Source organism: Paenibacillus mucilaginosus 3016, from assembly GCF_000250655.1.
In the GTDB taxonomy this organism is placed as follows: Bacteria; Bacillota; Bacilli; order Paenibacillales; family NBRC-103111; genus Paenibacillus_G; species Paenibacillus_G mucilaginosus.
Map to the genome: position 1 here is coordinate 8512843 of NC_016935.1, position 57671 is coordinate 8570513.

Genomic DNA, 57671 nt, shown 5'->3' on the forward strand with positions numbered 1-57671 from the left:
GCCGGCCACCGGAGAGACCCCCCGGTGATGCCGCGGAAGCCCCAGCTCATCCGCCGCTCCCTCCACGTCGATCCAGCCCAAATCGGGGCGGAAGCCCGTCGCCCAAATGACGGCAGCCGGCTGCTCCTCGGAGCCGTCCGCAAAACGGACCCGCTCTCCCTCGGCCCCAGTCACCTCCGGCTTCCAGCGGATACGGCCGGTCCCGATGAGCTCCCGCAGCTCCAGGCCGAAGATCGGGTCGGGACGCCGGCGCATCGCGCGCCCCACCACCGAATTCCGCGGGGCCGCGAACAGTCCCAGCGTGTTCATCCAGCCGAACGTGCTGCGGCCGAGCATCGTCAGCGGGAGCAGGCGGACCGGCCGGCGGGAAGCAAGCAGCACCGGCCGGTCCGCCGCCAGCTCGGCGGCAATCTGCGCGCCGGAGTTGCCGCAGCCGGCCACGAGCACCGGGCCCGGAGGCAGCTGGTCCGGGCGGCGGTAGGCCGCCGAGTGCAGCTGGGCGATGCGGGGCGCCAGCGCCGAAGCAAAGCCCGGCACCCGCGGCTGGCCAAAGGCGCCCCCGGCGGCAATGACGGCGCGCGCCGTATAGACGCTGCCGGCTGCCGTTACCGCCGCGAAGCCGGCGCCGTGCCGCTTCAGCGTCCCGACCCGCGTCCCGCTGCGGACGGAGAGGCCGAAATGCCGCGCATAGCGCAGCAGGTAATCGGCCAGCTCGTCCTTCCCCGGGAAGCCTTCCGGGTCGCCGGGCAGCGCCAGCCCCGGCAGCCCGCTCAGCCGGCGCGGGGTGAACAGCCGCAGCGAATCATAGCGGCTGCGCCAGGATGCCCCCGGCTCCGCGCCGGCGTCCAGGATCAGCGCTTCCCTGCCCCGCTCCGCGAGCGCCTGGGCACAAGCGAGGCCTGCCTGGCCGCCGCCGATGATGAGCACTTCGGCATCCCATGACATGGCTCCATCCTCCCTACACCCGCAGCTCGCCGTGCCGGTTCACTGAAGTCTCCACCTGAATCGTTACATGGGAGATCCCAAAGCGGTCTTCGATGAGCCGGATCGCCCGCTGGAGCAGCTCCTGGCTGTCCCGGCCGTCTTCCATGAGCAGGTGGCAGCTCAGCGAATCGAGCCCGGAGGTGATCGTCCAGACATGCAGGTCATGCACATCGATCACCCCGTCGAGCTCTTCGAGCGCCGCTTTCACCTGGCCTGGCTGACAGCCCGCCGGAGTGCCCTCCATCAGAATGTGAAGCGTCCGCCGGATGAGATCCCAGGCTCCCCGCAGGATGAGCAGCGCCACCAGCACGGAGATGATCCCGTCGGCCGCGTACCAGCCCGTCAGGAGCATAATCGCCCCGGCCAGGATCGCACCCAGCGAGCCCAGCGCATCACCCAGTACGTGCAGGTAGGCGCTGCGCAGGTTCACATTCCCTTTGACATCGCCCTGCCGCATGAGAGCCCAGGCGCTGACGAGATTGACCCCAAGCCCGATAGCTGCAATGCCCATCATCGCGCCGCTGGCCACTTCGGGCGGCTGCAGCAGCCGGCCGTACGCCTCGTAGATAATCCAGCCGGCGATGAGGAAGAGCGTCAGTCCGTTGAACAGCGCGGCGAGAATCTCGAAGCGGTGGTAGCCGTAGGTGCGCTGCTCGGAAGCCGGGCGGGCCGCCAGCGTCACCGCAACCAGGCTGAGCAGCAGGGAGGCGGTGTCGCTGAGCATATGCCCCGAATCCGAGAGCAGCGCCAGGCTGTTCGTCCAGAGCCCGCCGACGAACTCGAGCAGGAGGATGCCTCCGGTCAGCAGCAGGGCGAACAGCAGTCCCCGCTTGTTCCCTTCGCGCACCGCATCGGGACCGTGGTGATGATGGCCGAGCAGACCGTGATGGTGTCCATGATGTCCGTGACCATGATGGTCATGCCCATGGTGGCTGTGCCCGTGATGGCCATGATCAGGGTGATCGTGCGCATGCCCGTCATGGTCGTGGTCGTGCTCGTGGTGAACTTGATCGTGATCAACGCGCCCGTGCCCGTGCTCATGCGCATGCCCGCTGCAGCCGCCATGTGTATCGGCAGCCTGGACATGTCCCTCGGCTTCCTCTCCGTTACCGCCGCTGCAGCTTTTACCCGGGTGGCCCGCTGTCGATCCGGTGCTCCCTTCTTCTCCCTGAGACTTGGAGCGTTCCGTCTTCCCGCGATCGGCCGTAAGCCCCCGTTCGCCGGCCGTGTGACCGTCCCGGCCTGCTGCCGGCTGCCCTTGGCCGCCCCCCGAGTGCGCTCCCTGTCCCTTCACCGCTTCCTCATCCTTACCGCCGCTGCCGCCCATTGACCATTCCTCCCTCTTCCTCCTTGGAGGCGGCCCAGCCGCATCCAAGATCTAAACATATGAGCATGTATTCATATGTTTAGTATGCCTCCCGGGATCCGCTTTTGTCAACCGCCTGCCGGGCCCATTTTAAACGAACAGGCCCCAGGGGGACCCTCGACGAGACAGGCGTCTCCAAGCCGTTAGGACCCAAAAATGCCGGCCCCTGACCAGAACGCTTCTGGCAGATGCCGGCATCCCGCCGCTTCCGTGTTATTTGTTCAGGATATCGTCCTTCAGGGTCGCCACGTGGCTGACGATCGTATCGATATCGCCTTCGCCGACGCCCGCTTCCCGCAGCGAGGCTGTCAGGTGATTTACGATCGCGTTCCAGTGGATAGGCTGCAGGTTCATGCCCTCGTGCGCCTTCGCCATGCTCGCCCCCGTGTACTGGGCCGGTCCGCCGAGCGCGAAGCTCAGGAACTTCGTCTGGTGCCTGCGCTGCTTTTCCATGTCCGTATCCTTGAAGAACCCGTTGACCGTATCATCGGCCAATACTTTTTTGTAGAAAATATCCACGACCGCCCCGATCGCGGCCTCCCCGCCCAGCTTCTCATAGATCGATTCAGATTGACTCATCTCTCGCATTCCTCCCGGTTTATAGAGCCCCCGGCCCCCCGTCTCCCGGCTGAGAACGAACCGTCCCCGCCGGCATCCTGCGGCCGAAGGTCTCTTCTTTTATCACCCGTATAGCTTGTCCGGCAGCAGGTAAAATCATCCTTCCCCTCCTGCCGGCATCAGAACAAATCCAGCTGCTGCGGCGCAAACGGCCTCACCGGCTGCCCGAGCATCTCCATCAGCCTCACCGCGTTGCCGGCCGCATGACCGCCCGAATTATTGTTGAAGATGAAGCATACCTCCTCCGTCTGCTCCCCGAGCACAGCCAGATTCGCCTTCCACTCCAGCAGCTCTTCCTCACTGTAGTTATAGAGGTAGCGAACCTCCCGCCAGTTCGGCCCCCCGCCTCCGTTCCAGTTCGCCGCATTGCGCCCGTGCATCCGGACGATGGTGAGTCTCCTATCCGTAGCTTGAAGCACGGTCGGAACCGAGCCGGGACCGGCCTGCGGTTCGTCGCAGATGCTGTGGATCCAGCCCTCCCGCTGCATGAACGAGAGCGTCTTCTCCCGCATCTCTTCGGCGAACCAGCTCTGGTGGCGGAACTCCAGCGCCAGGGGCAGATCCCCCATCCGCTCGCGGGCCAGCCGCAGCTCCTCCACATGCGCCTTCTTGCAGTCAAACCACGGCGGGTACTGGAAGAGCACGGCCTTCAGCTTGCCGGCTTCCCTGACGGGCTCGATCGACTCCCGGAACGCACCGAACATCGTCTCCTCGTCGGGGAAGGGGCTTCGGCCCCGCTGGTGCCCGGTCATTCCCTGGTACGCCTTGATGACGAATCCGAAGTCCTGCGGCGTATCGGCCGCCCAGCGTTCGTAATTCGCCCTGGATTGTACGGCATAGAACGAGCTGTCCACTTCCACTAAGCCAAAATAGGTGCCGTACACCCTCAGCTTGTCCCTGGCTGCCGTGCCCTTCTCATACAGCTCGTCGTGGTCGCCCCAGCCCGCAAGTCCGATCCGGATCATGCGCCCGCCTCCTTTCACCATTCCTTGGCCGGGCCCCCGCTTGCCCCGCAGACCCAGCCGACGCTTCCGTGTTTGCCCCTTTTTACCCGCAGAGCCCCTTCTTGACTACTTGGGCCTGATCCCCAAGCCTTTCCTTCACAGTCTTCGTTCAAAGCCTGTATCTTCCGGTGTTTCATCCTGCGATTTGCCCTACCCGGCACCGGGCCCCGGCCGCCCCAGCTCGGAAGCTCACTTGAAGCTGCATGTCGGCCCCAGCCTTACGCCCGGCCTGCCAGAACACGGGCCGCCGCTTCCTCCGCCGTCAGCTTGAAGGTCTCCCCGCTGCGCCGCTCCTTATATTCGACGAAGCCTTCGGCGGCATCCCGGCCGATCACAATGCGCACCGGCAGGCCGATGAGGTCCGCATCCTTGAACTTCACGCCCGGGCGCTCGGCCCGGTCATCGAGCAGCATCTCGGCCCCCCGGCTCCGCAGCTCAGCGTACAGCCGGTCCGCCAGCTCGGCGGCCGGGCCCTCCTGTCCCAGCGGGATCAGGTGCGCATCGAACGGGGCGAGACCCTCCGGCCAGACGATGCCCTGCTCGTCGTGATGCTGCTCTACGACCGCGGAGAGGATCCGCGACACCCCGATGCCGTAGCAGCCCATGATCATCGGCCGCTCCACCCCCGTCTCATCCGTGAAGACGGCCCCCAGCTTCGCGCTGTACTTCGTGCCGAGCTTGAACACATGACCCACCTCGATGCCCCGGTGCTGCTCGAGCCCCCCGCCGCAGCGCGGACAGGCGTCGTCCCCGCGTACATTGCGGTAATCACCCACCCGCTCCAGCGGAAAATCCCGGCCGGGCACGACATGCCGCAGATGCCAGTCGGCCTCGTTCGCACCGGTGATGCCTTCGGCCAGGGCCGCCGCCTCGCGGTCCACCAGCAGCGGCACCTGCAGCCCGACAGGTCCCGCTAAGCCGACCCGAGCACCGGTCACGCGCTGCGTTGTCTCGGCATCGGCAAGCTCCAGCACGTCTGCGCCGAGCGCAGCCCGCACCTTGGCCTCGTTCACCTCGTGGAGGCCCCGCACAACAACGGCGGCCGGCTGCCCGTCGGCAAGATAGATCAGCGTCTTCAGCAGCAGACCGGCTTCTTCCCCGAGCTTCTCCGTCAGTTCGGCGATCGTCCGCACGCCCGGCGTGTGCCAGCGCTCCGCATCCGGCACCGGCACCTCCCCTTGCGGGGCCTCGGGCGGGGTCCAGGCGGCCTCCGCCTTCTCCAGGTTGGCGGCGTAATCACAGGCCGTGCAGCTGACGATCGTGTCCTCGCCGACCGCACACAGCGCCATGAATTCGTGCGTGCCCCCTTCTCCTCCGATGGAGCCCGAATCGGCCTCCACCGCCCGGTAGCGCAGGCCGCAGCCCTGCATGATCCGGTGGTATGCCGCTTCCATGCGCCGGTATGACCGGTCCAGACCCTCCCAGTCGGCATCGAAGGAGTAAGCATCCTTCATCAGGAACTCCCTTCCCCGCAGGAGGCCGAACCGCGGACGCCGCTCGTCCCGGAACTTCGTCTGAATCTGATACAAGGTCATCGGCAGCCGGCGGTAAGAGCTGATCTCATCACGCACCAGCGTCGTAATGACCTCCTCGTGCGTCGGTCCGAGGGCGAACTCCCGCCCGTGTCGGTCCGTCAGCCGGACGAGCTCAGGGCCGTACACCCCGTAGCGGCCGGACTCCCGCCACAGCTCGGCAGGCTGCATGGCAGGCAGGAGCACCTCCTGGGCACCCGCCGCTTCCATCTCCCGGCGGATGAGCTCCTCCACCCTGCGCAGGACCTTGCGGCCGAGCGGCAGGTACGAATAGATTCCCGCCGCCAGCGGACGGATCAGCCCGGCCCGCAGCATCAGCCGGTGGCTCGCCGCCTCCGCCTCTGCAGGTACCTCCCGCAGCGTAGGCATGAACAGTGTACTTTGCTTCATGACCATCCCTCCTTACGGTGATGGGCACACCAAAAAGCACGCCTCGTCAGGGACGAAAGCGTGCCGTGGTACCACCCTAATTTGTCAACGTCCGCCCCGTCCTACTGCCGTACGGGTGGCGTCTCCTCTTCCGTGATAACGGGATGGGCCCGGCTGCGGTTACTAAGAAGAGGCAGCCCTCCTCTTCCTTTCCCCCCAGCAGCTTCCAAGGCGGGAGACACTGCGCGAGCCGGAGGCGCTTCTCAGCAGGGGCGCCCTCTCTGGACCGGCTGAAGCTGCAGGTCTGTGTCCTTGGTCGAATGCTTTTTGGCATATGCGTGCAAAATGTTACTGTCCAATGTACACCACTTTCTTCCATTTGGCAAGTGCCTGCCGGCTTGCCTGCAGCCTTCGGCCATTCACGGCTTGGTTCGGTCACCGAAAGAGCGGCTCCGCCCCTGAAGAGAGAGCCGTTTGGTATTTTTCCGGCCCAACCTGCACCCAATGCCTCTCCCGCTGCGTACTAGAACATAACAAGAACAAAGGAGTGAAGCGCTATGACAACACCCGAGCAAGGGACGTCCGCCCGGGCCGAGACGGTCCAGGATCTGCAGAACGCGCTGCGGGAGATCGAGGCCTGGGAGAAGGGCCAGCAGGATCTGTGGTTCTGGGAAAAAATCGGACGCCTTCCGTTCCAGCTCCTTGACAAGCTCACCCCGAAGTTCATCCAGGATAAAATCGGCCTTGCCATGGACGAGGTGGGCAGCTTCGTGCAGACGGGCGGCCGTTATCTGATCTCCGAACGGGGGATGCTGGGCCGGCTGGAGGAAGGACACCGCAAGGCCGGCGGCCGGCCTTTGGAAGGCCCCCTGACCATGCAGACAGCTGCCGGTCTGCCGCTGTCCGTCATGGATGCGGCTGCGGCGGAGCTCGCTCAGAGCCGGGTCACGCTGGCCACGGCCCAGGGGGCGACGACCGGCTTCGGCGGGATCTTCACGCTCGCCATCGATATCCCCGCGCTGCTCGGGCTGTCGCTGAAGGTGCTGCAGGAGCTGGCGATCGTGTACGGCTTCGACCCGAAGGAGAAGAGCGAGCGCGTCTTCGTGATCAAGTGTCTGCAGTTCGTCAACTCCGACATCGTAGGCAAAAAAGCCGTCCTTAGCGAGCTCTCCGACTTCGGCAGCGAGAGCCGGCAGCGCGACGCCCTCTCCCAGCTCCAGGGCTGGAGGGAAGTGATCGCCGCCTACCGGGATAACTTCGGCTGGAAGAAGCTCTTCCAGATGGTGCCGATCGCCGGCATGGTGTTCGGCGCCTTCCTGAACCGCAGCACGCTGCAGGATGTGGCGGAAGCCGGCACGATGCTGTACCGCAAGCGCCGGGTGCTCGAGCGGATGCGGGAGCTCGAGGAAGCCGCCGGCGCCAGATAGCGCAGCGGGAGGTCTGAAGCGGCAGGGCGGTCTCCTGCGGGGCAGCACATGTGACCTTCCGGCCGCACAAGAGGGGAGTACGGCCCTATGCCGTACTCCCCTCCCTCTTTTCCACCCTATGTCCGTTCCTGTGCCCCGTCTCCTCTGCGTTCCTCCAGCCATTCGAGGAACAGGGCGTAATCCTCTTCCACCTGGTAAGCATAGGCAACGGCCCATTGGGCGATATAATCGCAGAACGCCTCCCGGTCCCCTCCGATCGCCCGGTCGATCTCGTCTTCGCTGTGATACGCCATCAACCCCTGGTGCATATCAGCGTCTGCTCTGGCATGCAGCTTGGCCGTGATCTGCCCCATCGTCTTCAGCACCCCGTGCAGCTCGTCCGGCCCTTCGAGCCGGTCCGACTTCAGCCGTTTTTTGTACGGAGATCTCTCCCGCACGTAGAAATCCCTTCCACTCATCGTCAGGTACCCGAGGAACGGATCGGCCTCATGGTGCATCGCCTGCTGGGTCAGGATGACCCGCTTGCCCTGATGGCCCATGTGCTCCCAGAACGCATCGTTGCGCGCCACAAAATACGCCGGCACCGGGGCCCTGACCTCCTTGACCTCCAGCACGATATCGTCAAGTCCCTGCTCCCCGGCTTCCCCGTCGATCAGCACATAGAAGCGGTCGAGGCCGATAGAGGCCGTTCCCGATCCGTGCTTCACCGCCAGGTCCTTGATCCGGTAATACCCTTCGGGCTTGATCCCCTTGGCCTGCAGCGTCTGCAGATACTGAGGCCAGGCAGTCTCCAGCGCCGCCTTCTCCTCAGGCGTCGGCGGCAGGATCTCCTCCGACTTCGTGAACTTGCGGGTATCTCGGGTCAGCGTCGTGACCCCCTCCAGGAAGTGCGAGGCGAGCCGCTTCTCCGTCTTCTTGAGCAGGCGGCGGATCGCCCCGCCCGTATGCTCCTTATCGAAGACGAGCGTGCGCGGATCTTCCTTGCGTCTGGCAAACCGGCGGATCTGTTTGGCATACGAGGCGAGATAGTGCGTAATGGCCTTTCTCTGTCCTGCGGGATCGATCTCCAGGGTCCGGCAGACGAGTGCCGTGCTGACCGACATCCGCAGCAGGTCGTACAGATAAGAGCCGAGACAGCCCTCGTCAAAATCATTCACATCATACACCATCCGGCCGTTCTCGCTGCGGAACGCGCCGAAGTTCTCGAAGTGTAGATCTCCCTGGATCCACGTGGGGCGCGCCGGATCGGTATGGTACGGGAACCACTCCCGGGACACGTCAAAGTAGAACAAATAGGCGCTTCCCCGGTAAAAGGAAAACGGACTGCCCGCCATCTTGGCGTATTTCTGGCGCCGCTTGTCCTCCGGCAGGCCCATGAGGCTTCCGTCAAATTCGTTCAATACGCTGGCCAGCATCTCTTTGCGCAGGCGCTTCTGCGTCACCCGGACGCGTTCAGTCAATGTGTGCGTGCTCATTCTCCGTCTCCTCCCGCCACCCGGAGGGTTACCGCTTCCCTCGAACGTGCTTGGCCGCCCGGGTAAGCCCGGGCGTTTTCCCCCCATCGTAGCCTACCCCCAGTGGTCTGTCAACGCAGAGAAAATCACGGCCGGACGAACCCCAAAATCATTCACCGAAGGTGTTTCAACCTCCGAAGAAACGGGTAATCAAGCGGAACCGCCCTGCTGCCGCCGATTCATCGCTTGCCCCCATAGCATTGCTGTCCACCTATGGCAGCCCCTCTCCAGTTCACCACTGCTTTTCTGAATCATCACATCTGCCGGATGCTTGATTCCAATCCGTTTCCATGGTATGGTAACTAACAAATATTGGTTTGTAATCGCTTTAATTGTTTGGTACAGCTTATGTATCTCTACTCTGACGAAGGTGGTGTTCTCATGGACATTGTGCTGATTCTCCTGGTTTTGGCGGCTGCCTGCTACTTCCTGTACCGCCGCAATGCCGGCTGGACAACCGTTTCGAGCGGCATCGGACCCGATGCCCGCAGGCTCGAAGACCATTACCGCTATCTCAAGTCGCAGAGCATCCGCTGCCGGCTCAAATCCAACGCCGATTCGCATCTGGGCACGATCCAGACCGCGGCGGCCGCGGTCGATCCGCTTAACAACGAGCATCTTCAGCTCGATGTGCACACGGAAGACATCCACAAGGCGTCCGAGCTCCTGCAGCAGCTGCAGGAACCCGCGCCTTACGGAAGGAATACACCGTAACTTGCCGGGAACAGCCCGGCCTTCAAACCGTAACCATCCAAACAACCCCTGACCGGTAGGTTCAGGGGTTAGTTCCGGTTCGGCTCGAAAAGGCTTCGGACAGTCGGAGCCGGCGGCCCGCACTCATGGAGTCAGCTCACGGAAAAACTGGTTGTAGAACGTGTAGGGGCTGGCGGCATACCGGAAGCCGAGCGCGAAACCCGAGAACTCAATCGTTACGGACTTGAGCGCACGGGTCGTGACCTTGCTGCGGACCAGCCGGGTCAGCAGTCCCGTGTTGCCCGAGCGGACCGCCGCCACAATCAGACGGGCGAACGGCTTGTTGCGCACGATCTCGCGGTAGAGCGGAACCAGCACCCGGGCGATGGAGCGGTGCACCCCCGTGTTGAAGTAGAATTGGGCCGTTCCCGGGCGGAGGGAGGTCCCGTTCGTGTACTGCAGCACCGGCCGCGGCGCCCGGAAGTCGACGAAATAACCGATGCCGTTCGTCGAGAAAGACGAGATGCGCGGCAGGTACAGCTGCACCTCGCGCAGCAGCCGCTCGAGCACCCCGAGATCCCCCCGGCGTACCCCCTTCGTCCAGGCCGCCGCAAAGGCCCGGTTCGTGGCGATCCGGTGGTAGAACGGGAGCATCGCCCCTGCTGCTTTCTGAAGGACGGCTGTCGTTATGCACCGTCCCGATGTCTGATTGGCCTTCATGACAGTGACCCTCTCCTTTTACTCCATCTTATGTGGAGGGACGGGCAAAGGTGTGGGGCGTTCCCCCACCAGGGCATGGACGATAAGCCCGCAGCCGATGCGGTTACCAGGTCGGACCTGCCTTTGTTTGACTATAGCGCATGCCGGATCTCAATCCGTTCGCCCTCTTACACGGATTTTCCGTGTTACATGCCCGATGCAGCCTTTGGCTCTCCCGCTAACACGGTTTTTCCGTCTTCCACCACATCCAATCCCCTGCTCCCGCACGCCGTTCTCCCTATTACACGGATTTTCCGTGTTACATAGCCGATGCGGACCCTCGTTCCCTCGCTAACACGGTTTTTCCGTCTTAAACCACATCCAATCCCCTGCTCCCGCACGTCGTTCGCCCTCTTACACGGATTTTCCATGTTAAATGCCACTGCGGCTTTGGGCTCCCCCGCTAACACGGTTTTTCCGTCTTAAACCACATCCAATCCCCTGCTCCCGCACGCCGTTCGCCTGCTTACACGGATTTTCCGTGCTAATATGACGGATGCTGCCTTTGATTCTCCCGCTAACACGGTTTTTCCGCCTTCCATCACACCTCCCCCTGCTTTCGCCCACTGCCGGCTGTCTTCCAGCGGTGGTCCGGGTTCGCACCGTCCATCTGCCCCACACCGATTCCACCGGCCTATGCTTCCCGTTTTTGCAAACGGCCCGCCATTTTCATAGATTCGTGTGCAAAGCCATTATATTTATGGCTTTTTTTGTGTATTATAGAGAGATAATCGTTCGCCAGCTGGCAGTTATTTCTACACGTTATCCTGAAAAGAGGTTATCCGACATGGAAACAGCAAAACCGGCTGCGCCGGCATCATCCAACAACTTTATCAAAACCATCGTCACCGAAGACCTCAAATCGGGCAAGGTGAAAGAAGTCGTCACCCGGTTCCCGCCGGAGCCGAACGGCTACCTGCATATCGGACACGCCAAGTCGATCTGTCTCAACTTCGAGATCGCCGACGAGTTCGGCGGCCGGACGCATCTTCGTTTCGACGACACGAACCCTGCGAAGGAAGATACCGAGTTCGTCGAATCGATCAAGGAAGACGTCGCGTGGCTCGGCTTCGAATGGGAGCGCCTGACCTTCGCCTCCGATTTCTTCGGCGAAATGTATGACCGCGCCGTGCTGCTCATCCGCAAAGGCCTCGCTTACGTCGACGACCAGAGCGCCGACCAGATCCGCGAGAGCCGCGGCACGCTGACCGAGCCCGGCAAGGAGAGCCCTTACCGCGGACGCAGCGTCGAAGAGAACCTCGATCTCTTCGCCCGCATGCGTGCAGGGGAGTTCGCCAACGGGGAGAAGGTGCTCCGCGCCAAGATCGACATGGCTTCGCCGAACATCAACCTGCGCGACCCGGTCATCTACCGAATCTCGCATGCGCATCACCACAACACGGGCGATGCCTGGTGCATCTACCCGATGTATGCCTTCGCCCACCCGCTGGAGGATGCCATCGAGGGTGTAACCCACTCGATCTGTACGCTCGAGTTCGCCGACCAGCGCCCGCTGTACGACTGGGTCGTCCGGGAATGCGAGATGGACTGCACCCCGCACCAGTACGAATTCGGACGGCTGAACCTGACCAACACGGTCATGAGCAAAAGAAAGCTGAAGCTCCTCGTCGACGAGAAGGTCGTGGACGGCTGGGACGATCCGCGCATGCCGACGATCTCAGGTCTGCGCCGCAAAGGCTTCACGCCGGAGGCGATCCGCGACTTCTGCCGCGAGATCGGCGTCGTGAAGACGAACAACAGCGTCGTGGATGATAAGATGCTCGAGCACTTCATCCGCGAGGACCTGAAGCTGAAGGCTCCGCGTACGATGGCGGTTCTGCAGCCGCTTAAGGTAATCATCACGAACTATCCGGAAGGGCAGATCGAACAGCTGGAAGCCGAGAACAACTCGGAGAACGAAGCGATGGGCTCCCGCCAGATTCCTTTCTCGCGCGAGATCTACATTGAGCGGGACGACTTCATGGAAGAGCCGGTCAAGGGCTACCACCGTCTGTATCCGGGCAACGAAGTCCGCTTGAAGCACGCGTATTTCATCAAGTGCGAGAACTTCGTGAAGGACGCCGACGGCAGCGTGATCGAGCTTCACTGCACGTACGATCCCGAGACGAAGAGCGGCAGCGGCTTCACCGGACGCAAGGTCAAGGGCACGATCCACTGGATCGAAGCGACCCAGGCCCGGCCGGCGGAATTCCGCCTGTATGAGCCGCTCATCCTCGAAGAAGAGGGCGAGGAAAGCGAGTCCTTCCTCGACAACATCAATCCGAAGTCGCTCGAGAAGCTGCAGGGCTTCGTAGAGAACAACATGAAGGACGCGAAGGCACAGGACAAGTTCCAGTTCTTCCGCCACGGCTACTTCAACGTCGATCCGAAGGAGACGACAGGCGAGAAGCTCGTCTTCAACCGCATCGTTTCGCTCAAGAGCTCCTTCGACGCCAAGAAATAACCGTCTGTACGCTTCGATACAATGAACACCCAAAAGCCCCTTCCCGTGTCTGCCACGAGAAGGGGCTTCTTGGTATACATGCTGTCAGCCGGCCGACGGTGCGCGTCCTTGCTTGGGGCTGCCGCCCCGCCTCAGCGCCCGGTCGGAGCAAACGGCACATCCAGCGCCCCCGACGGTATGGGCTCCACGCCGCCCGCCGCCTCCGCCGCGCCCGGCTCCGGCTGTACGGCCGGCCGCAGGCGCCGCTCCCGCTCTTCCCGCAGCAGCCGCAGCTCCTGCCGGATCACGTCCCGGCCGGCGGCCCAAGGCACCTCAGCCGCCTTAGCCGCTCCTTCACCCCCGGCCGGCTCCATCGCCTCCGCCGCTTCCCGCAGCGACTGCCGCAGGCCTTCGGCTCCCTGCCCAAGGCAGCCGAGCCCGATCAGGCAGCGCAGGCCGAGCTGCATCGTCAGGAAGCCGGCCAGCGATTCGGCCCAGGCCCGGCAGCTCCCTTCGAAGCCGGGCGCCTCGGCCTGCGGCCGTGTGCCCAGCCGCAGGACAGCGAGCCAGCGGCCCACCGCCGGGCCTACGACGGCGAACTCGCCGTCGGCCTTTGCCTTGCTGCGCACCGCCTCGTAGAGCTGGACCGCGCCCATGCCTGCCGGGAGCTGCAGGGCCCCGTCCGCCTCCGGCAGAGCGATAACGGCCGCCCGGCCGTACACTTCGGAGAGGCCCAGGCCCGCGAACAAGGGGCCGAGCACCTCTTCGGGCTCGTCCTCCAGCATCAGCGACAGCACGAGCTCCTGCTCGGTCAGCGGCATGAGCTCCATCGTTCTCTCCGCCAGCCGCAGCTCCGCTTCCCGTTCCCGGCGCTCGGCATGGAGGCGGGCCGCCAGCTCCCCGATGAGGCCGGCAGCCGCCCCAGCCTCCAGCGGTCCCGGCAAGGCCTCGCTCTCCCCTGCGCTCCCCGCGGCCGGACCCGCACCGCCGCCGAGCTTCACGGCCGCAAGCTTGGCCTGCGGCTGCCGGGTCTTCCACTCCCTCACGGCCTCTTCGGCCTCCTCCTCGGAGCCTTCGAGCGCCAGCAGGATCAAATCCGGCCGCAGCCCGGCCGCCTTCTTCCAGCCCGGTGCGCCCTGCTCCGTGAACTCGGCTTCCATCCCGCCGGGCCGCATCCGACCCAGAAGCTGCCTGAAGCGCTCCGGGTCTGCGACCGCCCGGCCTACCACCAACGTCCGATACATGGCTCCCGCCCCCTTTTGGTTCATCCGCTCCAGATCCCTATCCCCGGGCAGCATTACGGATTATTACCCTGCCGCGTACCTTCGTGAAGCTTCCATTCAATTTCCACTAAACTGAACGCCTTGATCAGCCGATGAATTGTTTATACAAATTACATACCACAACCAATCAGGGCCATATCAAGAGCCAAGATTACGTTACCTAGGGGGTACATGATGAAAACCGATATTATCGAACCATGGTTCAGCGGACTGCTTGCCATTGTCAACGACTGGCTGATGAATGAAGTCACGGAAGGCCGCATGAGCGACGAGGACATGACCGGCTCGTTCTCGTTCACTTACGAAACCGGGGCGAAACTCGGGTTCAAGATCCTGCCGGTCAAGGAATCCTCGGAAGAACCGGCGGAGTAAAGCCCTCCCCGGGCTCCTCCGCATGTAAGACACATACAACACCTAAGTATCAACCACCTGCCTCTTTGCCCCATACCCTTCAGCGCATATAAAACAAACAAGACGGGCCTCCGAGAGAGCTCCGTCTTGTTCAGGTTCCGGCGAAGATCCACCAGAGCGCGCCTCCGGGTGTTATTCCCCCGTCAAGTACGCCCCTCCCGAGTCCGGCCGGGACTCCGTCCCTGAGCCCGACTGCGTTTCGCTCCCCTGATCGGCGTTACGCGGCTGCCGCCATGCGCTTCTCAGTGCCGGCCCGGCGACTTGCGCACCTGCTTGTGAATCTTCTTCCACCGGTCGCGTTCCTCCCGCTGCAGCGCCGGGTCCTCCCTGCGCGCCTCGAACGCCAGCTCCTTCTGCAGCTTCACGTAGCTGCGGTAGCGGGCCGCCTGAAGCGTGCCTTCTTCCAAGGCCGCCTGCACCGCACAGCCGGGCTCGCCCCCATGGCTGCAGTCGCTGAAGCGGCAGCCCGCGGCCAGCGCCTCGATATCGCGGAAGGCCAGGTCAAGCCCGCTGTCGGCATCCCACAGCTGCAGCTCCCGCATCCCAGGCGTGTCGATCAGCAGGCCGCCCTCCGGCAGCCTCACCAGCTCGCGGTGCGTGGTAGTATGGCGTCCGCGGTCATCCCCCTCGCGGATCCCGCCGGTGTGCAGCACTTCCTCGCCGTACAGGCGGTTGGCGAGCGTCGATTTGCCGGCGCCCGAGGAACCAAGCAGCGCCGCCGTCCGGCCTCCCGCGAGGTACGGACGCAGCGCCTCGAGTCCCTCATCCTGCAGCGAAGAGACCGCGTGGATCGGAACGCCGGGGGCGATGCCTTCCACATCGGCGACCCGTCCCGGCACATCCGCGCACAAGTCCGCCTTGCTGAGCAGCACCACCGGCTGGGCGCCGCTTTCATAGGCGAGGGTCAAATACCGCTCCAGCCGCCGCAGGTTGAAGTCCTGGTTCAGCGCATGCACCAGGAAAACCGTGTCCACGTTGGCGGCCACGATCTGTTCTGCGACGGCCGGGCCGGCCGCCTTGCGGGAGAACTTGCTCCGGCGCGGCAGCACGCCGTGAATCGTGGCGCGCCCGTCTGCGGGCCGGGGCTGCAGGGCCACCCAATCGCCCACCGCCGGATAATCGGCCCGCCCGAACGCCTCATGGCGCATTCGCCCGGCAATCTCCCCGAGCAGTTCGCCTTCCTCCGTCATGACCCGGTAGATGTGCTTATGCTCCAGGGTGACCCGCCCGGGCACCAAGCCCGCTTCGCGGTATTCCCCGAACGCTTCAGCCCACTTGGGATCCCAGCCCCACTCGGCCATATCTGTTGTCGTCAATGGTATTTAGCCTCCATACTTCAATCGAATGCATGACGCCCGGCGTCACAGTGTATTCTCATTGTATGGCATAAGGCAGGGACGGGACATGGAAAGAATGACTGTGAATCAAACTGCCCGCCAAAGCCCCGGACACAGACCCTCCTCGGGTGCGTTACTCCTCTGACTGCCGAAGCCCAAGCGGCTTCGTATTTTCGTCCCTTACACTTCGATCAGCGGCAGCGGGCTAAATTCGGCACGGAGCGCATGCTGCACATAGAGCTCCGCACTCCGGTCCAGATCCGCTTCGCTCTGCTTCAGAAGGCCCCCGTAGGAAAACACCGGAAGGTATTTCATGCCCGTCATATTGCTCGTGGCCTGAAACGGCCTCAGAAGCTCGGGAATCGTAAACTGGTTCCGGCCGCCGGGCTGGTAGTCCTCATGCGCCCCTCCCATGGAGATGGCCACAAGCAGCTCCTTGCCGTGCAGCTTTGTGCCTGCCGAGCCGTACGCCCAGCCGTAGGTCAGCACGTCGTCCAGGTATTTTTTGAGGAGGGGCGGCGAGCTGTACCAGTAGAAGGGAAACTGGAACACAATCCGGTCATGAGCTTCCAGAAGCGCCTGCTCCTTCGCCACGTCGATCTGCCAATCCGGATACGCCTCATACAGGCGGTGAACGGTCACTCCCTCCTGCCCCTCGATCGCTGCCGCCCAGCGGTGGTTCACCTGGGATGCAGCCAGGTTCGGGTGGACAACAAGCACTAACGTTTTCATCATGGATCACTCCTCATTTGGTTGTACATACAAATATATATCAAGAGAAGACCGTCATGACGGACTCTCATAACCCCGGATTCGTGCAGGAAGGCTATCCTATTTCGCTTTGTCCGCCGCTTCTTTGGCCACTCTGGACAGCTCGCGGCACATCTCTTCGCCAAACAGCTCGAAGTAGCGCGGGCACAGACTGTCCCATGCGGCATCCAGCTTCTCCTGCATGACAAGGCTCTGTTCCGTCGGGTGGACGCAGATCCGCTTGCCGGCTCCCTTCCGCTGGACCAGTCCCTTCCCCTCCAGTTTGTCGAGAAAGCGGGTGATCGTGGAGGGAGTGACGAAGAGTTTCTCACTGAGCTCCGTCGGTGTAATGCCCGGCGTGCTGTTCACCAGCATAAGCAGGAAAGCGTACGTGGGAGACAACCCGATGCGGGAGAACTCTTCTTCCGCAATCCGCGTGATCGTCCGGTTCAGCTTGCTAACCGTGAAGTACAGACACTTGTCAAAATTGGGTTCGGTCATGGTCGTCATTCCCTCGTTGTTGTTTGTACATACAACAATAATTGGGGTGGGTATCATTGTCAAGGGATATTTTTACAATAAGCAGTACGACCGACGCTGAAATCGCCCGTTTCCGCTCCCTGATCCCTGAGCCCTATTCCCGAACACAATGGATATGCCTTTCCGACCACGCCCTCACGCACTTTTGCTCATTGACAAATAATTATTTTTGTGGTATAATGGAATATTTTTATGTTGAATCATTCCGCCCCTATGTGGTACAACTATTTGCGTAGCCAAATTATGGAACCATGAAAGGGGAATGGACGAACATGATTGCAGCAGACGGAATAGCCATGCTGGAGCTCGAAGCCGAGGGCTTCGGAGGACGAACCACTCTCTACCCCACACTGATCTGGGATGCGGAGAGCGCCGTGTTAATCGATACGGGCATGCCCGGGTTTCTGCCGAAGCTCCTCGCCGCGATGCAGGAAGCCGGGGTCCCGCCGGAGCGGCTTACCGCCCTGATTCTGACCCATCAGGATCTCGATCATATCGGCAGCGCGCCGGATGTCATCCGGTCTGCCCCCGATACATTGCAGGTATATGCCCATCCTCTCGATAAGCCTTATATCGAGGGCGAGCTCCCGCTCATCAAAACCACCCCCGCCGCCATGGCGCCTATTCTTTCCCGGCTGCCCGAAGAGGCACGGAAACAGCTTCAGGCTCAATGTGAGAATCCGCCGGCAGCCCCCATTGACAGCCTGCTCGAGGACGGCCAGCTCCTCCCTTACTGCGGGGGCATTCGCGTCATCCATACGCCGGGCCATACGGAAGGGCACGTCAGCCTGTATCACGAGAAGAGCCGAACGTTGATCGCGGCCGATGCCCTGGTATGTGCCGACGGTACTCTGCGCGGCCCGATCGCGTACAACACGCTGGATATGGAAGCTGCTCTGCAGTCGCTGCACAAGCTGCTCCCCTACGAGATCGACCGCATTATCTGCTATCACGGGGGCTTGTGTTCGGAAGATGCCCGGTCGCAGCTCCTGGAGCTGACGAAGCTCTCCCCTTCCGCCGGTGCCGATCAGCAGCCCGCGAAGTGATCTTCCAATACAAAAAAGCCTTCCCGGAAAATCCCCCGGGAAGGCCTGCTGCCTTACACCTTGAACCTGCCTACCGTCTCCTGCAGTTCCTCCGCCATCTGGCCCAGTACTGCGGACGATGCAGCAACCTCCTGCATGGAAGCGAGCTGCTCTTCCGTACTGGCAGCCACCTGCTGAATGCTGGCCGCCGCATCCTCCGAAATGCCCGATACGGCAGCAATGGCCTGAAGCACATTCTCCGAATTGCCGGCCATGCCCTGCGTCGCCTTCGACACTTGCTCGATCTGCAGCGCCACATTGCGGATGGACTCCAGAATGTGCTGGAACGAACCGCCGGCAGCGTCGACCATGTACACGCCCTGCTTCACTTCATTCGTGACGATGTCCATGGAAGCCACGGTCGTCTCCGTGCTCTTCTGGATGGCAGCGATGAGCTGCGAAATCTGGTGTGCCGAATCACTGGACTGGTTCGCCAGCTTCTTGATCTCCGAAGCGACCACGGCAAAGCCCTTGCCCTGCTCCCCCGCCCGTGCCGCTTCGATGGACGCGTTCAAGGCGAGAAGATTGGTCTGCGAGGAGATTTCCGTGATGACTTCCGCGAACTTGACGATCTGGTTGGAGCGCTCGCCAAGACCGGCCACATCGGAGGACAGCTGCATGACCTTCTCCCCGATCGAATTCATCTGGCCGATAATCGTGAGGATCGCCTCATTACCGTCCTTCGCCGTCATCTCGGTATGTCCCGCCGCCTCGGCCACTTCATCCGCGCTGCGGGAGATATGCTGCAGCTGGCTTGTCATGCCGCTCATCTCGCCGCGCGTTTCATTCACGCGGACCACCTGCTCACCGGAGCCGTCGGCCACTTCCTGCACCGCCTGGGCGACCTGCTTGCCGGCCTCGCTGATCTGCTCCGAGCTTGCCGTGAGCTGCTCGGCTGCCGCGGCCAGCTGCATCGCATTGCCGTTCACCTGCTGGATCAGTTGGCGCAGGGAACGGGCCATCGTGTTGAAGTTCGTGCTCAGGACACCGAACTCATCCATGCGCTTCACTTCGATCTCTTCCGACAGATCGCCTTCGCTGATCTTGAGCGATACGCGGTTGATCTGTTTGAGCGGCGTCAGAACGGAGTACAATATGGTTATCACCAGGGCTGCTCCGAGCAGAACGGAGACCGCGAGCACCAGCACCGTGGCATTCAGAATCGGCTGAGCCTGCCGGGCTACCTCATCGTCAAACATGGTGCCGATAATTTTCCAACCGGAGGCCGCATTCGTGTAGAAGACCATTTTCTTAGGGTCTGTGCCGTTCACCAAGTAGGAGTAGCTGCCCGTGTCATGGCTGTATAGATACTCGTTCTCCGGCATACTGCCGAGTTCCTTGCCGCTTTCCACCGTCGGATGGTATACGAATTTGCGATCCTTGTCTGCAAGGAACACAAAGCCTTCTTCACCCAGTTTCACGCTGCCTGTCATCGTCGCCAGCTTCGTAACCGGAACCGACAGGGCCACCGCGCCCAGACCGTCTTTGGTCGACTTTGCGACCGTTACGACCAGATTGCCCGTTGCTGCAGATTTGTAAGGTGACGTAATGACGGCCTGCCCTTTTTCGGTCATCGCCTGCTTGTACCAGCCGCGTGCACGCGGATCGTAGTCTGCGGCAATCTTGGTGACTTCAGCCGAATCCACGTACAGCCCCGTTTCCGTGCCGACAAAAGCCATCTCAACATCTTTATGCGTGCGGATAAACGTCATGAGCTGGCTGCGCAGCGCCGGGTCCACCCCGATATTCGTGCCTTCCGAACGGATCCCGGCCAGACTGACCGTCTCCGAAAGCAGGTCGGCGGACTGCTTTTTGCCTTCAAAGAAATCGTTGATCGCCGCGTCCAGCAGCTTGACACTCTCCCCGGCCGACTGCATTAGCTGCTCCTCCACCTTACTTTTGGCGGTTTGATAAGAGGCAATGGCAAGGGAGAGGGTCGGTACAAGGAGAAGAACGGCGAAGGAGCCGATCAGTTTGTTCTTCAGGTTAAGCAGAACCCTCTTCTCTCCGGCGTTGGCCGCTGTTCGCATGTCTTTGTTCCGTGTAAATAACCGTGCCATTCTTGGGTCCACCCTTCCTGATATTAAAATTCACTTGATTAACGACACGATTCGACAAAACCATTCCGCATTGATGCCTTCCTGCTCCTAAAGATGCAGGCTGTTCCGTCACGTTGTACCTGAAATTCGCGCGAATCCGCCGGGCCATCCCGGTCCGAATCGCCGTCTTCGATGACGGCTCACCAAGCCCAACCCGAAAAGAAAGACGGTTAGGCCTGTTGATCGGGTTCGGTTCGTCACCGCCCCACGATACACCTAACAATACATCGGCATTTTGGAGAAGTTCCTTTAGCGTTGCCGGCGGCCATTTTCTACCCAACGGCCGCTCTGCCGGCCACTGCCCATAGGAGGATCGGCGCCTGTACGCTGCAGCGCATACGGATCCCTGATGCATTTCTGTTCAGCACGTAATCCAATCCAATAAAAAGAACCCCCCGTAGAACGGAGGGCTCAAGTAATCCATGATGGCATGCCGTGGTACTGCAGACTCTTGGAAGGATTACAGCTTGCGGGAGGTCAGCTTCGCCTGGGTAAAGAGCAGCAGGTAATCGTAGCCGCCTGCCTTGGAGTCCGTACCGGACATATTGAATCCGCCGAACGGATGGACGCCGACCAGTGCTCCCGTGCACTTGCGGTTCACATAGAGGTTGCCGCAGTGCATGGTGTCCAGCGCTTCGGCAATACGCTCTTCATTCGTGGAGTAGAACGATCCCGTCAGACCGAATTCCGTATCATTGTACAGCGCGATCGCTTCCTGATAATCCTTCGCTTTGCCGATGGCCAGCACCGGCCCGAAGATTTCCTCCTGCATGATTCTCGCTTTGCCCGGCACATCGACGAAGACCGTAGGCTGGATATAGTAGCCGTTGCCTTCCGCCTTGCCGCCGCCCGCCAGCAGTCTGCCTTCGCCCTTGCCGATCTCGATGTATTCGAGGATCTTCTCATAGGACGTCTTATCGATGACCGGTCCAGCTGCGAAGTTCTGCTCCGGCAGGCCGACCTTCAGTCCCTGCACGAGCTTCTCCACCTTCGCCACCACTTCATCGTATACCGATTCGACGATGAACGCGCGGGAACCGGCCGAGCACTTCTGGCCCTGGAAGCCGAAGGCGGAAGCCACAATGCCCTGTGCCGCGGCATCGAGATCTGCCGTCTCATCGACGACGATGCCATCTTTGCCGCCCATCTCGGCTACGACACGCTTGATCCAGATCTGGCCCGGAGCGGTCTCCGCCGCGAGACGATTGATGCGCAGACCGACTTCCTTGGAGCCCGTGAAGGAGATAAAGCGGGTCTTCGGGTGCGTCGTCAGGTAGTCGCCCACTTCCGCGCCGCTGCCCGGAATGAAGTTGATGACGCCGGCAGGCAGGCCGACTTCTTCCATCAGGGAGACGAACTTGTGCGCGATGACCGGTGTCGTGGAAGCCGGCTTGAGCAGCACCGTGTTCCCGGATACGACAGCCGCCGTCGTCATGCCCACACAGATCGCGAGCGGGAAGTTCCATGGCGGAATAATAACGCCTACGCCGAGCGGAATGTAGGAGATATTGTTGTCCTCGCCCGGAATCTTCGCCAGCGGCTGGGTTTCGTTGATCCGGCCGAGACGGATGATCTCACGCGCATAGAACTCCATGAAGTCAATCGCTTCCGCCGTATCCACGTCCGCTTCCACGTAGTTCTTGCCGGACTCGAGGATCATCGTTGCGGAGAACTCGTGCTTACGCTCGCGCATCAGCTTCGCCGCTTTGAACAGGTACTCGGCGCGCTCTCTGGCCGGCACCTTCTTCCAGCTCTCGAAGGTTTCGAGCGCGACGTTCATCGCTTTCTCGGCCAGGGCCTGATCCGCCTTGCTGACATAACCGATGACTTCATCCACATTCCCCGGGTTGATCGAAGTGATCTTGGCTTCGGTGACGATTTTCTCCGTCCCGATGTGCAGCGGATGCGTCCGCCCGAGCTCGCTCTTCACCTTGGCGATGGCCGCCTCCATGGCCTTGCGGTTTTCCTCCAAGGAAAAATCGGTAAACGGCTCGTTGGCATAAGGTGTGATCGTAGTCAGTGTGCTCATGATATTACCCCTTTCGAGAACGGATTGTTATTTGAATATATTCTTAAGAACGAACCAGACATTGGCCGGCCGCTCCGCTAAACGCCTCATAAAATAACCGAACCAGTCGACGCCGTAAGGGACGTATACCCGCACCTTGTAACCTTCGCGGACCAGCGACTGCTGAAGCTCCTCACAAATCCCGTACAGCATCTGAAACTCGAATTGGTCCAGCGGGATGCCCTGCTCCCTCACGAGGTTCTTCGTGTACTCGATGATCTTCGCATCATGGCTTGCCACAGCCGTATAATGGCCGCCGAGCAGATGCATCCGGATGATCTTCTTGTAGTTCTCGTCGACATCACTTTTCTCGGGGAACGCCACCTTCGGCGACTCCTTATACGCCCCTTTGACCAGCCGCAGGTTGGCCTTCAGCTCTCCCAGATCCCGGATATCCTGCTCGGTCCGGTACAGATAGGCCTGAATGACAATACCGACGTTGTCGTATTCCTGGCGAAGCTCGCGGTAGATGTCCAGGGAGATTTGACAGTGGGCATAATCCTCCATGTCAATGCGCACGAAGTTGCCGTACTGCCGCGCACGGTCCAGAATCTGCCGCATATTCGACATACAGAGCTCTTTGGAGATATCCAGCCCGAGCGATGTCATCTTCAGGGACAGGTTCGAGAGCACACCCGCCTCCGCGATCGCATCCAGCGTGAGCAGGCACATCTGCGCCGATTCTCTCGCTTCCGCTTCCGTACTGACGAATTCGCCGAGGTGATCCAGCGTCACGACCCGCCCTTCCCGGTTCAGCCCGCGGACGGCTTCGATCGATTGCTTGATCGTCTCCCCCGCAACGAAGCGGCTGGCACCGAATCGCAGTCCGTATTTCTTGGCAAGCTTGTTGGCTGAACGGCTTTTCCCAAGCGTCTGAAACATGTTTCTCAGCAGCATTTCCATGAGCAGAGCAGCCTCCCCGTTGAACAGTGTCTAATGTGTATAATTATATTGTACAACACAAGCTCGTTTTGTACAATAATTTCTTTGATAGATAGACAATTGAACATTATTTTGTATACACATTCTATTATTGTTCATACATTCTATTCTGCCGCAGGGAAAGGTGCCCGCCCAACTACGATCAACAGCTGTATTTCATAAAAAAAGAAGCCCCTTCGGGAGAGCACTCTGTCTCTCCCGATCGGCCTCCGTCGGTCCTTGCACAGATGGCTGTGACTCAGCTGTTATCGAGCTCTTTGCCTTTGTAATCACGCGCCGCAGCGACCGCAACAAGCGAGATCACGCCGGTGACGATGATATAGATGGCTACCGGCACCCACGAATTTGTTGTAGGCATTGAGCAGGGCGGTCGCGTTCAGCGGCGCGGTGCCTCCCGCGATGGCGGCGCCAAGCTGGTAGATGGACAGCGTTCCCACCAGCATCCCGATCGTGACGCCCATCTGCGGAATGCTTCCGAAGAACCCGCGGTGTTCTTCCCCGAATACTCTCGACGGCCAGAAGCAGCGCGCCGCCCCACTCGCCCCCGATCCCAAGCCCTTGAATACAGCGCAGGAGAATGAGCAGGATCGGAGCCATGACGCCGATCGCGTTATAATCCCGCAGCAGACCGATGTGCACGGTGGATCCAATTTTTGCAGCCGATCTTGTCGCCGATATGACTAGATCACCCCGCCCAGCGGCCGGATGAAGAAGGGAAGCGCGAAGGACAAGTAGGATAGGAGCAGGCCTACGACCGGATCGAAGCTGGGAAAGAACAGTTTGTTGAATACCAGCATTACCACGGTGCCGTACAAAAAGTAATCAATCCATTTCGATGGATCTTCCGATCAAGCTTGCTATGAGCGCCCGGTTCGCAGTCTTCTTGGGTGTGCCTAATGGTGCCGCCGTTTGAGTCTGTGCCATGCGAAGAGTAACCTCCCTGTGTGCTGTGTCTTTGCTTGGAAGAATGCAGGGACCTTTTGCCCATAATGATCAACAAGACCTAGATTAAGATCTTACAACCCCCTTTCCATTAATGTCATGATTTCTAGAATGTATAATTACATAACAGAGGTTGACAATTTGTATACTATTTTTAACTAAATGTTCTAAATCGATTCATGTGTTTATTATTGAACAACTCTTCTAATGGAGTCGTTTTCCAACAGGGGAGCAGACCTCATTGTTTCAATGAGGTTTTCGTGATAAATTTAAAAGTATCCTAGATGCGTGAGGTCACCCTATGTTCAATTCTGAACAATTTCCCATAGATACTTCGTTCGTTACCCTATCCCCCTCGCTGCCTATCGCCGGTCTGCTCGAAGGGCTCCGACAGTCCGGAGCCGCCTGTATCGAGGCGGAGGCATCCCTCTTCCTGTTCACGTCAGGGGATCTTCCATTATTGGAAGATACGCCCGACCTGCCGGTGGAAGAGTTCCTGAAGACCCGGCCGGAGCTGGCTTCTACGGTCTGGATCGTGGACGAGGCACAGACCGGGCCCGACGCCCTGCACGACACCCCAGCCTTCGGATCCCGGCCGGTCGTCATCCGCAGCCGTTCCGGCGCCGTACTCGGCTACAGCCTCCCCGCGGACCTGATCGACTTTCTGCTGAAGAGCAGCCGGCAGTATGCCTCTTATTTCTATTCCCTGGCCGAGACGGTTGCCGACGCCGTCACCGTTGTCGACCGCAGCGGCAAGGTCATCTGCTGGAACACGCCGGCCGAAGAGGTGTACGGCATCCCGAAGTCCGACATCATCGGACGCCGCATCGGCGAACACTTCGATGCCGATTCCCTCATCATTATGAAGATTCTCGATGAGGGCCGGCGCATCCGCAGCACCTATCACCGCCCCCGTCCGGGCACCCACGTGCTAATCAACGCTTCGCCGATACTCGACAAGGACGGCCGCATCATCGGCGGGATCGCCACCGAACAGGACATCACCAATCTGGTCCGGCTGAACGAGGAACTGTCGACAGCCGGCAGCGGACGGCTTGAAGTGAATCCGGATCAGGGAGATCCGTTCGCCGCCATCTCCGGCAAGGGGGAGGCCGTGGGGAAAGCCATCGGTCTGGCCCGCAAGGTGGCCGCGGCAGACAATCCCCTGCTCATCGTCGGGGAAACGGGAGTAGGCAAGGAGCAGCTCGCCATTACGATTCACGGCGCGAGCCGGCGGGCATCGGCGCCTTGTCTGGCCGTGAACTGCGGCGCGGTACCTGCCGGGCTGCTCGATACGGAGCTGTTCGGCTACCAGGGCGGCGCCTTCACCGGCCATGCGGCCGGCAGCGCAGGGAAGATCGAGCTGGCCGACGGCGGCACCCTGTTCATCGACGAGATTGACAAGCTCCCTCTTGATACGCAGGCGAAGCTGTACCACTATATGCAGAACCGCACCGTCGTCCGCTCCGGAGGCCATGCCCCGGTTGCGGTCAGCACCCGGATCATCGCTGCCGCCAAGCAGGATCTGCTGCCGCTCGTGGAACGGGGGGACTTCCGCGCGGATCTGTATTATGCGCTCAATGTCATTACCATTGCGCTGCCTCCTTTGCGCGAGCGCAAAGAGGACATCCCGGGCATCATTCAGCTGTACCTCCGCGAATATGCGCTCCAGTACCAGAAGCCTCTGCCGCACATCGCGCCTGAGGTCATGCTCGCCCTAATGAATTACGATTGGCCGGGCAACATCCGCGAGCTGAAGAACATCATCGAGCGGTGTGTCATCTTGAGCGAAGATGATCGGATTACGCACGAGCATCTGCCGAAGCAGATTCAGGACGAGCAGCCGCTCGATGCCGAATTCTTCGAGGGCACGACGGTCCGCCGGGACAAAGTGCTGCGGACGAACATCTCCGAGAATGAAGAGCTTCACCTGATCCGGGAAGCCCTGGCGAAGACGCTCGGGAACAAGAGCGCCGCCGCCAAGCTGCTCGGTGTCTCGCGCGGCACCCTGTACAATAAGCTCAAAGAATATCAGCTCGATTAACCGCACTCCCGGCGGCCGCAGCTTCCTGACCACTGACCCCCCAATGGGGGCAGGGCCGCACCAGGAAGCTGCGGCACGACAACCAAAAAGCCGGCTCCGGAAGACTTTTCTTCCGGGCCGGCTTTTTGGCCTGTTATGTTATTCGCTATTGCTGCAAGGGATTGATAATGCCTGCCCCGCTTTGCTTAGGGACCTTGTCTATGGGACTTGCCTGACGGGACGGTTGTCATGCGGCGTTCTGCACACCGCCTGCGGGGCTTCTTCAGTGAACGGCCCCGGCGGGCCACCTGCACGCCTCCTGCTTCTTCAGGTGGAGCGAGTGGCGGATCACCGCTTCCTTGACTTTCCTGCGCTGCAGTTCCTCCGGAATCCAGAAGAACCGCTGGTCCTGCGACACTTCGAGGAGCGACTTCATGGCCGCTTCCGCGGCCTCCTCCGGGGTACCCAGCAGATGATAGGCAATCCGGTAGGCCAAATTCTCATGCGACTTCAGCAGCGCGGCTTTGAATTGAAGGCTGAGCGCCATTCGCGTTTCTCCTTCTCTTTTGTCCTGCTGACGGCAGGTTTCTCGTGATCCTCCTGTGCATGCAGGTCGGATCCGGGCAGCATCCTTTGCCGATTCCTGTAGATTACCATGCGCACTCCGGGGAAACCATCGAATTTTGTAGAGAAAATGTCGAAACGTCTAAAATTTGCTTTAGCTAACAACACATACCATGCCACCCAAGGAGGTATTCTACCGTTCCGGACATCCCGTCCCCTGGTGTCATTCCGTTCGTGCCGCCGTGCTTCAGCCTTCAAGCCAGTGAAGACTCTCCCGTTCCGAAGCCTTCCGGACCGAGCCGGGATTCGCGCGCCAGCCGGATGGCCTCGCTACGGTCCTGCACCTGCAGCTTGTTCAGGATATTCGTCACGTAGTTCGCCACCGTCTTGCCGCTGAGCTCAAGGCGCCCCGCAATGTCGCTGTTCGAGGCTCCCTCCGAGATCAGGTAGAGCACCTCCCGCTCCCGGGCCGTGAGCTCCGGGAACAGCTCCTCCCGCGCCGCCGGACGGGTCATCGCGAAGTAGTCGATCATCCGGGCGGCAATGCCCGGGGAGAAGATCGCCTCCCCGCGTCCCACCGCCCGGATCGCCCGCAGCAGATCATCCTTCTCCGCATCTTTGAGCACGTACCCCCTTGCCCCCGCGCGCATCGCCGTGAATACGGAGGCGTCATCCTTGAACATCGTCAGGATGAGGATCTGCGCCTTCCCATCCCGGCGGGCAATGCGCTGTGTCGCCTCGATCCCGTTCCAGCCGGGCATCCGAATATCCATCAGGATGACATCCGGCTGAAGGGCAGCGGCCATCTCCACCGCCTCTTCCCCTGTCGCCGCCTCGCCCACGACCTCCAGATCTCCTGTAGTAGCCAGCAGCATCCCGATCCCATAACGGAACAGAGGATGATCGTCCGCGATCAAGATTCGAAGCTTCTCCATCAACCTGCCCTTCCTCCCTTCCAGGCTCAGGCGATCGGCAGCATCGCGGCAACCCGCGTGCCACCCCGTTCCCCGGCCTCTACCGTACACCAGCCTCCAAGCTCCGAGGCCCTCTCCCGCATCGTATGCATGCCGAGGCTGCGGGCTCCCGTCCGCTCCCCGGCCGGCGGCATCCCGATGCCGTCATCTTCAATCCACAGCTGAAGCTGCGGCCCCTCGTCCTCCACGATGCGCAGCGTGACACGGCAGCACGCCGCACGCGAGTGCTTCACCGCATTGACCATCGCCTCCGTCGCGATCCGGTAGGCCGCTACCTCCACGGCCGCAGGCAGCGCAGGCCAGGCCGCAGGCTCGTCGAGCTCGAAGCGGATGGCTCCGCCGCCGCCCGGCTCCCCTGAGCCGGATGCGTGCATCGCCGACGCAAGATCCCCGATCCGCTCCCGGATCGCACCGGCCAGTCCCAGCTCGTCGAGCGCCGGCGGCCGCAAATCGTAGACCAGCGTGCGGATGTCGTCCACCGTCCGGCGGATCGATGACCGCAGCTCCGCGAGGATGCGCTTCGCCGCTTCGGGGTCGCTCTTCATGAGCTCCTCGGCAGCGGCAGCCGTCAGAGCCAGCGCGGCCAAGCGAGGCGCCGTGTCGTCGTGCAGGTTCATCCGCAGCCGGCGGCGCTCCTCCTCCCGGGTGCGGACGAGCCGCTCCCGCGACTCCTGCAGATCGGCCGCAAGGCGCCTCAGGTCCAGCGACATCCGCAGTCCGTGCACGATGACGCCCGCCTGCCGCACAAGCAGCGCGAGGAACGCCCGGTCGGAAGACGAGAAGGTCTCTCCCGGCGAACGCGGCGCCACCCGCACCGCACCGAGCTCCTCGCCCCGGTGGATGACCGGAATGCGCTCGAGCTCCTGCAGCGGGACAGGCGTTCCGTCCTCGGCCACGGGGAGATCCTCCCCGCTGTGCAGCAGGGTCAGCGATGCGTACGGCAGACGCAGCGCCTCGCGGATCGTGCGGACCACGACCCGCAGGGCTTCCTCCGGAGGCAGCGGCTCTTCGAGCTGCCTTCCGAGCCTGCCGAGAACGGAGGAAGGATCGTCCTTTTCTCCATAGATCATGCGGTTCACGGTCCGCTGCAGCCGCTCCTTGAGCGGAGCGAACATGACGGCCACAAGCGAGGTGGCGAGTAGAGAGACGAACCACTGGGCGCTCGTATGCAGTATGGTTCCAATATACCATACGGAACCGATGTAGACAGCCACCACACTGACGGTGAGCGCACCGTAGACCAGCGTCCGGGTGACCAGCGGGTCAATATCCCACAGACGGTGGCGCAGCAGGGCGATCAGCATCGTTGCGGGAATGAGGGTCATCGAGAAGTAGATGCCCGTGTCGACAATGAAGGTTTTGACCGGATCGAGCAGGATGGCCTCCTCGAACACCAGGAACACCGCCGTGATCCCCAGCAGGCCCGCCACCGCGAGCGACAAACCGAAGACCACCCATTTGGTCTGCTGCCGCTCCAGCACATCCGAGCAGCGGCGGTACCTGTAGATCTGAATGCCTACCATAGAGAGCGACCACAGGAGCAGCCAGCCTCCCATCCACCACTGGGACCAGTACTGCAGGTCGAGCACCGTATCCGGGAACATGAGGCCCGGCGCCCGGATGAGAATGATGAAGGCGACCAGCCACCGGTTCCATCTGGGGAAGAACGTGCCCCCCGGGAACAGGGCGAAGAACAGCATGAAGGAAGAAATCCCGAGGCCCGCAACCAGACGCACCGCTGCGGCGTAGAACGGCCCCACCGTCTTCAGCGTCTCGAGGATCGGGGTGAACGTCACACCGAAGGTGACCAGCGTGAGCATGCCGAGCAGGCCCATCCGGTCGCCGGACTTCTTGCGGTACAGCACCAGGGCTGCGGCGATATACACCAGGGCGAACAGGGAATACAACGCGGCATAGGCCCCCGCGTACACCAGCGGACTGAAGCCGTGCGCGGTCAGCCACTCCCGCCCGGGCGGCGGATTCTCGGAAGCGCCGCAGGCGCTCTCGACGCAGAGGGTGCTCATATCCCGGGTAAAGTAAGGCAGGGCCGCTATAAACAGCAGAACGGACAGAAGGCAGGCGCCGAGGATGGCCCAGCGGACCGGAGGGGAGACCGTTTGCCGTCCTGCCGCCTCTCCCTTGGGCATCAGTGACGCTTCGGCGGGGGATGTCAGATTCACTACGATTCACATCGCTTTCTTGGATAAACCGTATCGGATACGGAATGATTCAGGACCATCGCCCTAAGTATAGCAACCCCTCTTCGGACGGTCTATGGCCGGCAGCGCTGCCCAGAGCAATTCCCAAGTGAGCTTCCCGGTTCCCGGGAAGCCCTCCCTCTGTCTCCCGGGAAACCCGGTACGGTACGATGGTCTCATCCAAACCAATACCCCGCTTCCCAAGGAGGAACATGACAGCCATGACCACTCTTACCGTACCCCGAGGCTACTACCGCTTCTGCGGCATCCTGCTGATGCTCGGCGGCCTGATGGGCGCCGCCGGGCAGCTGATGCACGCCCCCGACACACCCGAGTCCGTCGCCGCCATTCCGGAGTTCCTGAACCTGGCCGTCAATATGCATGTGCAGCTGGCCTGGGCCTCCACCCTGATCCTGCTGGGCCTGAGCGGCCTCTATCTCCGCCAGGCCGCCGGCCTGCGCTTCTGGGGCTGGCTCTCCCTGCCGCTGCTGTTCATCGGCCTAATGCTCGAGATCTTCCACGGCCCCGTCCAGATTCTCGGCTATCCGATTATGTACGGGAACATCCAGGACGAAGCCGCACTGAAGATCGTCAACGACGGTATCAGCCATATGGCGATCGACCGGTTCCCGCTGCAGCTGGCCGTGACCGCACCTATCCTGCCGTGCATTCTCCTTGGCTTCCTGCTGCTCGCCTTCTCCACCCTCAAAGCGCGTATTCTCCCCAAAGGGCCGGCCATTTTCAACCTTGTGGTCCTGGTGATCCTGATCCTCGGCATGTTCATCAAGGCCCACTTCTTCGAAGTGTCCTTCTCTTATATCCACCTGGCCATCGTCTACTACGGGTTCACTCTCTTCTCGAGCGTTTCTTCTTCCGCAGCCACGGGTCAACGCGCAGCAGCCCGGACAACCGCATAAGTTTATGCACAAAGACGGACTGCCCTCTTTCCCGGCAGCCCGTCTTCTTCATTTGAGCACATATTCGGCCAGAATGGCCTGCAGCGCATAGATATTGAGGCTCTTGTTAAACTGCTTGCGCACCGGCTCCGCCGTGCCCGACACCCAAATTTTCAGCTCCGCATCCAGGTCGAACGTGCCGGCCGTCTCAATGCTGAACCGCGTGATGCTCCGGTAGGGCACCGACAGGTACTCGATCTTCCGACCGGTCACACCCTGCTTATCCACGAGAATCAGCCGTTTGTTCGTGAAGACAAAGATGTCCCGGATCAGTTTGTAGGCCTTCTCCACCCGTTCCTCCCGTGTCAGCAGCGTTCCGAATTCCTTATGCGCTTCCGCTGCCGGCACCTCGGATGCATTGCCCATCAGCCCGTCGAACAGCCCCATGGTAACCCCCGCCTTTCGATTCTGCCAGTATACGATGAGTATACGATGCAGCGGCAGGATTTAATACGGCCCGCCATGCGGATTTTCGCGTAACATGCCCGGTGCCCATCGATTCAGCTCAGTCGGCCGCCTTCGGAAAGCAAGGGATGACCGCTGGCCTCACCGGCCTGGGATGCCGGTAACCACCGGGCGGCGGGGTAGTTATCGGCTCCTGCCCTTCCCGCGTAGGGAAAGCAGCCGGCCGAGCCCGTAGACGAGCACGAAGTAGACCGGAAATACAATAAGGCCGGCCGCAAACATCAGCAGAGCTGCAGCCGATCTGCCGTCGCCGCCCCAGTCATCGGCCTGGGCCAAACCATAGAACACGAAGACCAGCCAGGCCACCATGACCAGATATCCCAGCCTGTAAGCTATGCCAGCGAACATCCGCAGCCGCCCCTTCATTTGCAATTTACACCAATTTACACCTATTCCAGGATAAACACAAACCGATCTGCACCGCCCCTTACTCCTTGGGCTGCCCCAGTCCCGTTCCCCGGGCCACCAGGATCGCCTGCTACCGGTCGACGACCTGGAGCCGACCTGGCTGCCGACGGCCGTCTGGACCCACATCGCCCTGCTCGCCGCCGTGCTGCTCGTGCTGATGGGACTTCCCGGCCTCTACCTCCAGCATGCAGGACGCCTGCGCTGGTGGGGCTGGATCAGCTTCGTCCTCGTCTTCGCTACGATCCTCTCCGAGACACTGCATTCGGTGCTGCAGATTTTCGACTATCCCGTTCTCTTCAAAGACATTACCGACGAAGCCGCACTGAAGAAGGTCTCCGATCACGTCATGGAAGTTCAGATGACCCAGCCCGGCGGCACCCTCATGCGCAGCACCTTCATGATGTTCCTCGGCGGCTACGTGCTTCTTGGCCTCTCCATGCTGCAGGCCCGCACCCTCTCCCGCTGGCCGGCCCTGATCGCCCTCGCCTCCCCTCTGCTCATGCTGGTCCCGATGGACGGAGTCCCCCATCCGTTCATGGTGATCTTCAATCTCTTCTATCTCCCGTTCCTGTGGTACGGCGCCATTCTTGCCTTCGAGCCGGACTTCTCCCGCACCTCCGGTACGGCTGCCGCCTCTTCCGCACTCCCGAGCTGAGACCCGAACCGGGCCAGACCAACCCAACAGCACAAACAGCCCTGCCTCCTTCGGAACGGATTCCGGAGGAGCAGGGCTGTCATCCTATGCGTCACATGGTACAGAAGCCGGCCGGCTCACTTGAAATACTTGGACTCCAGCTTGCGGCCCATCAGCCACATGAGGGCGAAGACGCCGAGCACCAGAGCAATTTTCCACGGCTGGCTGAGCAGACTGCGGATATCGTGGCCCGCGAAGGACACCAGGAAGATCATCACGCCCTTGCCGAGCGTCGTAGCGACGGCAAACGTGTGAAAAGGAACCCGGGAGAGCCCCGAGACGATATTCACCAAGGAGGAGGGGGTGAAAGGGAAGCAGGCCAGTACGAAGATCGGGGTGAATCCGTGCGTCTCCAGCCAGTGAATCAGCCGCTGGGAACGCGGGTGCTTCCGTTCGATCCAGCCGCGGACCCGCCCGCTGAACCTTCTAACGATTGCAAACACGCTGATCGAGCCAAGCACGACGCCGATCCAAGAGAGCAAAAAGCCTTCGGTGAGACCATAAGCGTTGACGTTCGCGACCAGGATGGCCACCAGCGGCAGCACCGGAATGTAAGACTCCACCATAGGAGCCACGATACCGGGCAGGGGTCCGAGGGCTTCGTACTGCTTCAGCCAGTGTTCCACCTGATGCCAGTTCATGCGGGATAACGTTTCGTTCCAACTCATACGTTCGGATCACCTTCGGGGTTATAGTAATTCCACTATACCCGAGAGGGATGGGCGACCGCAAATCTCTTTTGCAAGGCCGTGCAGGAAGACCCTACAGGAAAGTTCAGGTAACAACCGTCTCCTCCCTGGGAATCCCCGGAGAATCCCGTGTACAATAAGAGCAGATACGGCCGGGGACGCCCGCCCATGCCTGCCTGGGAACGGCAGCCGGCCGCAGGGGCACTGCCTCCCCAAGAGAGGCGCCCCGTCATTCCAAGCCAAAAGGGGACCTGCCCATGACCTCTCCATCACTGCACATCACTCCCGTTCAACCGGGTGACATGCCCTTCTTGTGGGATATGCTCTACGCTATGATTCATATTCCGGAGAATAAGCCTCCGAAGGAAGTGCTGCTCGCCGACCCCGGCATCCGCAGTTGCCTGGACGGCTGGGGCCGCCCGGGAGACAGCGGATGGATCGCGCGCACCGCAGACGGCCAGCCGGCCGGCACCGCGTGGTACCGGCTCTATACCGCAGAGAAGCCCGGCTACGGTTTCGTCGATGAGAGGACGCCGGAGCTCAGTGTCGCAGTCCTTCCCGGCCTTGAAGGCCAGGGGATCGGCACGCAGCTGCTGAGCCACCTGATCGCCGAGGCGGCTGCCGCCGGTTATCCCGCGCTCTCCCTCAGCGTGGATCCGTCGAATGCAGCGCTGCGCTTGTATGAACGGCTCGGCTTCGTTCGCACGGGCGAGTCCGGCACTTCGTGGACCCTGCTGCTCAAGCTGCAGGAGTAGCACACGCGCATCCCCCTAGGAACGCCAAAAAGGCACCCTTACGGGTGCCTCCGGATGCTCCGCCGCCCTTCCCCCTAGCGCAGACGCTGGGTTGTGGTCGTCGTCGTGCTATAGTCCGTATCGTACATATTCGCGTTCAGCGAATTGTTGGAACGGAAGGTGTTGTACACTTCGTTATCCAGATCCGGACGGGAATCCACCAGCACGAGGATGTTCCCCTCATTCACATAGCTGTTGTACGTGTTGGCCTCGTCTTCCGGAATCCCCATTCCGATCAGGCCGCCTACGATCCCGCCGGCACCGGCGCCTACAGCCGCACCCGTCAGCGCAGCTGCGATCGGGCCTGCCGCAATGATCGGACCTACACCCGGAATGGCCAGCGCGCCGATGCCCGCCAGCAGGCCGGCGATCCCGCCGAGCGCACCGCCCGTCGCCGCACCTGTCGCCGCACCTTCAGGCGCCTTGGTCCCCGTCGATTCGGATACCGCGCTGACATCTTCTTTATCTCTGGCGATGACCGAAATGTCATTCGAGCTGTACCCTTGGCGCTTCAACCCCTCAATCGCTGCAATTGCCTCCTGCTCGGAACGAAATACGCCTACCAGTTTCTTTGCACTCATGGTGATTCCCTCCTTGGTATAGCTGACCCGGTGTCCGGGCCGCCTCAACATTTAAGGGCTTGTACACCAGAAGCTCCAGTTCGCCCTGGCTGCTCCGGCGCAAGCGTTGGTTCTTCGTACCACTGCATAACTGTATTAACCCCGCTTCGGCCCGGCGAAACGGACAACCCTGCTTTAAGGCACCCGGAAGCGGATATGCTATAATAAGGAACAGGCCATGTACTGTAACCCCAACCCAACCTACAAGCGGAGGAATCCATGCTGACTTTTGAACAAAAGCTCGCGGTGATCGAGAGCTTCCCTGAACTGAAACGCAAAGACGTCTCGCTCGGACGCATCAACTTCCATTATGACGAGAGCGCCCAGGACAAGAAGGTCGTCGTATACCACCTGCACCCGAACGGCAACGGCTTCGTCTATGCCGGTTCGATCGAAGGCTATGACACGGACGAGCGCGGACTTGTCAATATCCGGGATTTCGAAGAGGAGGCGCTGCGCCGTCTCATCCAGGAGTCCATCCAATCCCTGGCCCCCAAGTCCGCGGCCGAACAAGCGGTGGGCGCAAGCTCCAAGGACGAGCGCTGGATGAATTCCGAGGGCCAGACCCTCTCCCTCATCTATGAGGACGAGCTGTGGTATGTCTACTCCGGGCTGAACCTGGAATCCGCGTACGAGACTTACGAAGAAGCCGTCGAGTATCTCAAGGAAGAAGGCTTCTCCCGCCGGTGACCCCCCTTCCGCCGTCGGCCATATTGCGGATCAGCGGATGGAGCGGAGCCTCCAGACACAAAAAAAGCACGAAGCGGCCGCTTCGTGCTTTTCCAGTATAGGCGGAGTCCATCCGAGGAGGATCCCTGCATGCTCCCTGCCGCCTCAAGAACCGCCCGGCTTACGAATGCTGTATCATGCAGGACCGCCGCCCCTCCACCCCATGGGGAGCGGTCGAAACTTCCCGCATAGTATGATACAATATGTATCAACCGTTTCTTGAATAGTTGACCCGTATTCATTTCGTTCCGGAGGCTTCCGATATGCAGCGAAACCAGTGGGCAATCGCCCGCCGATATTTTCCTTTTGTCCGCCCTCACCTGCCTTTGACCGCCGCCATCGTCGGCATCGGCATTCTGCAGCTGGGCGCCTCTCTCGTCACTCCCTGGATGACCAAAATCATCATCGACCACATCCTCGTCCGGCGCGACGGCACCTGGACTCTCGGACAGGCAATGGCCCTGCTGGGCGGCTCCTTCGCCCTCGGCATCGTCCTGCAGTTCATCAGGGGCTTGTTCACCGCAAGCCTCTGGGTCCGCACGGTCCGCGATCTGCGCAGCCGGCTGTACCGGCACCTGCAGACCCTCTCCGCCCGGCTACTATGACAGCCGCCAAGGCCGGGGCGGTCGCTTCCCGGATCACCTCGGATGTCGAAGGGGCCCAGCGTCTCATCAGCGGAGGCGCGCTGCAGCTCGTCGTCGATGCGCTCATCGTCGTCTTCGCCGGCATCATGGTCCTGTACCTGCATTGGAAGCTGGCGCTGCTCTGCCTCGCCATCCTCCCCCTGTATTACCTGACCTTCCGCAAATTCAACGGCCGGATCCGCGGCGCCTGGCGGGAGGTGCACGCCCGGATGGAGAAGCTCTCCGGGGATGCCGTGGAGCGCCTCTCCGGTGTTCGGATCGTGCAGGCCTTCGGCCGGGAGGAGGCCGAACGGCAGCGGTTCGAAGCCCAGTCCGGCGACCACACCGAGGAAGCGCGGAAGGCGTTCTTCCTTTCGAACGTGTTCGGCCGCATGAATCAGGCCTACAGCGAGGCCGGCAAGTGGCTTATCTGGTTCGCCGGCGCGCTGTTCGTCCTGCAGGGTGAGCTCACGATCGGGGGCCTGGTCGCCTTCCAGGCCTACCTCGGTCAGCTCTATGGACCGATCTACCGGTTCTCCGAGCTCAATGTGACGATCCAGACGGCACTCGCCCACATCGAGCGGATCTTCGAGGTGCTCGATACCGAGCCCGAGATCCGCTCTAAGCCCGACGCCCTGCCGGTGACCTCCTGTCATGGGGACATCCGTTTCGAGAACGTGGCCTTCGGGTACCGCAGCGGCGAGGAGGACGAGCTGCACGAAGTGCTGCACGACATCACCTTCCACGCACGGCCGGGCCAAGTCGTAGCCCTGGTCGGCCCCAGCGGGGCGGGCAAGTCGACGCTGGTCCAGCTGCTGCCCCGCTTCTACGATCCGCTGCGCGGGCGCATCCTGATCGACGGTACCGATCTCCGCGATTACCGGCTCGACGAGATCCGGGGGCAGATGGCCGTCGTGCTGCAGGACAACACCCTGTTCTCCGGAACGGTGTACGAGAACATCGCCTACGGCCGGCCGGAGGCCTCCATGGAGGAGATCCGGGCCGCCGCTGCGGCCGCCAATGCCCACGGCTTCATCTCCGAATGGGAAGCCGGCTACGACACCCTTGTCGGCGAACGGGGCCTGCGCCTCTCCGGCGGTCAGAAGCAGCGGATCGCCATTGCCCGGGCCCTGCTCAAGGATCCGCGGATCCTGATCCTCGACGAAGCAACCTCCGCCCTGGACGCCGAATCGGAGGCCCTGGTCACCGGTGCGCTCGAAGAACTGATGCGCGGCCGCACGACGATCATCATTGCCCACCGGCTCGCCACGGTCGTACGGGCCGACCAGATTCTCGTCATGGACCGCGGCGGCATCGTAGACCGCGGCACGCATCAGGAGCTGCTCCAGCGCTCCGGCTTGTACCGCGAGCTCTACGAGAAGCAGCTGCAGGCCATGAAGGCGGAGGCCTTCAGCGGGCTGCCGGAGGCCTCTCCCGCCTGATAGGCCCATGAACACAGCAAGGCCGTCCCCGCAGCAAGCGGGGACGGCCTATTTTGGTCTCTAGAACTTCCGGCAGGGACAGAGTTCCCGTAACTTCGCAAGCCTCCCCACTCCCCCACAGAGCTCCCGCCGCCGACCCTCAGACTCACCCGGCGGGGATATCCCGACTCCCCTGGGGGCATGCCAAAAAGGCCCTTCGTCAGCCGGGCGTCACCCGGCGGCGCAGAGCCTCTTTGGTTCGGAGCATCCGCCGCATCAGCGTGGGAATCCAGCGCAGGCTCATCACCCACCGGCCCCACAGACGGCATAAGCCCTCGTCGGGACGGTAGAGCGAGCCCCCGCGCCGGATCGCCGTCAGACGCCCCAGCAGGGCTTCGTCCGGTACCGGAGCGTCGAAGCGGACGTTGGCATCGCCGCGGAAGAGCAGCAGACCGGCCTCATTGCGGCCGTAATACCGGTGGCCGATGAGCTCGCCGCCGGCCCCGCGGAACAGCACGATATCCCCGGGGCGGAGATCGCAGGGCCGAACCGGGCTGAACGTGCAGCGGCTGCCTTCGCGGATCAGCGGGAACATGCTGTCCCCCCGCGAGGGCAGCTCGATCTCCCGGCCGGCCGCGGTCAGGCGCCCGAGCATCGAGAGGACGGCCGGATCAGCCCGCCGCACGTTCGATCAGCCCCGCACCGAGCAGGCCTTCCACGAAGCGCTCGACATCACCGCGCACGTCGGCTCCGCCGGCATCGTATTCCGCTTCGATGCGTTCCACCACCGTCTCGAGCGGCAGCCCTTCCCCGATCAGGGTCCAGATCCGGCCGCCCATCGGGTTCAGCTTCGTCACGCGGAGCGAGGAGCTGTCCATAATCAGGAACTCGCCGTCCATCTCCATTCCCTCGAGGTGAGGGGCACATTTATACGTACTCTGCAGCAGGCTGCTCATGGGAAATCTCCTTCCAGAACTTGTCGTTTTTCTGAAAATACAGCTCGTAGAACGGCACCTTCTCCACGAAAGTCCGGCACATGGAGATGACCTTCGCCGTCTCCTGCGGATCGTAATGCCAGTAGAAGATCGTCCGCATGAGGTACATCAGCGCCTGGGAGGAGCGGATCCCTTCACGTTTGATCTCGAGCGACTGGCGAAGCAGGTGATACCCCTTCAGCTCACAGTTCAGGGTGCGCTCTTCCGCATTCCACACGGAATCGCTGCGGAACGGGGAGTTGTATACCCGGACCCCGTCCGGTGCGACGCGGATCAAGGCCGCTTCGTCGGACAGTACGGGCCGGGGGCGGGACAGCAGGGCGGCAGTGGATTTGCCGGCGCCCGACTGTCCGGCGAAGAGATAAGCGGAAGAACCCTGCGCAATACAGGAGGAATGCGTCATGAGTCCCCATCCGCGGTGAGCGATGAAGCCGCTGTACAGCAGCATCAATGCATGGTTCAGGGCAAAATCGTCATGTACTGCGACCTGGGCGCGGCGGAAATCGCGGCTTACCGTCAGAAGGTAATCCCCGCGGTCGTAGCGTATGGTTTCGTCATCCTGCGTAATCTCCACATCATAGCTTTGGAACGGCTGCCCGTAAGGAGCGCTTACCGTAATATGCAGGTCGGGCTGCTCCGTCACAGGGGATTCCGGGGGAATGACGGAGGCGGAGAATTTGGGTACCGCCCAGTCCAGCAGACTGCCGGCGGGAAGTTCCATGATGAGCCGGTGTTCGGCAATCTCAAAATAGAGGGTCTGCATCAGCATAAGGCCTCCTCCTTCTTATGGGCTTCGCCGTTTGAGCAGGGAGCTCACACGGTATTTGTACAGGTGCAGCATCCCTTGGAACCGCCCGGTTCCCTGGTAGGCCGCATGCTGTACGGGGGTGGCGGAACGGGGTGGAAAGAAGACATGGCGCAGGTGAGCCGCCCGCTGCCGGTTCGTATCCATATACAGCAGCGGGAAGAGCAGCAGATAGGCATAGTAGCCTGCATTCTGCCGCTTGAGCATGTAATCCCGCACCAGGCGGTCGCTCCAGAATACCGCAGGCGCCCGGCCGGGCAGCGGATACTTCCTGGCCAGATCCGGATAGAGACGGTACACGATGGACAGCGCGGTCATCAGCCGTGCCCGTGTCCCTTCGCGGGAAGCCGTATGCCACAGCTCCTCCCAGCGGAGACTCTCTCCGTGGTACACCAGCAGGTGAGCCATATCGATAATATGCTTATAGGTTAATTTGTCCTTGAGGCCGTGAAGGCAGAGGGTGTAGAAGGTCTCCTGCAGGGGAAGCTCCCGTACGAAGGTACAGCCTTCGGCCGGTTCGGAGCGATCCCATAAGCGGGAGATATCGATCTCGGCCGTGGTTTCGAAGCCGATGCTGTGATGCAGCTCCACTCCCAGCTTCCGGCCTCCAAGACTTTTATAGTAGGAAATATGGTGAATCTCCAGCTCATCCTTCTCCAGGAAGCCCGCGGCATTCGCCAGGGCAACCGCCCGGTCCATATCCCCGGGAGGTACAAGGAGGTCAATGTCGCTCGTCTGCCGGGCGGCGGCATGGCCGAAGAACCGCTCGGCGAGCCGGACGCCCTTCAGCGCGATCACGCGGATGCCGGCTTCCTCGAAGCGGGCCAGCAGCCCGTTCAGCTCCCTGCGGATCAGCAGGCTGTGGTACAAGACCCGGTCGGCCTTGTCCTTCAGCGCCGCCTGGGAGGAAGCCGGCAGCAGGGACCACTTCCCGCTGCGCTTCAGCTCATGATAGATGTAGGCGGACAAGGAAAAAAAGGCGGCATCCTCCAGCAGCGCCTGCTGCGCGGCTTCCTCTGCCGGCCAGTGGAGACCATCCGTATATAAAGAACGAAGAAACTCGGTTATCATCGGCAGCCCCCTTCCGGAACGCCAGTCCGGCCCCGAGGCCGGACCGTTGTTCTGGCAAGCGTAAGCATGTGTGAGCGGCGGAAGAATCCCCGCCTTCGTGATGTCTTAGTCGCAGTGAGGATTCTTGTCGCCCGCAGGGCCGTCGCAAACGTGCGAAGGAACTGTTTCGAACGTGATGTCCTGCTGCTCCATGATTTGTGGGGCTGTGTACGGCTGCTTGTTCATAGAATCACCTCATTTGGTAGATATGTTGGAGCCGAGCTCCTACTTCAACACTATAGGATACATTTTGTATCATGTAAAGTCTTAAAAAATTGGACCAACCGACACGGACAGATAATTTGATACATCACGTATCACGATTTCTGTCGAATTTCCCTATCATTCCCTGCGGCAGTAGATAGCGTGTCTGCCGCGATCTTCACAAAAAAACTTCCATGCATCCGCATGGAAGTTCATTCTTGCTGCCGTCGCCCTGCACCCTTGCGCCATTCCTCCAGCCGGGCGGCGACCATCTCCAGGTCTTCGGCGAGCAGCCGCCGAAGCACCGGCCTTCGTCGGACCGCAAGCGGATGGTAGCCGCACGCCGTAGGAATGCCCTGCACCGTATGCCACCGGCCCCGCAGCGCTTTCACTTCGGCTTCCGGATCGCCGAACCACCCCTGCACGGCCACATTGCCCAGAGCCAGGAGCAGCTGCGGCTTCTTCTCCCCAAGCTGCAGCTCCAGGTGCGGCCGGCAGGCATTGCGGGCCGCCTCCTTGTCATAGGCCCGCACGGGACGGCACTTCAGCAGGTAGCTGATATAGAACTCTTCGCGCCCGACCCCTGCGGCTGCGAGCCCCTCCTGGAGCGTCTCCCGTGTGCCGCAGAGGAACGCCTCCCCTTCCCGCGTCTCCCTGGCGCCCGGATTATCGAGCAGAATGAAGAGTGGGGCCTGCGGATTGCCCTCGCCCCAGATGACTCGCTTACGTTGCCGTGCCAGGGAACAGCACTCGCATCCCTTTGCCTCTTCGGGCGCTTCCTCTTCCGGCACAATGTGCGGCGTCCATAGACTCAGGGACCTCACTCCCCTTTCTTCTATATAAATAGGTGTCGGGCTTACCCCCCGGCAGAGACCACCTGGTTGCGTCCGTTCAGCTTCGCTTCATACAGGGCGCGGTCGCCCTGTTCGATCAGCTCTCTGCCCGCAGACAGGGGGTTGGCAATCGCTGACGCAGTGCCGACGCTGACCGTAACGACCGGCTGCGCCTGCGACTTCACATGCGGAATGCCGAGATCCCGCACCGTCCCGCAGATCAGGGCTCCGAAGCGCCGGGCTTCGTCCGGCCCCGCGCCCGGCAGCAGGCAGACGAATTCCTCGCCCCCATAGCGGGCGGCAAGATAACCGCGCGGCTCGGCCAGCGACTCCAGCGTATGCGCGACCTGCTTGAGGCAGGCATCCCCGCTCTGGTGGCCGTACGTATCGTTATACGCTTTGAACGAGTCGATATCGAGCAGAAGCACGGACAGAGGCAGTGAACTCTCGGCCGCGGTCCGCCATTCCCTCTCGTATGCCTCGTCGAACGAGCGCCGGTTCGCAATGCCGGTGAGGCCGTCGAGGGCAGAGAGCTTTCTGAGCCGCTCGTTGGCTTCGACCAGCTGCTCGCGGACCCGCTTGCGTTCCGTATTGTCCCGGAAGACCGTCATCACTGCGCCCTTGCCCTTATAAGCAATCCAGGCGGAGGAGGCCTCCACCTCCAGCTCCCGGCCATCGAGCCGCAGATACGTTTTCTCCCTGGGGGGAACCGCCGTCCGCTCCTCATAGATGCGCCGGATCTGCTCACGGGCGGCCTCATGGGCATAGGCTGGCACGAGATCGAGCACGTTCCGTCCGATGAGCTGCTCCCTCTGCCTGCCGCCTAGCAGCTCCACGGCCTTGTGATTGACGAGCACGATCCGGTTCTCGGCGTAGACGAGAATTCCGTCCGGCAGCATCTCGATCAGCCTCCGGTACCGCTCCTCACTCTCCTGCAGCTCCTCCTCCACCGCAGCTCTCTGTGAGATGTCGCTGATGACGGCGACCACCTCCACAACCTCTCCTCTGCTGGCAACCGGGTTCAGCGAGGCCAGGAATGTACCGCCCCCTATCTTGAACTCGAACTGGAGGCGTTCCCCCTGCCAAGCCTGCTCATACTTCTGCAGGAAGAGGCTGAGCTGGGCGGTGGAGACCAAAGTCTCCGGGGAGCTGCCCACAATGTCCTCCCGCTCCAGTCCGAGCCGGCTGAGCAGCATCCCTTCCGCCATAGTATAGACGAAACGGGCTTCCACCTTCTTGAACTTGAGCACCAGGCCTTCCTGGTGATGGAGCGTATCGGCCAACTCCTGCTTCAGGAGCAGAATCTCCTCCTCGCTCCGTTTGCGCTGCGTAATGTCGCGGATGATCGAGGAGTAATACGCCACCCCGCCGGTCTGCCATGAATTCAGCGAGAGCTCGATCGGGAATACCGTTCCGTCCCTGCGGAGCCCTTCGAGTTCTACGGCCCGGCCGATCACCCGGCCCTCCCCCGTACGAAGATGCCGCTCCATTCCCCGGCGGTGCGCTTCGCGGTAAGGCTCCGGAATGATGATGTGGAGCGGACTTCCGACCGCCTCCTCCTGCGAATAGCCGAACAGGTTCTCCGCCCCCTTGCTCCACAGAACAATGTTCGATTCGCTGTCTGCAAGCACGATGCCGTCATGCCCGGACTGCGTGATCGAGTGGAACATGCCCTCGGCATCCTTGAGCGCCAGCATCAGGCTGAGCACGGGAATCAGCTTCTCCGCCGTACGGACTTCCTTATCCGTAAAATGCCCTCCGTGCCCCGATCCCAAGTTGATAATCGCCACCGTGCGTCCCTTATAGATCAGGGGGATATGCAGGGAAGAGAGAACGCCCTGCCGGTAGAGCGCTTCATCGATCTCCCCGCGGGGGCGACGCTGCCGCCAATCGGAGTACAAGGCAATCCTGCCTTCCCGGATGCGCTTCATGGCGCCGAGTCCGGAGAGAGGATAGGTGAGGCCGTTCGCGGCAAAAATCCCGTTGCGGATCAAATACGCCCCCTTGCAGTGGTGCTCCCCCACCAGAATGACCCCCCCGGTTTCACTGGCAAAGAGCTTCGACAGCTCCCGGAGCGTAATTTCGTAGATGTCCGACGTACTGTCCGAAGCATTGAACTTGCCGATGAGCTCCGAGATAAAGGCATTGAGCCGCCGCTCCTGCTCAAGCGAGTTCATATGACGTAAGAACGAGGCGACAAACAGTACGGCAGCAGCGAGCATACCGATATACATCGGCAGAATCCGCCATGCCTGCGTCCCGAATATGATGTTCAGAACAAGGATCTTCACAACCGAGACCAGCACCAGCTTGGCGGCCCAGCCCTTCCAGTAAGAGACGATATGCTCGGCAATCCATCCCGTTCCGAGGGCCGCTGCCGCAATCCCCGCCGCAGACGTCAAAAAGACCGTGTCGCAGCTTCCCTGCAGCACAAGGCGGCCTCCGATCATAACGGCGCCGGCCGTAAGCGTAGAGGGAAGGCCCCCGACATGGGCGGCCATCATCAAGGCGATCATTCGATGATCAATGAGGGCGCTGCCGCCCAGCACACTTCCGCTGATCCTGACGCCGAAGAGCATGAGAAGGACGCCCCAGCCCCCCCGTGCAGCGCCCCCGCCGCCATCTTGCCGCGGAGCGTCCACGGCCATGCGGACAGCCTGTCATGGAACAACAGCCGGAATATGAATAAAAAAGCCAAAAGAATTGCCACATTCATGAACAAATCCGGGATCACTTCCGCACATCCTTCCCGCAGCCGGCGTACCATTTGCTATACTGCCTCTATATCGGTATGATTGGTCCCATTTGTTATTTTTGGCGGAATCCTGCCTAGTATGCGGCCGCCGGGCCATTCTCATACTTCGCGCCCGCTATGCGGCTTAGGACTTTTCCTGCGGAAACGGCAAAAAGGAGGGGACCCCGGCCCCCTCCTTGATCTGCTTTCTTCTCCTCCGGCTTGAAGCGGCTCCATCAAACTCTTCTATGCTCGCCGCCTCTATCCCGCTGCTTCTATCTTCTCTCTTCTATCATACTATGCTTATCGCTCTGTCCTATTGCATGCTCTTCACGAGCATGAACGGCAGAGCTCCGATAGCTACGATACCGAAGCCGATGCCTTTGCCTACCGATGCGATGCCTTGTACTACCGACACGAAATTCACCATGTTCTTGATGTCCCCTTTGCTCTTCGTTGTTGTGGGTGAATGCAGCCCGGCTGCCATAATCCGCGGAACGGATCACAGGCCCGTGACTTTGCGCCCCTGACTTTCATCAAGTTAGCCCTGACGTGTGTCTCCTTGCTGTTAGCTGCTGCTTGTTGGACCGCACCCCAAAGCATGCGTCCTATTCGGTCTCTGCCGGATACGGCCTACTGAAGACTCTTCAGCAGCAGAAACGGAAGGGCTCCGATCGCAATGATCCCAAATCCGATCCCCTTGCCCACCGACGTCATTCCCTCTGCTACCGACACGAAATTCACCATAATCTTGATGTCCCCTTTGCTCTTTGTTGTTGTGGGTGAATGCAGCCCGGCTGCCATGATCTTATGTATGGGTTTAAGACTTTTGGCCCATGACTTTGCGTCCTTGATTTTCATCAAGTTTGCCATTCTCGCGTTTGTTTCCTTCTGTGAAACTAATATTATGAACTTTTCGTGAAATTGTCAATATAGAATATTTGTTATTTCGACACAATTCGACTAGTCTTGTCGAACTATATGAAGCCAGCCTCCACTTCCGCATTGAGGCGGCGTGGAGGCTGGCTTGGTGAAGGCTGTGCCCGTTGAGGTGCAGGCCCTGGCTGTTAATTGATTCCCACGGCTGTATATGCCGCTTTGACCGATGCCGCCTCTGCAGAGGTGGAACCATACAGATCGGTTGCGGCTTGAATGGCCGCTTGTCTCATATTCCGGAAGTTGGAAGAAGGCGTCAGGTATACGGTAAGGGCACGATAGTAGATCTTGCCGGTCTTCTCCCGTCCGATGCCCTGCACGCTTACGCCGTAATGCGTTCCGCCCTGGGCCAGCAGGTAAGCGGCTTTGTTGTTGATGCCGCTGTTGGTGTGCACTCCGCCGTTGTCCGCTGTACCGGTGTAACGCTTGCTGTAATGATCGGGATCTCCGTATGCGGCCGGGTTGGAGAGCGACCGTAGCGCGTCACCGGAAGTACCCGGTGTATAGACATCCTCGCCGAGCAGCCAGTCTCCGCTGTCGAGCATGGCCCCGAAGATATCGGAGATCGACTCATTCAGTGCCCCCGACTCATTCTGATAGATCAGACCTGCCGAGTATTCGGTCACAGCGTGGGTGAGCTCATGAGCCACTACATCCAGGCTGCCGGAGAGCGCCTTGAAAGTAACCCCGTCGCCGTCACCGTATACCATCTGGTAGCCGTTCCAAAAAGCATTATTATACCTGTAGGAGTAATGAACCGTCGAATCGATGGCGGCTCCTGCATTGTCGTAAGAGCTGCGGCCGTGTACATTCTTGTAATAATCGTAAGTGGCTGCGGCATGAGCATGGGCATCAACGGCTGCACCGTCCGTCCAGTAGTTGTCCGTGTCGCGCACGATCGAACCCGGAAGGCTCGTACGGTTGCCCGCCGTATACGTGTTGATCTTGCGCGCACCGTCCACCAGCGTATACCCGGTCGATGACGCTGTGGATTGGAACGCCTTCGTGTCCCCGTTGACACCCGTACCCGCAGCCGATACTTCGTCAAGCTTGTTCCACTTCGCTAGAATCTTGCCGCTGACCGCATCGATCACATACTGCCAGCGGCCCGGCTTCGGCTCCAGGAAGTTCAGCTCCAGGATATACGCCAGCGAAGCGTCCTCCCCCTGCACATAGATTTGCAGCTCGGCCTGCGGCGGAATTTCGAACTTGGTCAGCGGACCGACCGCTTCGCCCGCATCCTGCTTGGCTTTCTCTACAGCCTGCTGGGCCGAGAGCTGCGGCTTCTGCTTCAGCTTCGCCTTCTTGTCGAGATCCGGGACGAACTGCCCCAGGTACGAAGCATTGCCTCCATTATCCTCCAGGTGAACCGTCTGCTGCGCACCGAAGACTTTCAACCCTTTATATTTTTGTGCCAATCTTACATGATATGTACCTTTCTCCGGATCGGCAATTTCTTCGAGGATTTCAAAATTCTCTTTCGGATCCCCGTTCACGGCAAACAGCGATTTTTGAGAGTCCAGATAATTCCACACTTTCTCAGCTTTGCCGAGGCCTTGAGGTGCCTGCCAGCGGCCGGAGATGAACTCGGGAGTGTTGTACTCTTTCGAATATTGGACCTCTGCATTCGGGGAGGCAGCCGAGGCTGCGGAAATTACAGTGGTCGATAATGAAGCAATTAGTACAGCAGAAGTAAGCTTTCTTTTCACACAATTCACTCCTAATATTTGGAATATATTGCCTTCCCAATGTAATAGATTGGACATAAGAGTAGAATAGAGCGAAAGCACTGAATATTAAGAAAATTTTAGATTAATAAATGGTTAAAAAGAGGTAGCATCGCCCTATTGACCAAAGGTTGAATTTAGGACGGCCAGGCCCCTTTCATTTTTATGTCAACTATCCTAACCTTCCTCTTCTATGTTTACCGGCTCGACCCCTGAGCACCTCTATCTCTTAACGGATTCAGATGGAATGGGGGACTTTGAGGCTGCTGCTTTCCTCTCAAGAGTGTTAGGACTCCAAGGAAACAGCTCCTTGATTTTGTATTCCTATCGTTTTTATTGGTTATATTATGTAATCAGCGCTGAAAATGTCCCTCTGTCGGAAGATGACAGAAAACTGGATGGAATTGGCCATGTGATGGCGAAATATGGCCGGCCGCCGGGAAGCCGGCAGCGTCAATTCTTACCGGGCGTACTCTCTTAGGAAATCTCATGGTTGCAATAGGCAGGATTGAGCGGCCAACTTAGGAAGAAAGCGTTTACTTGTCAAGGCGTCAAAGCGTGAGGAAGTCGAAGAATGGGTCAGAAAATACGGGGTAACCAAAGAAAATCCAACCAAAAGCCTATTTCATCAAATATTCTGAATATTTACAAAAATTAAATATTAACGTATGATGAACTCAAGTCTTAACCGTGATGTACAAAGACGGAGAAGACTTCACCAAATCTCCGCCATCCGTACAGAAAGCGGATAAGACTTTCCACGGTACCGAACCAGATCCAGACGGAGCGCGTCTCAGATACGGCTCCCCAAGGAAAGGGGATAGTCCATTGGAGTAGCGAAAGCGATGCATGCCTATGTTTCTTCTATCTCCCGGGAAAGGAGTTACGATCGTACAAGCTTAAGGGGCATGCGGGAACTCGGCGTCATGACGGACCGGCAGCAAGCAAGGTGCAGGAGCCGGCAAGATCCGGCAGTATCCAAAAAAATCTGAATGCAACGCAAGTTGTTTGAATGGAGAGTAAAGGAACAATTGAATAGTGCTCTAATGAAACCGTAGGGGTTCTGGTTATGATCTCATAAGCAGAACCCCTACTTTTCGTGCGCTCCAAGTCTGGAACCGCCGGCTCATGTGCACCCTGCGGCTCTTCGGGCGGGTCCGTCCGGCTTCTATCTGCCTGAAGACTTCATCACCGACGCGTGCGCCCATTCTTTGGGCAGGAGGTACTTATAGGGCCCCTGCAGGAACCGGTCGTCGATCAAGGTCAGCGAACCGCGGTCCGACTCGGTGCGGATCAGCCTCCCCCCGGCCTGCAGCACCTTGTTCATACCGGGAATCACGTACGCATAATCGAACCCCCGGCGCCCTTCCCCGCTCCGATCGAAGTGCTCCTGAATGAGACTGCGCTCGAAGGAAACCTGGGGCAGCCCTACGCCCACGATCACAACACTGGTCAGCCGGTCTCCGCGCAGATCGATGCCTTCGGAGAAGATTCCGCCGAGCACGGCCAGCCCAATCACCCCGCCGCTCTCGGAGAAGGCGTCAAGGAACGTTTCCCGGTCTTCTTCCGTCATGCCCGGGAGCTGAATCCTCAGCCTTGCGGCCAGCTCCCCCTCTCCTGCCCCAAGTTCCTCGCCGATCAGCTTCATATATTCGTATGACGGGAAGAAGACGAGATGATTTCCGGGCTTCTGCTCGGCAAGCCGGCGGATCAGCTCCACAATTCCGTTCTTCGTCCGTTCGCGGTCCCGGTACCGGGTGGACCAGGGATAGATCGTGATCTCCCACTGCCCCGGGGAGAAGGGGGAAGGGATGGAGATCGCATAATCGTCCGCCTGCCCCCCAAGCATCTCCATATAGTAGGAGAATGGCGCCAAGGTGGCCGAGAAATAAGTCCGCGACCGGTAGCCTTTGGCCATCCCCTGCAGCAGGGACGAGGGATCGATGCAGAAGAGCTTCAGCCGCACATCCCTGCGGTCCCATTCCCCGTAGGTGACATGACGCTTGGGATCGTAGAGACCTGCAATGCGCAGGAAGCTGTGAGCGGCAAAATACGTATCGAGGAGGAGCTGCTGCCCTTCCGCTTCCGCCCCTGCCGAAGGCTGTCCAAGCTCCTCTTCCGCTTCGCTTCCGAACTGCTCCAGCAGCTGGAGCAGTTCCTCCGGCAGACCGGGCAGAACCGAACAGTTCACGCCCTCATGCCCCTTGCGGTAGGCCGTGAACCAGGCATTCACGGACTTGGCGGCCTCCGACACGGCCGGCCGGACCTCCTTATAGGCCCTCTGTACGGCCAGGAAGGCGGACTTCGCCAGTTCAGCGGAGAACATCTCCCGTGCCCGGTCCACCAGGTTATGGGCCTCGTCGATCAGGAGCGCGGTACGCCGCCGCCCTTCCTCATAGGTCCGCTTCAGCGAGACACGGGGATCGAATATATAGTTATAATCGCAGATCACACAATCTGCCGCATAGGCCGCATCCAGGGAAAACTCAAACGGGCACACCCGGTGCTTCTCGGCATACCGGGCGATCACCTCCCTGGACATCCGGGTCTCATGGGAGAGCAGGTCGAGCACCGCTCCGTTGATCCGGTCATAGTAACCGTCCGCATACTCGCAGGCCTCCCGCGTACAGCGGACCTCTTCCTTGAAGCAGACCTTCTCCTTGGCGGTAATGGTTACGCTCTTGAGCTGCAGGCCGTGCCCTTCCATCAGGGCCAGCGCTTCTTCGGCCACCGTCCGGGTGATCGTCTTGGCCGTAAGGTAGAACATCCGGGAGAGCAGCCCCTCGCCCATGGCCTTCACCGCGGGGAAGAGAGTAGAGATCGTCTTCCCGGTTCCCGTCGGCGCACGGACGAACAGCTGCTTCTCCCCTTCGATCGCCTTGTAGACGGCGCCGGCGAAGTTCCGCTGCCCTTCCCGGTAGGAAGGGAAGGGGAAGGAGAGGGCCCGGATGCTCGCCGTCCGGGCCTCTTCGTGCTGCAGCTGCATGGAGGCGTAAGGCGCATAGCGGGCTATCGTCTCTTCCATGAAGGCTTGGAGCTCCGCTGCGGCAGCCTCCCTCGTGAATAGGATCCGCTCCCCGCTGTCCACCTGGATGTAGGTCAGCCGGATGCCCATACGCTCCAGACCGTGCAACCGGGCATACATATACGCATAGCACTGCGCTTGCGCCCAGTGGACAGGGTACGTGTCCTCGCGGATATCCGCCAGCCGGCCCGAAGTCGATTTGATCTCATCGACCGTCATGCCGCCGCCCTCCTTTAAGAGCCCGTCACAGCGCCCCTCGATGACGTAGCGGACGCCCCCATGCTCCAGGGACAGCGCCAGATGCACTTCCTTTTGGTCCTCTTCGCCATAGCCGCTCTGCACCTGCTTGTGCGCCTTCGTTCCCTCCGTCAGCGAAGCCGCCGTCCGGAAGCCGGATTCGATGCTGCCGCTCCGGTAGGCATACTCGACCAGCGTCCTGACAGACAGATTCACCTCACCCGGCATCCCTCCCGCTCCCTTCTCTTCGAATCTTCCGAACATTCGTTCCTTATTGGCAGTATACCATGTTCTGCAAGGCAGGGCCAAGGGATGGGAACTGCTGAACGGAGCCCGTGATTCCATCGCGGGTCGCGGCAAGACGCAGAATTTATTGCAGCTTCTGTCACCAACAAAAAAGGGAGCGGGCTTACGCCCCCTCCCTCCCCCTTCAGATGTATCCGGCCCATTCCACGTGGACGTGGTCTTCCCCCTCGTCCTCTGCAGCCCCCGGGATCTCCTCTTCCATTCCTTCCAGCTCAACGGTGTATTCCCGCTCTTCCCTGCTTCCATCCAGGCTCACGAAGCACACCTCCTCTCGGTGGTCTCTCCTTATTAGTGTCCCATATGACAAAAAATGTATCCTGCCCATTTGACCAAATCCTGTTTGGGGAGTACACTATTCATTAGCCGGCTAACCTTTTTTTCTAGAAATATCCCATGCGGTATGCGGTTCCGGCAGAAAGAGGTTATTCCATGAACGTGTACGAATCGGACTCCATTCCCTTTCTTCTCTCCCGGGTCATGCGGATTCACCGCAACCGGGTGCACGGCTTGATCCAGGATTATGAGGTCCATCCGGGGCAGCCTCCGCTGCTGCACCATCTCGCCGAACAGGACGGCCAGCGGCAGAGCGAGCTTGCCGATAAGCTGCGCGTCAAACCCGCTACACTGACGGTAATGATCAACCGGATGGCGAAAATGGGACTCCTCGAGCGCCGCCCGGATCCGCAGGATCAGCGCATCTCCCGCGTCTACTTGACGGATAAAGGGCGCCTTGCCCATGAAGCCGTCCGGGAGGCGCTGCGTGAGATGGAGCAGGTGACGATGGCCCGGATCTCCCCGGAGGAGAAGCTGCTGCTCCGCCGTCTGCTGCTGCAGATGTACGAGAACCTGCAGGAGCCGAATCCCGATTAATTGATTAGCCGGCTAAACAATTCCGGCCATATAGCCACAGCCTTATTTTATAGATAGAGAGGTGATCTTCCTATGAGAACCCTGGCGGCATACCTGCGCCCTTACTGGAAAGCCGTACTGCTCGCTCCCCTGCTTATGCTTCTGGAGGTCTATATGGATCTTCTGCAGCCCAAGCTGATGGCGAGCATCGTCAATGACGGCGTCATGAAAGGAGATCTGGCCCATGTGCGCAGCACCGGCCTGCTTATGCTGGGCTACGCGCTGATCGGTCTCATCGGCGGGATCGGATGTACCGTCTTCTCCAGCTCCGCCGCCCAGAACTTCGGTACCGATCTGCGGGAAGCGCTGTTCCGCAAAGTGCAGACGTTCTCCTACAAGAATCTGGACCGCTTCAAGGAGGGCTCGCTCGTCACGCGGCTGACCGGGGATATCGTCCAGGTGCAGAACCTGGTGCAGATGACCCTGCGTATCCTGGTCCGTGCGCCGTTCCTTGCTCTCGGAAGCGTCATCATGGCGCTGACGATTTCGCCGAAACTCGCTCTGATCCTGGCCGTGGCCATTCCGCTGCTCTTCCTGGTTCTCTTCCTGCTCATCCGTTTTTCGTTCCCCCTGTTCTCCCAGGTACAGCAGAAGCTTGACGGGCTGAATACGGTGCTGCAGGAGAATTTCTCGGGCATCCGGGTCGTCAAGGCTTTCGTCCGCGGTCCCTTCGAAGAAGCCCGGTTCGGACGTGCCAACGAGGACTATACGGCGGTCGCCCTGAAGGCCGCCCGTGCCGTGGCCATCAACATGCCCGTCATGACGCTCATCATGAACGTCTCGATCGTCGCCGTCCTCTGGTTCGGCGGGGCGCAGACCTGGAACGGAGAGCTGCCCGTAGGCGACCTGGTCGCCTTCATCAACTACGTGACGCAGGTTCTCTTCTCCCTGCTTATGGTCGGCATGATGATGGTCTTCATCTCCCGTGCCAAGGCGTCCGCCGACCGCATCAATGAAGTGATGACGACGGAGGCGGATATCCAAAGCCCTGCGCAAGCCCTGAAGGATACCGTGCAGGCCGGACGCGTCGAATTCCGGAACGTGGCCTTCTCCTATGAAGGCGAGGATCGCAAGGAGCTCGTGCTGAAGCACCTCTCCTTCACCGCCGAAGCCGGGCAGACGCTGGCGATCCTCGGGCCCACGGGCTCCGGGAAGAGCTCGCTCGTCAGCCTGATCCCGAGGCTCTATGACCCGGTGGAGGGCAGTGTGCTGATCGACGGCACGGATGTGCGGGAGATGGATCTGCACCACCTGCGCGGGCGTATCGGCATGGTGCTGCAGCAGGCCATTCTGTTCAGCGGAACGATCCGCGACAACATCCGGTTCGGCCGGCCCGAGGCGTCCCAGGAGGAAGTCGAAGCGGCCGCCCGGGCGGCGGAAGCGCATGAGTTCATCATGAGCTTCCCGGACGGCTATGACACGGTGCTCGGCCAGCGGGGGATCAACCTCTCGGGGGGGCAGAAGCAGCGGATCTCCATTGCCCGCGCCCTGCTCCTCCGTCCGGCGATCCTGATCCTCGACGACAGCACGAGCGCCGTCGACCTTGGGACCGAATCGCGGATTCAGCGGGCGCTCAAGGAGCTCATGGCCGAGACCACCTGCATCCTGATCGCCCAGCGGATCTCCTCGGTCCTCGACGCAGACCGCATCCTGGTGCTGGAAGACGGCGAGATCGCGGCGGAAGGCACCCATGCGGAGCTTATGGAAAGCAGCCGCGTGTATCAGGATATTTACCGCTCGCAGCTTGGAAAGGAGGAAGTCAGCTATGGCCGATAACAGACAAGACAGACCCCCGGGGCCTCCGGGGGGCCCTCCTATGGGCATGGGCGGTCCGATGGGGGGAGGCCCGATGGGCGGTCCCGGACGCGGCACCATGCCCAAGGTCCGGGCCAAGCATACGGGAGCGACGCTGCGCCGGATGTGGCGCTATCTCAGCCGGCAGCGTACGGGACTGATCCTCGTCTTCCTGTTCACCCTGCTGAGTGCGGGGCTCGCCCTGCTCGGTCCTTATCTCATCGGCCGGGCCATCGACGAGTATATCCTGCCCCGCGACTATGCCGGGCTCCTCAGGCTGTGCCTTCTGCTGCTCGGGGTATACCTGATCAGCGGAGCAATGAACTGGATCCAGACCTACATCATGTCCGGGGTGACCCAGGCTACCGTACGGGAGCTGCGCACCGACGTGTTCGCCCGGCTTCAGCTGCTTCCCCTCCGATTCTTCGACAGCAAGACGCACGGGGAGCTCATGAGCCGGACCACCAACGATATCGAGAACGTGTCGACCTCCTTCAATCAAAGTGTCACCCAGCTCATCACCAGCGTCGTGACCATCATCGGCTCGCTGGCCATGATGCTCGCCCTGAACGTCTGGCTGACGCTCGTCTCGCTTGTCACGATCCCGCTGGTCATGCTGGTGACCGGTGCGATCTCGAAGCGTACCCGGGGCCACTTCAAGGAGCAGCAGCAGCGGCTCGGCGAGCTCAACGGCTTCATTGAAGAGACGGTATCCGGCCAGAAGGTCGTCACCGTCTACAACCGGGAAGCCAGAGCTGCGGAAGAGTTCCGGGGCATCAATAACCGGCTTCGGGACGCCTCGATCCGTGCCCAGCTGCTCTCCGGCATGATGGGGCCGGTGATGAACGTGATCAACAACTTCGGCTTTGCCCTGGTTGCCGCCGTGGGCGGCTGGATGGTGCTGGGGGACTTCACGACGATCGGGATCGTCGTCGCCTTCCTGAACTACTCGAAGCAGTTCGGCCGTCCGGTCAACGAGCTGGCCAATCAGTACAACCTCATCCAGGCGGGCGTGGCCGGGGCTGAACGGGCCTTCGAGCTTCTCGATGCCGAGGACGAATACGGCATGGGGCACGGCAGCCCTTCAGCCCTTCAGGAGCAGACGCTCACTGGCGAGGTGGTCTTCAAGGACGTGTCCTTCGGCTACAAGGAAGGGGAACCGATCCTGAAGCACATCACCTTCACGGCAAAGCCCGGCGAGACGATCGCGCTGGTCGGACCTACCGGTGCGGGCAAAACGACGATCGTCAATCTCCTGACACGCTTCTATGAGATCTCCGGCGGCTCCATCACGATCGACGGCCGCCCGCTGCAGGAGTTCGACAAGAACATCCTGCGCAGCCAGCTCGGTATCGTGCTGCAGGACGCGTACGTGTTCTCCGACACGATCCGCGAGAATATCCGCTACGGCCGGCTTGGCGCCACGGATGCCGAAGTCGAAGAAGCCGCGAAGCTGGCCGGGGCCGACAGCTTCATCCGCAAGCTGCCCCAGGGCTACGACAGCGTGCTGTCGGCCGAAGGCTCGAACCTAAGCCACGGTCAGCGGCAGCTGCTCACCATCGCCCGGGCGATTCTCGCCGACCCGGCGATCCTGGTGCTCGACGAAGCGACGAGCTCGATCGACACCCGCACTGAGATGCAGATTCAGGAAGCGATGAATGTGCTGATGCAGGGGCGCACTTCGTTCGTCATCGCCCACCGCCTGAGCACCATCCGCAGTGCCGACCAGATTCTGGTGCTGCACGGCGGAGAGATTATCGAGCGGGGCACTCATGAGCAGCTGCTCGAGGCGCGCGGATTCTATCATGGATTGTATACCAGCCAGTTTCAGCGGGTGGGATAACAGAGGCAAGGAGCTGCTCTTCGGCAGCTCCTTTTTGCCGTGTACATGAAAGTCCCCCTGCACATCACGGACTGAAAATGGACCATTTTACCTCCTTTTTGGCCGGAACCAGGAAACCTTAGCAGCGCTTGTTTCGTCTGTTATATATATCCTTTTTTTAGTCGGGAGGGGGCGGCTGAATCTTGCTGCGGCATGTACCGGCTGTTCTGCGTCTGGCCGGCGGCTCTCTTCTTCTGGGGACCGGAGCTTGGGGCTGGACCACGTGGCATGCTCTGCTGGAGGAGAGCGGCGGACCGGACCAGGGAAATGAATTGATGTTTATGATTCCTTATTTGATTGCAGCTGCGCTGACGGCCGCCGGACTGGTCCTGCTGATCCAGGGACTGCTTCGGCTGCGCAGACGGGATTGACCGCAGTCGGCCTGCACCGGTTACCCGCAACCTCCCCCTCATTCAGACCTGGCTGCATTGCGGCCAAATATCCATCGGAGGTGCTCCGCGTGAAATTGGAAGAAGCGATTCATGAGAAATACAAATGCGTCAAGTGCTCCGGCAACATCTGCTACATTAAAGAAGTGGCCATGACAGGCACGGGGCTCAGCAAGCTGTTCGACATCCAGCATAACCACTATCTCTTCGTCTCCTGCCAGAACTGCGGATATGTCGAGGTGTATAATCCCCGCGTGCTCGAGGGCAAATCAAGAGGTCAGCTCGGTTCGGTGCTTGATATCCTCTTCGGGTAAGAGAAGGACAGGCCTTCGGAGGATCGGCGCCATTGGAGGAATCACCGTCGATGCGCTGCCGCTCTTCGGACCGATTCCCCGGCCTCGGCATGACAAAACCCGGCCCCGCCGTCATCAGAACAGCGAAACCGGGTTGTGAAGGGATCATGCCGGAGTATAAGGTCGGTTATCTGCCAAGGAACGCTTCCAGCATCCAGGCGTGCTTCTCCAGGCTCGAGTGAATGCCTAGCAGCATATCGCCGGTCGTCTCGTCATCGGCTGCGTCCGCCAGCTTCATCGCTTCCTTGAGCTCGCCGGTTAAGGTCCGGAAGTCGCTCACCGTGCTTCGAACCATCTCTTCGGCTGTCTCGCTGCCGTTCGCATCCTGTACGGACGACAGCTGGAGACAGGCGTTCATGGCCGCCACAGGACGGCCGCCCAGCGACAGAAGCCGCTCGGCAAGGGTGTCGATATGCAGCCCGGCTTCGGTGTAGAGTTCCTCGAATTTCGTATGAAGGGTGAAGAACTGCGAGCCTTTGACATACCAGTGGAAATTATAAAATTTGACATACAGCACGAACCAGTTGGCAATCTGCTTGTTCACCGCTTCGTTTAACTGTTCTTTGGCCTGCATCTGCTGCGTTGTACTCATGTTTTATTCCTCCTTAGGGATGGGATTGTGGGATGGATGTTGATGCCGGCAAGCCTGGGGCGGCTCCCCAAGAGGTCCGGCCCTTACCGTTCATACGGCTCTGGGCTGCGCCTTGCCTCCGCTGTTCGCGCAGCTTTGGCAGGTGCCCCGGATTTCCATGGTGAAGCTCTCCGGCAGGAAACCGTGATCGCCGAGCGGGGCTCCCGGCTGTACCGGCGACGGGGCCGGCCCAAGCCAGTCTTCGATTCGGCCGCACTCGCCGCATACGAGGTGATGGTGGTGTCCGAGACGGATGTCATACCTCGCCACACCGCTGTTCAGCAGGTAGAATTCCCGGACGAGCCCCAGTTCCTTGAGTGTGCGCAGGTTGTTATAAATCGTCGTGATGCTCACCACTTTGGGATAATCTTTATAAATCGCCTTGTGGATCTCCTCCGCCGACGGATGGGAGAGCTTCTCGAACAAGTATTCCAGAATCAGCTGCCGCTGTGCCGTCATGCGGGTACCGGATCGGACCATCGCCTGAGAGGCGTCTTTGAGGAGAATCGTCATATCGCTGCCCTCCTTAAATTCAATCTAGTTAAATTTAAACTTGTTTTTAGACTTAATCTAAATCATGTCTATATTGTACCATGCTCCATGGCAAAACGCATGAAGTTCTTGTGATCATGGAATGAAGATGGGATGAACCAAACGCCTCGAATGCCATGCTTACCCCTATGAGGATAAAGCCGGGTTCTGGCCTTCTTGACCAGCTTCATGGAAGCCATAAGGCAGGATCAGAACCAAACACCGAACCTGCACCTCTCTATAAGGAGAAAAGCAGATTCGGCATGGTTCCAAGCAGCCGCCCCCAAATCACATCCCATCGTCGGCAAGCCGGTAGCCGGCACCGCGCACAGTCAGAATGTACTTGGGCGCCGCGGCGCTGTCTCCCAGCTTCTTGCGCAGGCTCTTCATATGGGCGTCGACGACGTTGCTTCCCCCATAGAAATCACTGCTCCAGATGCGGTGAATCAGCTCCTCGCGGGAGAGTACCGCCCCTTCGGCCGCCAACAGGGCCCGCAGCAGATCGTACTCGGTCTTCGTCAGCGACAGGGACGTCTGGCCCCGGGTGACACTCATCCGCTTCTCGTCCACACACAGATCCTTGAAGGTCAGGATCCCGGTCTCCCGTTCCCGTCTCGGCCCTCTGACGGCACTCTGCACCGCGGTCCATGCTTCCTGGGGCACGGCGAACCAGACCCCCTGCTGCTTCCGCAGATCGGCAGGAATGCTCGTCAGATGCTGACGGTCCCGGACCAGAATCAGAGCCGGAATATCAAGTCCCGTGCTGCGCAGCCAGGAGGCCATCCGGGACGCGCTGCCCGCTTCTTCGGAGAGCGTCTCGTCCACGATGAGCAGATCAACCGGGCCGGTCCCGAGCAGGCTCTCGTCGGCCTGATGCATCAGGAACAGATCGCAGCAGCCGCGGTACAGCTCCATGATCAGCGGGTACAACCGGTCAGGCGCCGGG

The 57671-nt window shown here is 60.6% G+C and carries 51 protein-coding genes, 1 pseudogene and 2 riboswitches (2 of these 54 only partly in view); of the genes and pseudogenes, 18 read left to right on the forward strand and 34 right to left on the reverse strand.

All coding sequences use genetic code 11. From position 1 onward, the window contains the following. Positions 1-945 carry the 5' portion of a flavin-containing monooxygenase gene (locus tag PM3016_RS35670; RefSeq protein WP_014372659.1) on the reverse strand. The gene continues 126 nt to the left of window position 1, outside the view, so the window shows 945 of its 1071 coding nt (coding positions 1-945); the start codon lies at positions 943-945; its stop codon lies beyond the left edge, outside the window. 13 nt (positions 946-958) lie between these two features. After that, on the reverse strand, positions 959-1864 hold the full coding sequence (locus PM3016_RS35675) for a cation diffusion facilitator family transporter (RefSeq protein ID WP_051045054.1): 906 nt from the start codon (positions 1862-1864) through the stop codon (positions 959-961). On the opposite strand from PM3016_RS35675, the gene PM3016_RS40615 reads away from it, so the two are divergent. Continuing rightward, positions 1850-2314 carry a hypothetical protein gene (locus PM3016_RS40615; protein WP_238540664.1) on the forward strand — a complete coding sequence of 155 codons (465 nt, stop codon included), beginning with the start codon at positions 1850-1852 and terminating at the stop codon, positions 2312-2314. The genes PM3016_RS35675 and PM3016_RS40615 overlap by 15 nt on opposite strands. A gap of 249 nt (positions 2315-2563) precedes the next feature. Here PM3016_RS40615 and PM3016_RS35680 read toward each other — a convergent pair whose 3' ends face one another. The 3 genes from PM3016_RS35680 to PM3016_RS35690 form a co-directional block, all read right to left on the reverse strand. Then, complete coding sequence (locus PM3016_RS35680) at positions 2564-2929, reverse strand: group I truncated hemoglobin (protein WP_013921388.1); 366 nt, start codon at positions 2927-2929, stop codon at positions 2564-2566. Positions 2930-3087: 158 nt separating this feature from the next. Further along, positions 3088-3933 carry a DUF72 domain-containing protein gene (locus PM3016_RS35685; RefSeq protein ID WP_014372661.1) on the reverse strand — a complete coding sequence of 282 codons (846 nt, stop codon included), beginning with the start codon at positions 3931-3933 and terminating at the stop codon, positions 3088-3090. Positions 3934-4190: 257 nt separating this feature from the next. Further along, positions 4191-5894 carry a proline--tRNA ligase gene (locus tag PM3016_RS35690; protein WP_014372662.1) on the reverse strand — a complete coding sequence of 568 codons (1704 nt, stop codon included), beginning with the start codon at positions 5892-5894 and terminating at the stop codon, positions 4191-4193. 536 nt (positions 5895-6430) lie between these two features. Here PM3016_RS35690 and PM3016_RS35695 point away from each other — a divergent pair. Beyond that, a complete protein-coding gene (locus tag PM3016_RS35695) occupies positions 6431-7300 on the forward strand; it encodes an EcsC family protein (RefSeq protein WP_014372663.1) in 870 nt (289 codons plus the stop codon). Positions 7301-7416: 116 nt separating this feature from the next. Here the strand turns inward: PM3016_RS35695 and PM3016_RS35700 are convergent, their stop codons facing one another. Beyond that, the gene (locus tag PM3016_RS35700) at positions 7417-8775 is read right to left on the reverse strand and encodes a DUF2252 domain-containing protein (protein WP_014372664.1); all 1359 of its coding nucleotides are present in this window, start codon (positions 8773-8775) and stop codon (positions 7417-7419) included. 420 nt (positions 8776-9195) lie between these two features. Here PM3016_RS35700 and PM3016_RS35705 point away from each other — a divergent pair, with 420 nt between their 5' ends. Further along, a complete protein-coding gene (locus PM3016_RS35705; RefSeq protein WP_013921394.1) occupies positions 9196-9528 on the forward strand; it encodes a hypothetical protein in 333 nt (110 codons plus the stop codon). A 123-nt stretch (positions 9529-9651) separates the two neighbouring features. Here PM3016_RS35705 and PM3016_RS35710 read toward each other — a convergent pair whose 3' ends face one another. After that, entirely contained in the window at positions 9652-10227 is a 576-nt protein-coding gene (locus PM3016_RS35710) for a hypothetical protein (RefSeq protein ID WP_014372665.1), read from the reverse strand. 826 nt (positions 10228-11053) lie between these two features. On the opposite strand from PM3016_RS35710, the gene PM3016_RS35715 reads away from it, so the two are divergent. Beyond that, a complete protein-coding gene (locus PM3016_RS35715) occupies positions 11054-12730 on the forward strand; it encodes a glutamine--tRNA ligase/YqeY domain fusion protein (RefSeq protein ID WP_014372666.1) in 1677 nt (558 codons plus the stop codon). A gap of 131 nt (positions 12731-12861) precedes the next feature. Here the strand turns inward: PM3016_RS35715 and PM3016_RS35720 are convergent, their stop codons facing one another. After that, on the reverse strand, positions 12862-13953 hold the full coding sequence (locus PM3016_RS35720) for a hypothetical protein (RefSeq protein ID WP_014372667.1): 1092 nt from the start codon (positions 13951-13953) through the stop codon (positions 12862-12864). A gap of 210 nt (positions 13954-14163) precedes the next feature. On the opposite strand from PM3016_RS35720, the gene PM3016_RS35725 reads away from it, so the two are divergent. Then, positions 14164-14364, forward strand: a complete 201-nt coding sequence (locus tag PM3016_RS35725) for a hypothetical protein (RefSeq protein ID WP_013921399.1) — start codon at positions 14164-14166, stop codon at positions 14362-14364. Positions 14365-14645: 281 nt separating this feature from the next. Here PM3016_RS35725 and rsgA read toward each other — a convergent pair whose 3' ends face one another. The 3 genes from rsgA to PM3016_RS35740 all read right to left on the reverse strand — a co-directional run bounded on the left by rsgA (position 14646) and on the right by PM3016_RS35740 (position 16991). Further along, complete coding sequence (gene rsgA / locus PM3016_RS35730) at positions 14646-15719, reverse strand: ribosome small subunit-dependent GTPase A (RefSeq protein WP_014372669.1); 1074 nt, start codon at positions 15717-15719, stop codon at positions 14646-14648. A gap of 201 nt (positions 15720-15920) precedes the next feature. Beyond that, positions 15921-16472 carry an NAD(P)H-dependent oxidoreductase gene (locus PM3016_RS35735; protein ID WP_041619359.1) on the reverse strand — a complete coding sequence of 184 codons (552 nt, stop codon included), beginning with the start codon at positions 16470-16472 and terminating at the stop codon, positions 15921-15923. 99 nt (positions 16473-16571) lie between these two features. Then, positions 16572-16991, reverse strand: coding sequence for a MarR family winged helix-turn-helix transcriptional regulator (locus tag PM3016_RS35740; RefSeq protein ID WP_014372671.1), 420 nt, complete (start codon positions 16989-16991; stop codon positions 16572-16574). A 311-nt stretch (positions 16992-17302) separates the two neighbouring features. Here PM3016_RS35740 and PM3016_RS35745 point away from each other — a divergent pair, with 311 nt between their 5' ends. Next, the gene (locus PM3016_RS35745) at positions 17303-18076 is read left to right on the forward strand and encodes an MBL fold metallo-hydrolase (RefSeq protein WP_014372672.1); all 774 of its coding nucleotides are present in this window, start codon (positions 17303-17305) and stop codon (positions 18074-18076) included. 53 nt (positions 18077-18129) lie between these two features. Here PM3016_RS35745 and PM3016_RS35750 read toward each other — a convergent pair whose 3' ends face one another. From PM3016_RS35750 to PM3016_RS37960, 4 genes and pseudogenes are all read right to left on the reverse strand, one after another. Beyond that, positions 18130-20175 (reverse strand): methyl-accepting chemotaxis protein, encoded by a 2046-nt coding sequence (locus PM3016_RS35750; RefSeq protein ID WP_014372673.1) that lies wholly within the window; start codon positions 20173-20175, stop codon positions 18130-18132. Between the two features lie 499 nt (positions 20176-20674). Continuing rightward, positions 20675-22243 (reverse strand): L-glutamate gamma-semialdehyde dehydrogenase, encoded by a 1569-nt coding sequence (pruA, locus tag PM3016_RS35755; RefSeq protein ID WP_014372674.1) that lies wholly within the window; start codon positions 22241-22243, stop codon positions 20675-20677. 27 nt (positions 22244-22270) lie between these two features. After that, positions 22271-23185 (reverse strand): proline dehydrogenase family protein, encoded by a 915-nt coding sequence (locus tag PM3016_RS35760; RefSeq protein WP_013921407.1) that lies wholly within the window; start codon positions 23183-23185, stop codon positions 22271-22273. 458 nt (positions 23186-23643) lie between these two features. Beyond that, positions 23644-24148 (reverse strand): annotated as a pseudogene (locus PM3016_RS37960) (MFS transporter); the annotation flags it as partial. Between the two features lie 319 nt (positions 24149-24467). Between PM3016_RS37960 and PM3016_RS35770 the strand changes: the two are divergent. Next, on the forward strand, positions 24468-26210 hold the full coding sequence (locus PM3016_RS35770) for a sigma-54 interaction domain-containing protein (RefSeq protein ID WP_014372676.1): 1743 nt from the start codon (positions 24468-24470) through the stop codon (positions 26208-26210). 262 nt (positions 26211-26472) lie between these two features. Here PM3016_RS35770 and PM3016_RS35775 read toward each other — a convergent pair whose 3' ends face one another. From PM3016_RS35775 to PM3016_RS35785, 3 genes are all read right to left on the reverse strand, one after another. Continuing rightward, entirely contained in the window at positions 26473-26736 is a 264-nt protein-coding gene (locus tag PM3016_RS35775; RefSeq protein ID WP_013921410.1) for a hypothetical protein, read from the reverse strand. Positions 26737-27007: 271 nt separating this feature from the next. Then, positions 27008-27688 carry a response regulator transcription factor gene (locus PM3016_RS35780; RefSeq protein ID WP_014372677.1) on the reverse strand — a complete coding sequence of 227 codons (681 nt, stop codon included), beginning with the start codon at positions 27686-27688 and terminating at the stop codon, positions 27008-27010. A 26-nt stretch (positions 27689-27714) separates the two neighbouring features. Beyond that, a complete protein-coding gene (locus PM3016_RS35785) occupies positions 27715-29907 on the reverse strand; it encodes a GAF domain-containing sensor histidine kinase (protein WP_014372678.1) in 2193 nt (730 codons plus the stop codon). A gap of 239 nt (positions 29908-30146) precedes the next feature. Here PM3016_RS35785 and PM3016_RS35790 point away from each other — a divergent pair, with 239 nt between their 5' ends. Beyond that, entirely contained in the window at positions 30147-30842 is a 696-nt protein-coding gene (locus PM3016_RS35790; protein ID WP_014372679.1) for a hypothetical protein, read from the forward strand. A 48-nt stretch (positions 30843-30890) separates the two neighbouring features. On the opposite strand, the gene PM3016_RS35795 is transcribed toward PM3016_RS35790, so the two are convergent. Further along, entirely contained in the window at positions 30891-31268 is a 378-nt protein-coding gene (locus PM3016_RS35795) for a PH domain-containing protein (RefSeq protein ID WP_013921414.1), read from the reverse strand. A gap of 201 nt (positions 31269-31469) precedes the next feature. Beyond that, the gene (locus PM3016_RS35800) at positions 31470-31694 is read right to left on the reverse strand and encodes a hypothetical protein (protein ID WP_014372680.1); all 225 of its coding nucleotides are present in this window, start codon (positions 31692-31694) and stop codon (positions 31470-31472) included. 217 nt (positions 31695-31911) lie between these two features. Between PM3016_RS35800 and PM3016_RS35805 the strand changes: the two genes are divergently transcribed. After that, positions 31912-32409, forward strand: a complete 498-nt coding sequence (locus tag PM3016_RS35805) for a hypothetical protein (RefSeq protein ID WP_014372681.1) — start codon at positions 31912-31914, stop codon at positions 32407-32409. A 116-nt stretch (positions 32410-32525) separates the two neighbouring features. Here PM3016_RS35805 and PM3016_RS35810 read toward each other — a convergent pair whose 3' ends face one another. After that, positions 32526-33116 (reverse strand): TVP38/TMEM64 family protein, encoded by a 591-nt coding sequence (locus tag PM3016_RS35810; RefSeq protein ID WP_013921417.1) that lies wholly within the window; start codon positions 33114-33116, stop codon positions 32526-32528. 278 nt (positions 33117-33394) lie between these two features. Between PM3016_RS35810 and PM3016_RS35815 the strand changes: the two genes are divergently transcribed. Beyond that, complete coding sequence (locus tag PM3016_RS35815; RefSeq protein WP_014372682.1) at positions 33395-33892, forward strand: GNAT family N-acetyltransferase; 498 nt, start codon at positions 33395-33397, stop codon at positions 33890-33892. 74 nt (positions 33893-33966) lie between these two features. Here PM3016_RS35815 and PM3016_RS35820 read toward each other — a convergent pair whose 3' ends face one another. Then, entirely contained in the window at positions 33967-34512 is a 546-nt protein-coding gene (locus PM3016_RS35820; RefSeq protein ID WP_013921419.1) for a general stress protein, read from the reverse strand. A 258-nt stretch (positions 34513-34770) separates the two neighbouring features. On the opposite strand from PM3016_RS35820, the gene PM3016_RS35825 reads away from it, so the two are divergent. From PM3016_RS35825 to PM3016_RS35830, 3 genes are all read left to right on the forward strand, one after another. Then, on the forward strand, positions 34771-35241 hold the full coding sequence (locus PM3016_RS35825) for a hypothetical protein (RefSeq protein ID WP_013921420.1): 471 nt from the start codon (positions 34771-34773) through the stop codon (positions 35239-35241). Between the two features lie 302 nt (positions 35242-35543). Continuing rightward, positions 35544-35885, forward strand: a complete 342-nt coding sequence (locus PM3016_RS40620) for a hypothetical protein (protein ID WP_238540399.1) — start codon at positions 35544-35546, stop codon at positions 35883-35885. Further along, positions 35882-37345, forward strand: coding sequence for an ABC transporter ATP-binding protein (locus PM3016_RS35830; protein ID WP_238540400.1), 1464 nt, complete (start codon positions 35882-35884; stop codon positions 37343-37345). Before PM3016_RS40620 ends, PM3016_RS35830 begins: the two co-directional genes overlap by 4 nt. A 199-nt stretch (positions 37346-37544) precedes the next feature. Here the strand turns inward: PM3016_RS35830 and PM3016_RS35835 are convergent, their stop codons facing one another. The 9 genes from PM3016_RS35835 to PM3016_RS41030 form a co-directional block, all read right to left on the reverse strand. Beyond that, a complete protein-coding gene (locus tag PM3016_RS35835; protein WP_013921423.1) occupies positions 37545-38009 on the reverse strand; it encodes a S24/S26 family peptidase in 465 nt (154 codons plus the stop codon). Further along, positions 37996-38280, reverse strand: a complete 285-nt coding sequence (locus PM3016_RS35840; RefSeq protein ID WP_014372684.1) for a PqqD family protein — start codon at positions 38278-38280, stop codon at positions 37996-37998. Before PM3016_RS35840 ends, PM3016_RS35835 begins: the two co-directional genes overlap by 14 nt. Then, positions 38252-39088 (reverse strand): hypothetical protein, encoded by an 837-nt coding sequence (locus PM3016_RS35845; RefSeq protein WP_013921425.1) that lies wholly within the window; start codon positions 39086-39088, stop codon positions 38252-38254. Before PM3016_RS35845 ends, PM3016_RS35840 begins: the two co-directional genes overlap by 29 nt. 15 nt (positions 39089-39103) lie before the next feature. Next, complete coding sequence (locus tag PM3016_RS35850; RefSeq protein ID WP_013921426.1) at positions 39104-40195, reverse strand: nucleotidyltransferase family protein; 1092 nt, start codon at positions 40193-40195, stop codon at positions 39104-39106. A 455-nt stretch (positions 40196-40650) separates the two neighbouring features. Next, positions 40651-41229, reverse strand: a complete 579-nt coding sequence (locus PM3016_RS35855) for a uracil-DNA glycosylase (protein WP_014653104.1) — start codon at positions 41227-41229, stop codon at positions 40651-40653. Between the two features lie 65 nt (positions 41230-41294). After that, the gene (locus PM3016_RS35860) at positions 41295-43919 is read right to left on the reverse strand and encodes a sensor domain-containing diguanylate cyclase (RefSeq protein ID WP_238540401.1); all 2625 of its coding nucleotides are present in this window, start codon (positions 43917-43919) and stop codon (positions 41295-41297) included. A gap of 553 nt (positions 43920-44472) precedes the next feature. Further along, positions 44473-44562: riboswitch (cyclic di-GMP riboswitch) on the reverse strand. A 227-nt stretch (positions 44563-44789) separates the two neighbouring features. Then, positions 44790-44886: riboswitch (cyclic di-GMP riboswitch) on the reverse strand. A 186-nt stretch (positions 44887-45072) separates the two neighbouring features. Next, a complete protein-coding gene (locus tag PM3016_RS35870) occupies positions 45073-46650 on the reverse strand; it encodes a M4 family metallopeptidase (RefSeq protein WP_014372686.1) in 1578 nt (525 codons plus the stop codon). Between the two features lie 1186 nt (positions 46651-47836). Next, the gene (locus PM3016_RS35875) at positions 47837-50158 is read right to left on the reverse strand and encodes a helicase C-terminal domain-containing protein (RefSeq protein ID WP_014372687.1); all 2322 of its coding nucleotides are present in this window, start codon (positions 50156-50158) and stop codon (positions 47837-47839) included. Between the two features lie 202 nt (positions 50159-50360). Beyond that, a complete protein-coding gene (locus PM3016_RS41030) occupies positions 50361-50492 on the reverse strand; it encodes a hypothetical protein (RefSeq protein ID WP_014653110.1) in 132 nt (43 codons plus the stop codon). 173 nt (positions 50493-50665) lie between these two features. Between PM3016_RS41030 and PM3016_RS35880 the strand changes: the two genes are divergently transcribed. The 5 genes from PM3016_RS35880 to PM3016_RS35900 all read left to right on the forward strand — a co-directional run bounded on the left by PM3016_RS35880 (position 50666) and on the right by PM3016_RS35900 (position 55524). Further along, on the forward strand, positions 50666-51106 hold the full coding sequence (locus PM3016_RS35880) for a MarR family winged helix-turn-helix transcriptional regulator (RefSeq protein WP_014372689.1): 441 nt from the start codon (positions 50666-50668) through the stop codon (positions 51104-51106). A 72-nt stretch (positions 51107-51178) separates the two neighbouring features. After that, entirely contained in the window at positions 51179-52921 is a 1743-nt protein-coding gene (locus tag PM3016_RS35885; protein WP_014372690.1) for an ABC transporter ATP-binding protein, read from the forward strand. A 40-nt stretch (positions 52922-52961) separates the two neighbouring features. Beyond that, entirely contained in the window at positions 52962-54782 is a 1821-nt protein-coding gene (locus PM3016_RS35890) for an ABC transporter ATP-binding protein (protein WP_081484356.1), read from the forward strand. Positions 54783-54964: 182 nt separating this feature from the next. Continuing rightward, positions 54965-55192 carry a hypothetical protein gene (locus PM3016_RS35895; protein WP_014372692.1) on the forward strand — a complete coding sequence of 76 codons (228 nt, stop codon included), beginning with the start codon at positions 54965-54967 and terminating at the stop codon, positions 55190-55192. A gap of 89 nt (positions 55193-55281) precedes the next feature. Next, complete coding sequence (locus tag PM3016_RS35900) at positions 55282-55524, forward strand: zinc ribbon domain-containing protein (RefSeq protein ID WP_013921439.1); 243 nt, start codon at positions 55282-55284, stop codon at positions 55522-55524. 166 nt (positions 55525-55690) lie between these two features. Here PM3016_RS35900 and PM3016_RS35905 read toward each other — a convergent pair whose 3' ends face one another. The 3 genes from PM3016_RS35905 to PM3016_RS35915 all read right to left on the reverse strand — a co-directional run. Continuing rightward, positions 55691-56155, reverse strand: a complete 465-nt coding sequence (locus tag PM3016_RS35905; RefSeq protein ID WP_013921440.1) for a Dps family protein — start codon at positions 56153-56155, stop codon at positions 55691-55693. A 90-nt stretch (positions 56156-56245) separates the two neighbouring features. Next, complete coding sequence (locus PM3016_RS35910) at positions 56246-56707, reverse strand: Fur family transcriptional regulator (RefSeq protein WP_013921441.1); 462 nt, start codon at positions 56705-56707, stop codon at positions 56246-56248. Between the two features lie 306 nt (positions 56708-57013). Continuing rightward, positions 57014-57671, reverse strand: partial view of a winged helix-turn-helix transcriptional regulator gene (locus tag PM3016_RS35915; RefSeq protein ID WP_013921443.1) — the 3' portion only. 158 nt of this gene lie beyond the right edge of the window; only the last 658 of its 816 coding nucleotides appear in the window; its start codon lies off the right edge, out of view; it ends in the stop codon at positions 57014-57016.

Bases quoted from the DNA above. Each gene is read 5' to 3' on its own strand.
- PM3016_RS35775 (WP_013921410.1), bottom strand. From the start codon at position 26,736: ATGGCGCTCAGCCTTCAATTCAAAGCCGCGCTGCTGAAGTCGCATGAG.
- PM3016_RS40615 (WP_238540664.1), top strand. From the start codon at position 1,850: ATGATGGCCGAGCAGACCGTGATGGTGTCCATGATGTCCGTGACCATG.
- PM3016_RS35830 (WP_238540400.1), top strand. From the start codon at position 35,882: ATGACAGCCGCCAAGGCCGGGGCGGTCGCTTCCCGGATCACCTCGGAT.
- PM3016_RS35735 (WP_041619359.1), bottom strand. From the start codon at position 16,472: ATGAAAACGTTAGTGCTTGTTGTCCACCCGAACCTGGCTGCATCCCAG.
- PM3016_RS35780 (WP_014372677.1), bottom strand. From the start codon at position 27,688: ATGGAGAAGCTTCGAATCTTGATCGCGGACGATCATCCTCTGTTCCGT.
- PM3016_RS35690 (WP_014372662.1), bottom strand. From the start codon at position 5,894: ATGAAGCAAAGTACACTGTTCATGCCTACGCTGCGGGAGGTACCTGCA.
- PM3016_RS35800 (WP_014372680.1), bottom strand. From the start codon at position 31,694: ATGTTCGCTGGCATAGCTTACAGGCTGGGATATCTGGTCATGGTGGCC.
- PM3016_RS35745 (WP_014372672.1), top strand. From the start codon at position 17,303: ATGATTGCAGCAGACGGAATAGCCATGCTGGAGCTCGAAGCCGAGGGC.
- PM3016_RS35910 (WP_013921441.1), bottom strand. From the start codon at position 56,707: ATGACGATTCTCCTCAAAGACGCCTCTCAGGCGATGGTCCGATCCGGT.
- PM3016_RS35715 (WP_014372666.1), top strand. From the start codon at position 11,054: ATGGAAACAGCAAAACCGGCTGCGCCGGCATCATCCAACAACTTTATC.
- PM3016_RS35860 (WP_238540401.1), bottom strand. From the start codon at position 43,919: ATGGCCGTGGACGCTCCGCGGCAAGATGGCGGCGGGGGCGCTGCACGG.
- PM3016_RS35760 (WP_013921407.1), bottom strand. From the start codon at position 23,185: ATGGAAATGCTGCTGAGAAACATGTTTCAGACGCTTGGGAAAAGCCGT.
- PM3016_RS35880 (WP_014372689.1), top strand. From the start codon at position 50,666: ATGAACGTGTACGAATCGGACTCCATTCCCTTTCTTCTCTCCCGGGTC.
- PM3016_RS35795 (WP_013921414.1), bottom strand. From the start codon at position 31,268: ATGGGGCTGTTCGACGGGCTGATGGGCAATGCATCCGAGGTGCCGGCA.
- PM3016_RS35725 (WP_013921399.1), top strand. From the start codon at position 14,164: ATGATGAAAACCGATATTATCGAACCATGGTTCAGCGGACTGCTTGCC.
- pruA (WP_014372674.1), bottom strand. From the start codon at position 22,243: ATGAGCACACTGACTACGATCACACCTTATGCCAACGAGCCGTTTACC.
- PM3016_RS35805 (WP_014372681.1), top strand. From the start codon at position 31,912: ATGGGACTTCCCGGCCTCTACCTCCAGCATGCAGGACGCCTGCGCTGG.
- PM3016_RS35705 (WP_013921394.1), top strand. From the start codon at position 9,196: ATGGACATTGTGCTGATTCTCCTGGTTTTGGCGGCTGCCTGCTACTTC.
- PM3016_RS35890 (WP_081484356.1), top strand. From the start codon at position 52,962: ATGGGCATGGGCGGTCCGATGGGGGGAGGCCCGATGGGCGGTCCCGGA.
- PM3016_RS35750 (WP_014372673.1), bottom strand. From the start codon at position 20,175: ATGGCACGGTTATTTACACGGAACAAAGACATGCGAACAGCGGCCAAC.
- PM3016_RS35815 (WP_014372682.1), top strand. From the start codon at position 33,395: ATGACCTCTCCATCACTGCACATCACTCCCGTTCAACCGGGTGACATG.
- PM3016_RS35720 (WP_014372667.1), bottom strand. From the start codon at position 13,953: ATGTATCGGACGTTGGTGGTAGGCCGGGCGGTCGCAGACCCGGAGCGC.
- PM3016_RS35850 (WP_013921426.1), bottom strand. From the start codon at position 40,195: ATGATAACCGAGTTTCTTCGTTCTTTATATACGGATGGTCTCCACTGG.
- PM3016_RS35680 (WP_013921388.1), bottom strand. From the start codon at position 2,929: ATGAGTCAATCTGAATCGATCTATGAGAAGCTGGGCGGGGAGGCCGCG.
- PM3016_RS35790 (WP_014372679.1), top strand. From the start codon at position 30,147: ATGACCACTCTTACCGTACCCCGAGGCTACTACCGCTTCTGCGGCATC.
- PM3016_RS35820 (WP_013921419.1), bottom strand. From the start codon at position 34,512: ATGAGTGCAAAGAAACTGGTAGGCGTATTTCGTTCCGAGCAGGAGGCA.
- PM3016_RS35885 (WP_014372690.1), top strand. From the start codon at position 51,179: ATGAGAACCCTGGCGGCATACCTGCGCCCTTACTGGAAAGCCGTACTG.
- PM3016_RS35845 (WP_013921425.1), bottom strand. From the start codon at position 39,088: ATGCTGATGCAGACCCTCTATTTTGAGATTGCCGAACACCGGCTCATC.
- PM3016_RS35700 (WP_014372664.1), bottom strand. From the start codon at position 8,775: ATGAGCACGCACACATTGACTGAACGCGTCCGGGTGACGCAGAAGCGC.
- PM3016_RS35875 (WP_014372687.1), bottom strand. From the start codon at position 50,158: ATGCCGGGTGAGGTGAATCTGTCTGTCAGGACGCTGGTCGAGTATGCC.
- PM3016_RS35770 (WP_014372676.1), top strand. From the start codon at position 24,468: ATGTTCAATTCTGAACAATTTCCCATAGATACTTCGTTCGTTACCCTA.
- PM3016_RS35840 (WP_014372684.1), bottom strand. From the start codon at position 38,280: ATGAGCAGCCTGCTGCAGAGTACGTATAAATGTGCCCCTCACCTCGAG.
- PM3016_RS35810 (WP_013921417.1), bottom strand. From the start codon at position 33,116: ATGAGTTGGAACGAAACGTTATCCCGCATGAACTGGCATCAGGTGGAA.
- PM3016_RS35695 (WP_014372663.1), top strand. From the start codon at position 6,431: ATGACAACACCCGAGCAAGGGACGTCCGCCCGGGCCGAGACGGTCCAG.
- PM3016_RS35685 (WP_014372661.1), bottom strand. From the start codon at position 3,933: ATGATCCGGATCGGACTTGCGGGCTGGGGCGACCACGACGAGCTGTAT.
- PM3016_RS35825 (WP_013921420.1), top strand. From the start codon at position 34,771: ATGCTGACTTTTGAACAAAAGCTCGCGGTGATCGAGAGCTTCCCTGAA.
- PM3016_RS35710 (WP_014372665.1), bottom strand. From the start codon at position 10,227: ATGAAGGCCAATCAGACATCGGGACGGTGCATAACGACAGCCGTCCTT.
- PM3016_RS35905 (WP_013921440.1), bottom strand. From the start codon at position 56,155: ATGAGTACAACGCAGCAGATGCAGGCCAAAGAACAGTTAAACGAAGCG.
- PM3016_RS40620 (WP_238540399.1), top strand. From the start codon at position 35,544: ATGCAGCGAAACCAGTGGGCAATCGCCCGCCGATATTTTCCTTTTGTC.
- PM3016_RS35740 (WP_014372671.1), bottom strand. From the start codon at position 16,991: ATGACCGAACCCAATTTTGACAAGTGTCTGTACTTCACGGTTAGCAAG.